Origin of the sequence: Mycobacterium sp. 29Ha, assembly GCF_032883055.1 — a bacterium.
GTDB classification, from domain to species: Bacteria; Actinomycetota; Actinomycetes; order Mycobacteriales; family Mycobacteriaceae; genus Mycobacterium; species Mycobacterium gallinarum.
Genome location: NZ_JAMQTI010000008.1, coordinates 111,567 through 168,248, shown reverse-complemented (window position 1 = coordinate 168,248; position 56,682 = coordinate 111,567). Strand labels below are relative to the sequence as shown.

General features: G+C 65.2%; 57 protein-coding genes and 1 pseudogene (1 of these 58 cut by a window edge). 32 read left to right on the top strand and 26 right to left on the bottom strand.

Annotated features, from left to right (window positions below):
• The first annotated feature begins 19 nt into the window (after positions 1–19).
• Positions 20–172, top strand: a complete 153-nt coding sequence (locus M1248_RS12880) for a hypothetical protein (protein ID WP_317148587.1) — start codon at positions 20–22, stop codon at positions 170–172.
• A gap of 15 nt (positions 173–187) precedes the next feature.
• Here M1248_RS12880 and M1248_RS12875 read toward each other — a convergent pair whose 3' ends face one another.
• Together M1248_RS12875 and M1248_RS12870 are read right to left on the bottom strand one after the other, a co-directional pair.
• Complete coding sequence (locus M1248_RS12875) at positions 188–688, bottom strand: DinB family protein (protein ID WP_317148586.1); 501 nt, start codon at positions 686–688, stop codon at positions 188–190.
• A gap of 26 nt (positions 689–714) precedes the next feature.
• Complete coding sequence (locus tag M1248_RS12870) at positions 715–1,353, bottom strand: TetR/AcrR family transcriptional regulator (protein ID WP_317148585.1); 639 nt, start codon at positions 1,351–1,353, stop codon at positions 715–717.
• Positions 1,354–1,465: 112 nt separating this feature from the next.
• Between M1248_RS12870 and M1248_RS12865 the strand changes: the two genes are divergently transcribed.
• Entirely contained in the window at positions 1,466–2,467 is a 1,002-nt protein-coding gene (locus M1248_RS12865; protein WP_317148584.1) for a Rieske 2Fe-2S domain-containing protein, read from the top strand.
• 73 nt (positions 2,468–2,540) lie between these two features.
• Positions 2,541–3,251 carry a spirocyclase AveC family protein gene (locus M1248_RS12860; protein WP_317148583.1) on the top strand — a complete coding sequence of 237 codons (711 nt, stop codon included), beginning with the start codon at positions 2,541–2,543 and terminating at the stop codon, positions 3,249–3,251.
• Between the two features lie 10 nt (positions 3,252–3,261).
• Here the strand turns inward: M1248_RS12860 and M1248_RS12855 are convergent, their stop codons facing one another.
• The 3 genes from M1248_RS12855 to M1248_RS12845 are packed head-to-tail and all read right to left on the bottom strand — an operon-like array spanning position 3,262 to position 5,906.
• A complete protein-coding gene (locus M1248_RS12855) occupies positions 3,262–4,281 on the bottom strand; it encodes a DUF2889 domain-containing protein (protein ID WP_317148582.1) in 1,020 nt (339 codons plus the stop codon).
• A gap of 10 nt (positions 4,282–4,291) precedes the next feature.
• Positions 4,292–4,717, bottom strand: a complete 426-nt coding sequence (locus M1248_RS12850; protein ID WP_317148581.1) for a Zn-ribbon domain-containing OB-fold protein — start codon at positions 4,715–4,717, stop codon at positions 4,292–4,294.
• Position 4,718: 1 nt separating this feature from the next.
• Positions 4,719–5,906 (bottom strand): thiolase family protein, encoded by a 1,188-nt coding sequence (locus M1248_RS12845; protein WP_317148580.1) that lies wholly within the window; start codon positions 5,904–5,906, stop codon positions 4,719–4,721.
• 102 nt (positions 5,907–6,008) lie between these two features.
• On the opposite strand from M1248_RS12845, the gene M1248_RS12840 reads away from it, so the two are divergent.
• From M1248_RS12840 to M1248_RS12830, 3 genes are read left to right on the top strand one after another with little or no spacing between them, the layout of a single operon-like run.
• A complete protein-coding gene (locus M1248_RS12840) occupies positions 6,009–6,467 on the top strand; it encodes a MaoC family dehydratase (protein ID WP_317148579.1) in 459 nt (152 codons plus the stop codon).
• A complete protein-coding gene (locus M1248_RS12835; protein ID WP_317148578.1) occupies positions 6,467–7,678 on the top strand; it encodes a thiolase family protein in 1,212 nt (403 codons plus the stop codon). Before M1248_RS12840 ends, M1248_RS12835 begins: the two co-directional genes overlap by 1 nt.
• A 5-nt stretch (positions 7,679–7,683) precedes the next feature.
• A complete protein-coding gene (locus M1248_RS12830) occupies positions 7,684–9,240 on the top strand; it encodes a class I adenylate-forming enzyme family protein (protein WP_317148577.1) in 1,557 nt (518 codons plus the stop codon).
• On the opposite strand, the gene M1248_RS12825 is transcribed toward M1248_RS12830, so the two are convergent.
• Complete coding sequence (locus M1248_RS12825) at positions 9,237–9,722, bottom strand: CAP domain-containing protein (protein WP_317148576.1); 486 nt, start codon at positions 9,720–9,722, stop codon at positions 9,237–9,239. The two genes, M1248_RS12830 and M1248_RS12825, sit on opposite strands and share 4 nt — an antisense overlap.
• Positions 9,723–9,772: 50 nt before the next feature.
• Between M1248_RS12825 and M1248_RS12820 the strand changes: the two genes are divergently transcribed.
• On the top strand, positions 9,773–10,132 hold the full coding sequence (locus M1248_RS12820) for a DUF732 domain-containing protein (protein WP_410506657.1): 360 nt from the start codon (positions 9,773–9,775) through the stop codon (positions 10,130–10,132).
• On the opposite strand, the gene M1248_RS12815 is transcribed toward M1248_RS12820, so the two are convergent.
• Positions 10,111–11,391: a TetR/AcrR family transcriptional regulator gene (locus M1248_RS12815; RefSeq protein WP_317148575.1), complete on the bottom strand. Its 1,281-nt coding sequence runs from the start codon at positions 11,389–11,391 to the stop codon at positions 10,111–10,113. The two genes, M1248_RS12820 and M1248_RS12815, sit on opposite strands and share 22 nt — an antisense overlap.
• Positions 11,388–11,699 carry an acyl-CoA synthetase gene (locus M1248_RS12810; RefSeq protein WP_317148574.1) on the bottom strand — a complete coding sequence of 104 codons (312 nt, stop codon included), beginning with the start codon at positions 11,697–11,699 and terminating at the stop codon, positions 11,388–11,390. Before M1248_RS12810 ends, M1248_RS12815 begins: the two co-directional genes overlap by 4 nt.
• Positions 11,700–11,799: 100 nt before the next feature.
• Between M1248_RS12810 and M1248_RS12805 the strand changes: the two genes are divergently transcribed.
• From M1248_RS12805 to M1248_RS12785, 5 genes are all read left to right on the top strand, one after another.
• Positions 11,800–12,978, top strand: coding sequence for an amidohydrolase family protein (locus M1248_RS12805; protein WP_317148573.1), 1,179 nt, complete (start codon positions 11,800–11,802; stop codon positions 12,976–12,978).
• Positions 12,979–13,050: 72 nt separating this feature from the next.
• The gene (locus M1248_RS12800; RefSeq protein ID WP_317148572.1) at positions 13,051–13,491 is read left to right on the top strand and encodes a lipoprotein LpqH; all 441 of its coding nucleotides are present in this window, start codon (positions 13,051–13,053) and stop codon (positions 13,489–13,491) included.
• 16 nt (positions 13,492–13,507) lie between these two features.
• Positions 13,508–13,702 (top strand): ferredoxin, encoded by a 195-nt coding sequence (locus tag M1248_RS12795; RefSeq protein WP_317148571.1) that lies wholly within the window; start codon positions 13,508–13,510, stop codon positions 13,700–13,702.
• 76 nt (positions 13,703–13,778) lie between these two features.
• Complete coding sequence (locus tag M1248_RS12790) at positions 13,779–16,079, top strand: acyl-CoA dehydrogenase family protein (RefSeq protein WP_317148570.1); 2,301 nt, start codon at positions 13,779–13,781, stop codon at positions 16,077–16,079.
• A gap of 15 nt (positions 16,080–16,094) precedes the next feature.
• Positions 16,095–17,279, top strand: a complete 1,185-nt coding sequence (locus tag M1248_RS12785) for an acyl-CoA dehydrogenase family protein (protein WP_317148569.1) — start codon at positions 16,095–16,097, stop codon at positions 17,277–17,279.
• Here M1248_RS12785 and M1248_RS12780 read toward each other — a convergent pair.
• Positions 17,276–18,265 (bottom strand): acyl-CoA dehydrogenase family protein, encoded by a 990-nt coding sequence (locus M1248_RS12780; protein ID WP_317148568.1) that lies wholly within the window; start codon positions 18,263–18,265, stop codon positions 17,276–17,278. The genes M1248_RS12785 and M1248_RS12780 overlap by 4 nt on opposite strands.
• 94 nt (positions 18,266–18,359) lie before the next feature.
• On the opposite strand from M1248_RS12780, the gene M1248_RS12775 reads away from it, so the two are divergent.
• From M1248_RS12775 to M1248_RS12755, 5 genes are read left to right on the top strand one after another with little or no spacing between them, the layout of a single operon-like run.
• A complete protein-coding gene (locus M1248_RS12775) occupies positions 18,360–19,868 on the top strand; it encodes a fatty acid--CoA ligase family protein (protein WP_317148567.1) in 1,509 nt (502 codons plus the stop codon).
• 11 nt (positions 19,869–19,879) lie between these two features.
• Positions 19,880–20,737 carry a mycofactocin-coupled SDR family oxidoreductase gene (locus M1248_RS12770; RefSeq protein ID WP_317148566.1) on the top strand — a complete coding sequence of 286 codons (858 nt, stop codon included), beginning with the start codon at positions 19,880–19,882 and terminating at the stop codon, positions 20,735–20,737.
• 9 nt (positions 20,738–20,746) lie between these two features.
• Positions 20,747–22,042, top strand: a complete 1,296-nt coding sequence (locus M1248_RS12765) for a MaoC family dehydratase N-terminal domain-containing protein (RefSeq protein ID WP_317148565.1) — start codon at positions 20,747–20,749, stop codon at positions 22,040–22,042.
• 7 nt (positions 22,043–22,049) lie between these two features.
• Positions 22,050–23,192: an acyl-CoA dehydrogenase family protein gene (locus M1248_RS12760; protein ID WP_317148564.1), complete on the top strand. Its 1,143-nt coding sequence runs from the start codon at positions 22,050–22,052 to the stop codon at positions 23,190–23,192.
• Between the two features lie 11 nt (positions 23,193–23,203).
• Positions 23,204–23,959, top strand: a complete 756-nt coding sequence (locus M1248_RS12755) for an enoyl-CoA hydratase-related protein (RefSeq protein WP_317148563.1) — start codon at positions 23,204–23,206, stop codon at positions 23,957–23,959.
• A gap of 63 nt (positions 23,960–24,022) precedes the next feature.
• Here M1248_RS12755 and M1248_RS12750 read toward each other — a convergent pair whose 3' ends face one another.
• Entirely contained in the window at positions 24,023–24,889 is an 867-nt protein-coding gene (locus M1248_RS12750; RefSeq protein ID WP_317148562.1) for a thioesterase family protein, read from the bottom strand.
• Between the two features lie 159 nt (positions 24,890–25,048).
• Between M1248_RS12750 and M1248_RS12745 the strand changes: the two are divergent.
• Positions 25,049–25,159 (top strand): annotated as a pseudogene (locus M1248_RS12745) (CAP domain-containing protein); the annotation flags it as partial.
• Positions 25,160–25,228: 69 nt separating this feature from the next.
• Here M1248_RS12745 and M1248_RS12740 read toward each other — a convergent pair.
• From M1248_RS12740 to M1248_RS12730, 3 genes are read right to left on the bottom strand one after another with little or no spacing between them, the layout of a single operon-like run.
• Positions 25,229–26,377 carry an acyl-CoA dehydrogenase family protein gene (locus M1248_RS12740; RefSeq protein ID WP_317148561.1) on the bottom strand — a complete coding sequence of 383 codons (1,149 nt, stop codon included), beginning with the start codon at positions 26,375–26,377 and terminating at the stop codon, positions 25,229–25,231.
• Between the two features lie 4 nt (positions 26,378–26,381).
• On the bottom strand, positions 26,382–27,296 hold the full coding sequence (locus tag M1248_RS12735; protein WP_317148560.1) for an LLM class F420-dependent oxidoreductase: 915 nt from the start codon (positions 27,294–27,296) through the stop codon (positions 26,382–26,384).
• A 35-nt stretch (positions 27,297–27,331) separates the two neighbouring features.
• Positions 27,332–27,919, bottom strand: a complete 588-nt coding sequence (locus M1248_RS12730) for a flavin reductase family protein (RefSeq protein ID WP_317148559.1) — start codon at positions 27,917–27,919, stop codon at positions 27,332–27,334.
• Positions 27,920–28,172: 253 nt separating this feature from the next.
• Here M1248_RS12730 and M1248_RS12725 point away from each other — a divergent pair, with 253 nt between their 5' ends.
• Positions 28,173–28,961, top strand: coding sequence for an SDR family NAD(P)-dependent oxidoreductase (locus M1248_RS12725; RefSeq protein ID WP_317148558.1), 789 nt, complete (start codon positions 28,173–28,175; stop codon positions 28,959–28,961).
• Here the strand turns inward: M1248_RS12725 and M1248_RS12720 are convergent.
• Positions 28,937–30,157, bottom strand: a complete 1,221-nt coding sequence (locus tag M1248_RS12720; RefSeq protein ID WP_317148557.1) for a CaiB/BaiF CoA-transferase family protein — start codon at positions 30,155–30,157, stop codon at positions 28,937–28,939. The genes M1248_RS12725 and M1248_RS12720 overlap by 25 nt on opposite strands.
• A 131-nt stretch (positions 30,158–30,288) precedes the next feature.
• Here M1248_RS12720 and M1248_RS12715 point away from each other — a divergent pair, with 131 nt between their 5' ends.
• Positions 30,289–31,368 (top strand): CaiB/BaiF CoA-transferase family protein, encoded by a 1,080-nt coding sequence (locus tag M1248_RS12715; protein WP_317148556.1) that lies wholly within the window; start codon positions 30,289–30,291, stop codon positions 31,366–31,368.
• A gap of 26 nt (positions 31,369–31,394) precedes the next feature.
• On the top strand, positions 31,395–32,135 hold the full coding sequence (locus M1248_RS12710) for an alpha/beta hydrolase (RefSeq protein WP_317148555.1): 741 nt from the start codon (positions 31,395–31,397) through the stop codon (positions 32,133–32,135).
• 89 nt (positions 32,136–32,224) lie between these two features.
• On the opposite strand, the gene M1248_RS12705 is transcribed toward M1248_RS12710, so the two are convergent.
• The 10 genes from M1248_RS12705 to M1248_RS12660 all read right to left on the bottom strand — a co-directional run bounded on the left by M1248_RS12705 (position 32,225) and on the right by M1248_RS12660 (position 42,271).
• The gene (locus M1248_RS12705) at positions 32,225–33,454 is read right to left on the bottom strand and encodes a CaiB/BaiF CoA-transferase family protein (protein ID WP_317148554.1); all 1,230 of its coding nucleotides are present in this window, start codon (positions 33,452–33,454) and stop codon (positions 32,225–32,227) included.
• Positions 33,455–33,606: 152 nt separating this feature from the next.
• The gene (locus tag M1248_RS12700; RefSeq protein WP_317148553.1) at positions 33,607–34,761 is read right to left on the bottom strand and encodes an acyl-CoA dehydrogenase family protein; all 1,155 of its coding nucleotides are present in this window, start codon (positions 34,759–34,761) and stop codon (positions 33,607–33,609) included.
• A gap of 23 nt (positions 34,762–34,784) precedes the next feature.
• The gene (locus M1248_RS12695) at positions 34,785–36,275 is read right to left on the bottom strand and encodes an aldehyde dehydrogenase (protein WP_317148552.1); all 1,491 of its coding nucleotides are present in this window, start codon (positions 36,273–36,275) and stop codon (positions 34,785–34,787) included.
• A gap of 13 nt (positions 36,276–36,288) precedes the next feature.
• Positions 36,289–37,074, bottom strand: coding sequence for an enoyl-CoA hydratase/isomerase family protein (locus M1248_RS12690; RefSeq protein WP_317148551.1), 786 nt, complete (start codon positions 37,072–37,074; stop codon positions 36,289–36,291).
• Positions 37,067–38,602, bottom strand: coding sequence for a class I adenylate-forming enzyme family protein (locus tag M1248_RS12685; RefSeq protein WP_317148550.1), 1,536 nt, complete (start codon positions 38,600–38,602; stop codon positions 37,067–37,069). The genes M1248_RS12690 and M1248_RS12685 overlap by 8 nt, the downstream gene beginning before the upstream one ends.
• 13 nt (positions 38,603–38,615) lie before the next feature.
• Entirely contained in the window at positions 38,616–39,131 is a 516-nt protein-coding gene (locus tag M1248_RS12680; RefSeq protein WP_317148549.1) for an aromatic-ring-hydroxylating dioxygenase subunit beta, read from the bottom strand.
• A complete protein-coding gene (locus M1248_RS12675) occupies positions 39,128–40,423 on the bottom strand; it encodes an aromatic ring-hydroxylating oxygenase subunit alpha (protein ID WP_317148548.1) in 1,296 nt (431 codons plus the stop codon). Before M1248_RS12675 ends, M1248_RS12680 begins: the two co-directional genes overlap by 4 nt.
• Entirely contained in the window at positions 40,420–40,878 is a 459-nt protein-coding gene (locus M1248_RS12670) for an OB-fold domain-containing protein (RefSeq protein ID WP_317148547.1), read from the bottom strand. The genes M1248_RS12675 and M1248_RS12670 overlap by 4 nt, the downstream gene beginning before the upstream one ends.
• Positions 40,875–41,993, bottom strand: coding sequence for a thiolase family protein (locus tag M1248_RS12665; protein WP_317148665.1), 1,119 nt, complete (start codon positions 41,991–41,993; stop codon positions 40,875–40,877). The genes M1248_RS12670 and M1248_RS12665 overlap by 4 nt, the downstream gene beginning before the upstream one ends.
• A 32-nt stretch (positions 41,994–42,025) precedes the next feature.
• Positions 42,026–42,271 carry a hypothetical protein gene (locus M1248_RS12660; RefSeq protein WP_317148546.1) on the bottom strand — a complete coding sequence of 82 codons (246 nt, stop codon included), beginning with the start codon at positions 42,269–42,271 and terminating at the stop codon, positions 42,026–42,028.
• Positions 42,272–42,466: 195 nt separating this feature from the next.
• On the opposite strand from M1248_RS12660, the gene M1248_RS12655 reads away from it, so the two are divergent.
• The 8 genes from M1248_RS12655 (at position 42,467) to M1248_RS12620 (ending at position 50,834) form a co-directional block, all read left to right on the top strand.
• Positions 42,467–43,396: an alpha/beta hydrolase gene (locus tag M1248_RS12655; protein ID WP_317148545.1), complete on the top strand. Its 930-nt coding sequence runs from the start codon at positions 42,467–42,469 to the stop codon at positions 43,394–43,396.
• Positions 43,393–44,214, top strand: a complete 822-nt coding sequence (hpaH, locus tag M1248_RS12650) for a 2-oxo-hept-4-ene-1,7-dioate hydratase (protein WP_317148544.1) — start codon at positions 43,393–43,395, stop codon at positions 44,212–44,214. The genes M1248_RS12655 and hpaH overlap by 4 nt, the downstream gene beginning before the upstream one ends.
• Positions 44,211–44,978, top strand: coding sequence for an aldolase/citrate lyase family protein (locus M1248_RS12645; RefSeq protein WP_410506656.1), 768 nt, complete (start codon positions 44,211–44,213; stop codon positions 44,976–44,978). Before hpaH ends, M1248_RS12645 begins: the two co-directional genes overlap by 4 nt.
• 127 nt (positions 44,979–45,105) lie before the next feature.
• Positions 45,106–46,278 carry an acyl-CoA dehydrogenase family protein gene (locus M1248_RS12640; RefSeq protein ID WP_317148543.1) on the top strand — a complete coding sequence of 391 codons (1,173 nt, stop codon included), beginning with the start codon at positions 45,106–45,108 and terminating at the stop codon, positions 46,276–46,278.
• 22 nt (positions 46,279–46,300) lie between these two features.
• Entirely contained in the window at positions 46,301–47,323 is a 1,023-nt protein-coding gene (locus tag M1248_RS12635; RefSeq protein WP_317148542.1) for an acyl-CoA dehydrogenase family protein, read from the top strand.
• Positions 47,320–48,471: an acetyl-CoA acetyltransferase gene (locus M1248_RS12630; RefSeq protein ID WP_317148541.1), complete on the top strand. Its 1,152-nt coding sequence runs from the start codon at positions 47,320–47,322 to the stop codon at positions 48,469–48,471. Before M1248_RS12635 ends, M1248_RS12630 begins: the two co-directional genes overlap by 4 nt.
• Positions 48,472–48,516: 45 nt before the next feature.
• Entirely contained in the window at positions 48,517–50,007 is a 1,491-nt protein-coding gene (locus tag M1248_RS12625) for a class I adenylate-forming enzyme family protein (RefSeq protein ID WP_410506660.1), read from the top strand.
• A gap of 11 nt (positions 50,008–50,018) precedes the next feature.
• A complete protein-coding gene (locus tag M1248_RS12620) occupies positions 50,019–50,834 on the top strand; it encodes a mycofactocin-coupled SDR family oxidoreductase (RefSeq protein WP_317148539.1) in 816 nt (271 codons plus the stop codon).
• A gap of 20 nt (positions 50,835–50,854) precedes the next feature.
• Here the strand turns inward: M1248_RS12620 and M1248_RS12615 are convergent, their stop codons facing one another.
• Positions 50,855–51,391: a PaaI family thioesterase gene (locus tag M1248_RS12615; RefSeq protein WP_317148663.1), complete on the bottom strand. Its 537-nt coding sequence runs from the start codon at positions 51,389–51,391 to the stop codon at positions 50,855–50,857.
• A 224-nt stretch (positions 51,392–51,615) separates the two neighbouring features.
• Here M1248_RS12615 and M1248_RS12610 point away from each other — a divergent pair, with 224 nt between their 5' ends.
• A complete protein-coding gene (locus M1248_RS12610) occupies positions 51,616–54,075 on the top strand; it encodes a CaiB/BaiF CoA transferase family protein (protein ID WP_317148538.1) in 2,460 nt (819 codons plus the stop codon).
• Positions 54,076–54,078: 3 nt separating this feature from the next.
• Here the strand turns inward: M1248_RS12610 and M1248_RS12605 are convergent, their stop codons facing one another.
• The gene (locus tag M1248_RS12605) at positions 54,079–54,762 is read right to left on the bottom strand and encodes a helix-turn-helix domain-containing protein (protein ID WP_317148537.1); all 684 of its coding nucleotides are present in this window, start codon (positions 54,760–54,762) and stop codon (positions 54,079–54,081) included.
• A 140-nt stretch (positions 54,763–54,902) separates the two neighbouring features.
• Here M1248_RS12605 and M1248_RS12600 point away from each other — a divergent pair, with 140 nt between their 5' ends.
• Both M1248_RS12600 and M1248_RS12595 read left to right on the top strand, forming a co-directional pair.
• The gene (locus M1248_RS12600; RefSeq protein WP_317148536.1) at positions 54,903–56,039 is read left to right on the top strand and encodes an amidohydrolase family protein; all 1,137 of its coding nucleotides are present in this window, start codon (positions 54,903–54,905) and stop codon (positions 56,037–56,039) included.
• A gap of 49 nt (positions 56,040–56,088) precedes the next feature.
• On the top strand, positions 56,089–56,682 hold the 5' portion of the coding sequence (locus tag M1248_RS12595) for a thiolase C-terminal domain-containing protein (protein ID WP_317148662.1). Its footprint extends 570 nt past the window's final position; only the first 594 of its 1,164 coding nucleotides appear in the window; the start codon lies at positions 56,089–56,091; its stop codon lies off the right edge, out of view.

The window sequence follows — 56,682 nt, the reverse complement described above, 5'->3', positions numbered from 1 at the left end:
GACACCGAAGGAGCACCACATGTCAGGCTTCGACACGAGCCAACCCATCACCGACGAGGCGTCCCTGCAGGGGGCCGACGCGGAAGAGCAGCAGGGCAAGACGTCGGTGGATCAGCCGTCCAAACCTGCAACACCGGAAGAGCTCGGTGACGCCACGCCCGGGCCGCGCTGACCGCTGAACCCTCGCTTACTCGAGGCGTCCGATGCGGCGGATGTCGCGGAGATGGTGGTGGCACTCGTGCCACGCACTTCTCGCGACGAGCGCTACCGCAACGCGTCGATGGTCAAGCGTCAGCGTTCGAACGGCCGCCGCCTCATCCAATGAAGTCAGCGCTTCGCAGAGGCGGCGAATCCGTCGGTCGAATTGTGTGAGCAGTTCGTCGGGATCGGCGTTGACGTATTCGGCCTGCGCGACAGATTTGTCGGGGTCCACCGCCGGAATATGCGGATTGTCTTCGGACACGGCACGTTCGATGAGCCAGCGATGAAACGCCATCGATTCGCGGAGGTGGCCCAGGTACTCGACCGGCGACCACACTGTCGGCGCGGGCCGGCGCCGGAGCTCGTCACCGGGAATTGATCGAATGCTGTCGCTGATTTCGATTTTCAACGATGCCAGTGCCGCGGGCACCTCTCGCGGCGGCGTTGCGGACTCGTCGAAATGACACTCGGTACAAATCTCTTCCATGCGTAGCTCCGCTGATTCCGTGCGGCTCACCGCGTTGCGATTGCGGCCGGGTCCGGATATATCGACGGGGCGGTGAGTCCAGTCAATACGAGCGCAACGACCTGGTTGCGGACCTCGTTGAAATCGGTGTCCCGGCGGCCCCGGATGCGTGTCTCAAGATGACGCACGGCGACAGCGTGGATGGCGAACGAGTCGAGTTCGGGCCGTGCGTTGGGCAGACTGCCGTCGGCCAGACCTGCCTCCAGCACGTTTCTCAGTACCTCGCGGTGGCGGGCGTAGGTGGCCTCTAACGCCGCTGCGATCCCCGGCGCCGCGGCGACGTCTGATGACATGAAGGCCAACGCGTCGCGAAATCGTGCCTCGTTCCAGCCGATACTCAGGTAGTCCTCGATCCAGGCGGCGACGGCCGCGGCGGGCGTGTCGGCGGCGTCCACCGCCCCTCTCAGGTCCGCCAGGATCAGGTCGCCCGCCCATTCCTGCATCGCGATGATGAGATCGTCCTTACAGGAGAAATGCCGGTAGAAGATCCGTCGGTTCACGCCGGCGGCGCGCAGGATGTTCTCGATCGACGTGGGTGTTCCGGTCGGGGAGCCGCCCTGGCTGATCAACCGATATGCGGCTCGCATGATTGCGTCGCGTTCCGACCGCCGGCCGACGTCAGGCATTTCGCTCTCCATCCCTGGGAATACCGTTCCCAAATTAACACGCAATTGAATGGGAACGCCATTCCCAGTAATGTGTGGCCGTACCGATTACGGCGAGAACTGGAGGAGTGACATGGGAGGCCTGCCAAGCATGCAGCCGACGGGATGGTTTCAGGTTGCCTGGAGTGCCGATCTCGCCGAGGGCGACGTCATGCCGCTCCACTACTTCGGCGTGGACCTCGTCGCATTTCGTGATCTGCAGGGCGCGGTCCACGTGCTCAACGCCCACTGCCAGCATCTCGGGGCCAATTTGTCCAAGGGCGGCTGCGTCGTCGAAGACGGTATTCAGTGCCCGTTCCACGGCTGGGTGTGGAACGGCGAGGGCCGCAACGTGCGGATCCCTTATGAGAACCGACCGAATCGGGGACGCAAGGTGCGGTCATGGCCGGTGACGGAACTCAACGAGTCCGTCTACATCTGGCACGATGCGTCCGGGCGTGCCCCGATGTGGGAGGTCCCCGACGGGCTGCGGGTGCTCGGTGACCACATTCACGATCGGGCGTACCTCCCGGTGGGAACCGAGGCGCGGGTCAAATTCTCCGGAATCCACGTGCATCCCCAGGTGATCGCCGAGAACGCCGTCGACCCCCACCACTTCCGGTTCGTGCACAAGACGCCGGTCAGTCCAACAGTGCTGCGCGAAGACGTCGATGACGTGACGTGGTCGGCGAAGGTCGGGTTCGGCCGACGATGGAGCGACGGCGTCGACCAACCGGGAGAAACCAAGAACACCTTGGAGATCTATTGGTCGGGTATCGGCATTTCGTTCAACGGCGAGCACACCCGCGAGGGCTTCCGGGTGATCGCGATCTGCGCCACTCCCGTCGACGATGAGAGGTCAGACATCTTCTCCACCTATTGGATCGACGAGGCCGGCGGCAACCACGAAGAACGTTTGAAGGCGGCCCAAGCGGCGCTACCGGACGACATCGCGATCTGGGAACACCAGATCTACATGGATCCGCCCGGCTTGACGACCTCCGAGGCGGCGGGCTTCAAGCAATTGCGCACCTGGGCGCGCAGCTTCTACCCCGAAAGCGCGGAGCCCGTCGCCGCGGCGGCGGGTGTCCGTTGACCATGGGCGTAGAGGCGACCATCTCGAATCCCGGTGAGCAGTCATGAACGCCGCGAACTGGTTTGAGCTAGTCATGAGCATCGCCTTCGTGGCGCTGTTGGTGTGGGTGGTCATCGACACCCGCCGCCGTGGCGAACTGGGTCTGGTTGGGCTGCTGGCGATTGCCGGGTTCAGCATCTTCTGGCAGGAGTTCTACGCCGACTGGGGCGCCTATCTGCGGTGGTCTTCCGACTACCACATGCTGCCGTGGGGGTCGACGACGTGGACCACGCCGGACAAGCCCGCGATGAACATCGTCTCCTACCCGGTCTTCATGACCGCAGCTTTCCTTTCGATGCTGGCACTGCAGAAGTGGGCCCGCGGGCGATGGCCCGGTGTGCACCCGCTCGTGCTCAGCCTCGTCACGGCAGGGCCGGTGCTGGTCGGCTTCAACCTGGTCATGGAATACGTCTCGGTGGAAACGTTCGGGCTGTGGACCTACGTCGACACCATCGGACCGGTCCTGCATTCCGACGCCGGCACAATGCCGCTGCTTTATCCCAACATTCCGTTCGGACTATTCGGCGCAATCACCGCGTTTCTCATCGGCTGGACCAACGACGAAGGGCGACCTCGCTTTGAGGCGCTCATCGCCAAACCCGGCTTGCCCCAGGGAATCAAGCGCGACGTCCTGCGCGCACTGGCGTGGATTCTCACCTTCAATGTGACGTACTGGCTCTTCTTGATCACACCTACCATCGTGCTGCGGCTGACGCTGGGCGAGCCCTCCGCCCTGGTGCCCTGACGCCCTCGCACTAGCGGTCGCGGATCACATCGATCAGTACCTCGGTGTCGGCGACGCTGCGCAGCAGATCGTTGAGATGGGTGCATGTAGAGGTCCCGAACAGCTCCTGGCGGACCCGGAAGTGCAGCTCGCCCAACGTCATACCGGCGATCCGCTCGGCGCTGGCGACCGCGCCGGGGCACTCCTGCCACGGCAGCACCTGCGGAATGGCGTGCGACTCGACGATGACCCCGGAGTCGCTGTCGACGGTGGCCTTCAACGTGTACTCGTGGATGATCGTCTCCACCCCGTCGGCACGCACATAGGTATCGCGGAACATCGCATCGATGCCGACTCGGCTGCCTTCGCCGGCATCGAAGACGTCGATGCGACGCCGCCTGCGCATGCCGTGACGCGGCAACGGGGCCATCGCGTGCCACGCGAGTCGATCGCTGTCGTGATCGAGATCGGGAGCTTCCGGACCGGTGACGACCACCGGGTCGCCGGCTTCGAACGACGTCATGAGCAGGCCGCCGGTCGCGAACCCCGCGCACTGGTCGGCGACAGGGAGATAGCCCGACTTCGCGACGACGCCGAGCACACCCGAGGCCGACAGCGCATGGCCCGAGATCAGCGTCGCAACGGGAACGTCGTCGAGCAGCGTGTAGCGCAGATCGCGCGCGGCCCGCAGGTCCGGGGCGGCCTTGTCGGCGGCGGCGCGGAACCCGCTCATCGCAGGGGCGCCCGAGAGACGGGACACCCCCGCGACCGGCGGGACAACCTCGACATGTCGGACGACCCGGGCGACGAGCTCGATGGTGGCCGAGAGTTCTGCCGCGCCGACTTCTGCCACCGACCCGTCGGCCGCCGTCCACAGATCACGCGCTCGCCCGTACAGATAGACGGGATCCAGCGAGCCCTCGTCACGGGTTATATCGATGGACGACGTCCGGCGGGCGGAACCGGGCCGCCGCGCCGGATTTCCGATGGTGGGCTGATGGATGCCGTGCAGCGGATGTAGCGCGAACTCCGGCGTGCCGAGGTCGGTCACCGGATCGGTCTCAAGCCGGGCGGAATGCGAACGTCACAAACGATTCGCCGGCCTCGGTCTCGAGCGTGGTGGTGGCAGACACCAGCCGCTGGCCGATCCGCAGGTCGCTGGCGGCGGCGTCGATGATCAGCGACTCCACCAGCAGGCCCTCCGGCAATTCGACGAAGCCCACCACGTAGGGCTTGAACACCTTCGGATCCCGATTGCCCTTGTATGGCAGGGGCGGCGCGAACTCCTGGGTGGTGAAGGTGTAAAGCGTTCCCTCCGTGGACAATTCAAGCGGCTCGATGTCGGCCTGGACCTGCGGGCTGCCGTCGAACAGCTCGGGGCGCTCGGCCGGGAACTTGACGACGCCGGTGCTGCGCCGCCGAGATCCGAACAACACGGCCCGTTCCCCGTCGGCCCGGAACAGTGCGTCCGCAATCAGATTCGCCATCTCATGCCACCTCGATGACCATCGCCGCTCCCATGCCGCCGCCTGCGCACATGGACAGCACACCGATACCGCCACCGCGCCTGCGCAATTCGTAAATCGCGGAAGTCACCATGCGCGCACCCGTGGCGGCGATCGGATGGCCGAGGCTGATCCCCGAGCCGTAGACGTTCACTATTTCTTCGTCGAGTCCGAGTTCGCGCGCACACGCCACCGCCTGCGCGGCGAAGGCCTCGTTGATCTCGAAAAGTGCGACGTCCTCCAGCTTGCGACCCGCCAGCTCCAGTGCCTTCGGAATGGCTTTGATCGGCCCGCTGCCCGTGCGGGTCGGGTCAAGTCCCACCTGCGTCCACGACAGCACATTGGCCAGCACATTCTGCTGGGTGTCGGGAGACGCCAGTGCGACGACCGCCGCCGCGTCGTTGATGCCCGACGAGTTCCCGGCAGTGACGGTGAAGCCTTCGATCTCAGGGTGCAGCACCTTCAGTCCCGCCAAAGACTCCATCGAACTGCCTCGCCGAGGATGCTCGTCTTCGGCGAAGGTGATCGCCGACCCGTCGGCCTGCGGAACCTGGATGGGGATGATCTCGTCGGTGAACGATCCGGCGTCGATGGCCTTGATCGCACGCTGATGGCTGCGCAGTGCCCACTCGTCCTGGTCCTCGCGGGTGATGCCGTACTGGATGTTGCAGTTGTGCGCGACGGTGATGGACATGTCCATCGCAGGCGCCTCCGCGGTCGGCGGGTGCGACTCGGGAAACCACTGCGCATAGTCCTCGGCAGACTTGCCCGGCGCGAACGGTTTGCGCTTCTGCATGATCGGTGCGGTGGAAATCGACTCCATGCCGCCGGCCAGGATGGCGCGGCTCATGCCCGCTGCGATCTGCCCCGCGCCCACCGCGATTGCGGACAGACTCGATGCGCACTGACGGTTGACGGCCAGGCCGGGGACGTCGATCAGGCCGAGAGCCACCGCGATGTAGCGGGCACTGTCACCACCGCCCTGCATGCTTTCGGCCAGGACGAAGTCGTCGAAGTCGGTGGCGTCCAGTCCGGAGCGTTCGACGACGGCCATGACCACGGGTTTGGCCAGCTCGACGGCTGGCACATTGGCGAGCGTGCCTCTGCGCGCTGTGCCGATCGGGGTGCGGGCAGCGGCCACGATCGCTGCGCGGGATGCGGTGGAGGCCATGTATCTCCCAAGATCGTCGGGGGCTGGTTGCCCTACGGGCTCGGCCAGTCTATACCGTTAAATAGATATCTGTATTTCGGGTGGCAACAGTAGGAGCACCAGATGAAGACGATCGGATCCGTCGACGAAGCGATCGCTTTGATCGGAGCTGAACTCGGCGTCAGCCGATGGGTGGACATCGAACAGAGTCGCATCGACGCCTTCGCCGATGTGACGATGGACCATCAGTGGATCCACGTCGACGTCGAGAAGGCCAAGGCCGAGAGCCCCTACGGCGCAACGATCGCGCATGGCTTCTTGACACTGTCGCTCATCCCCGGCGTGAGCAAGGACAACTATCGCGTGGAGAACGCGAAGATGGGCATCAACTACGGCCTGAACAAGGTGCGGTTTCTGGCCCCGGTCACCGCAGGCAGCCGGATCCGCGTGCGGTCTGAACTCGTGGACGCCACCAAGGTCACCGACGACACCGTGAATTTGACCGTCCGCCACACCGTGGAGATCGACGGCGGCGAGAAACCCGCTGCTGTCGCCGAACTCATCGCCAGGTTCATCTTCTGATGGCTAATCTCACCAAGGTGACCGGCGGACCGTTCGACGGCAAGGCCGTCCTGACCGGCGCCGGCAAGTCTCAAGTCGGGCGTCGGCTGGGCCGCACGGGTCTGGATCTGACCCTCGAGGCCGTGCTGCGCGCGATCGAAGACGCGGGCCTGGCCGTCGACGACATCGACGGGATCGCGAGCTATCCCGGTCCCGGCGTGCCCGACGCGGGGTTCTCCGGTGCCGCCATCCAGGAGGTCCGAAACGCGCTCGGCCTGCGCTGCCGCTGGTACGTCTCGGCGATGGAGACCGCGGGCCAGATCGGTCCGGTGATCGAGGCGTGCATGGCCGTCGCATTGGGGCTTGCCAACCACGTCGTGGCCTACCGGTCGGTGTGGGAGTCGACCGCAGCGCAGCAGGCCGGTGGCGGAAGGGCGTCGGTGCTGTTCTCCGGCGGCAAGCTGCCCTCGCACCTGGAGTGGGTCGCCCCGTTCGGAGCACTGTCGGCGGCGAACTGGTTGGCCATGCCCGCTCAGAGGTACATGCACGACTTCGGTTTGACTCGTGAGCAACTCGGTCAGATCGCGCTCAACGCGCGCCGCAACGCCGGGCTCAACCCGGACGCCGTCTACCGCGAGCCGATGACTATGGACGACTATCTGGGCGCCCGCATGATTTCCGAGCCGCTGTGCTTGTATGACTGCGACGTCCCGTGTGACGGTGCGACCGCGGTGATCGTGTCGCGCCGCGATGCCGCCAAGGGCCTGGCGCGTCATCCGCTGACGGTCGAATCCGTCGGCCCCGGAATGTTCGAACGCGCGACATGGGACCAGCGGTCGGACATCACGACGATGGCGGCCCACGATTCCGCTGAAACCCTTTGGCAGAACACCGCATTGACGCCCGCCGATGTCGACATGGCGCAGCTCTACGATGGCTTCTCCTTTCTTACCGTCATGTGGCTCGAGGCTTTGGGATTCTGTGAGCACGGCGGGGTTGGCGAGTTCATCGAGGGCGGCGAACGGATCGCACTAGACGGTTCGCTACCGATCAACACCAGCGGCGGTCAACTCTCGGGCGGTCGCCTGCACGGCATGGGCTTCCTGCACGAAGCCTGTGTCCAGCTGTGGGGCGACGGCGGCGAACGGCAGGCGCCCAAGACTCCCGAGGTGGTCGCCGTCGGTGTCGGTGGCGGGCCGGTGGCTGGATCGATGTTGTTGAGCAGCCGGTAAATACCGTGACCGGAGGTGACATCGACTTCACACTGGGCGATATCGTCTCCGACAACGCGGTGCGATTCGGCGATGGGCCCGCGTACAAGATGGGGCCCCGCACGGCCACGCACGCGCAATTGCACGAGCGTGCGGTGCGGTTGGTGTCGGCGATGGCGACCGCCGGTGTGCGACGGCAGGACCGCGTCGCGGTGCTCAGCCGCAACAGCGTCGAGTTCGGTGAGGTGATGGCGGCAACTCACCTCAGCGGCATCATCTTGGCGACGGTCAACTTCCGGCTGTCACCCCGTGAAATCCTCGACGTACTGAAGCGGGTGAGCCCGTCGATAGTGTTCTGCTCCGACGAATTCGCCTCGGTGATAACCGAACTGGCACCCCAACTGCCGTCCGGGCCGGTGCTGGTGAACTTCGGAGGATCGGGCCGCGCCGGCATGGTTGACTTCGAGGAGTTCGTCGCGGGCGGTCGCGGACGGCTCCCGTTCGCCGCGCGACCCGACGACATCGCCTGTCTGCTGTTCACCAGCGGCACCACCGGGCCTTCGAAATGCTGCATCCTCGGGCAGCGGGAGTTGCGGCGGGTGGCGTTCACCATGAACGTCGAGATGCGCACGGGCAGCACCGACCGGGGACTGATCAACATGCCGATGTTCCACGTCGGGGCGATGGCCATCATCGGAGGCCTACATGCTCGCGGCGGAAGCGTTCTGCTGCAACAGCAATTCGACGCGGCCGCAGCCGTGCACATGATTCAGGATGAGCGGATCACCCTGTTGCATCTGGCCCCGGTGATGCTGCGGGCACTGCTCGACGAGGTGACTGGCCCGGCCTTGGATAGCCTGCGGACCGTCGTCTATTCGGCGGCGCCGATGCCGGTCACCACGCTCAAGCAGGCGCTGTCGCTGCTGCCGCGGGTAGGCTTCCTCAACTTGTACGGGCAGACCGAAGCGATCATGTCCGGATTGCCGCGGGAGTTGCACAACGTCGACGGTCCCGGTGCGGCCGACGTTTTGCGCTCCGTCGGTTTTCCCTTTCCCGGTGTGCGGGTGCGGATTGTCGGGGACGACGATCGCGACGTCGAGCCGGGCGAGCCCGGCGAGATCGTCGTACGGTCGGACTCGCTCTTCCGCGGTTACTGGGACGATCCGGCGGCGACGCTGTCGACGCTACGTGACGGGTGGTGTCGCACCGGGGACATCGGCCGGTTCGACCAACGCGGCCTGTTATACCTGGTAGATCGTAAGAAGGACATCATCATCACCGGCGGGGAGAACGTGTACTCACCGGAAGTGGAGGAGGCGCTGGGCGCAATCGAGGGCGTCGCAGCCTGCGCAGTGGTCGGCGCGCCCGACGAGAGATGGGGCGAGGCCGTCTGCGCCGTGGTGGTGCCCGCGGCCGGGGCAACTCTCACGCTGGAGACGATCCAGGATGTCGTGCGGTCCAGACTGGCGAGCTACAAGGTGCCCCGCCGACTCGTGCTCGTCAACGAATTGCCGGTCCTCGCCAGCGGCAAAGTTGACAAGAAGCGTCTGCGCGCGGACGTCGCCGCGGCAGCGGTCGGCTAGGCGGGCTGACCGTACACCGCGACGACCACAGAACGGCTGAGGCTGTTTTCCGACCACACCCCGATTGCGGAGTTGGAGCAGTCCTGCATGATCGCCCGATAAGGCGGGTTGTACCACCACTGGTTCAGGATCTCGATGCCGCTGATCGCCAGCGCTGGGTTGATGGCCACGGTCTCGGACACCATGCCGACGAAGCCGGCGCGGTTCGCGCGCTCCTGTGGTGTAGAACCGTCAGAACCGATGTCACCGTTGAGTGTTCGGTTGTTGAGCACGTCGAGGGTATGCAGTCGGGCCGCCTCGACGAGTCGGCCGTCCAACTGCGGTTCGTCCGGACAGCCATTCTGTTTTTGCGCGGTGTCAATGTTGACGAACACGCTCTCGTTCAGGCGCTTGTTGTCGCCGGTCGCAGGCGGCACCGCCGTTCCAGTCCCCAGCGCGATCGCGAGAAGGAACACCGCGACGACATGCCGTCCGTACGTCATGGCCCGTTAGACTACACGCGAATTAGATAAATGAATTACGCTTTCTGTCCATGGGTACCAACAGGCTCACCGCCCTGGCAAGTGCCATGCTGACATGTCTGGGCGTCGGCATTGTCGGCACGCCGGTCGCGTCCGCCGACTCCGTCGCTTATCTGGTCAACGTCACCGTGCGGCCGGGATTCAACTTCGCCAACGCCGATCACGCCCTGTCCTACGGGCGGGGGATCTGCGACAAAATCGCTGCGGGCACGCCATACGCGCGCCTCGTCGGCGACATCAAGAATGACTTCCACACCAATGACGGGTTCCAGGCCTCGTACCTGATCAGCCAGGCCGCCAACGAATTGTGCCCGGCACAGATCTGGCAGTTGCGGCGTTCGGCCGCGGGTTACGTTGAGCCTCCGGGCTGAGCAAGCAGCAAGCGACACAACAACGCGACGATGACCTCGGCGGCGTGCTCGTCGCTGTCCCCGGATCCAGTGGGCTCCGTCATTCGGCCCAGTGTCGCCAGAACCACGGCCCCGGCTACCGCGGGGTCCACCCCGGCCGGCAGGCTCGCGGTTCTCACCAACTCGGCCACCGCATCGTGCATCGCCGCGATGCCATCGTTGGCGGTCGCATCGGGTAGACGCTCGGCGACAGTGCCGTCGAACCAAGCGCGGATCACTCCGCGGTAGGCGCGATGGAATCGGACGTAGTCAAGCATCCATCGCGAAAACGCTTCGGTATCAAACGTTTCAGCGGCCAGATCCTTCAAGGCGCGGGCGTGGTGTTCGATCTCGCGTACGGCCCTGCGGGTCAACTCGGCGAGGATCAGGTCCTTATTGCTGAAGTGCCGGTACATCGTTGCGCGGCTGACATCCGCCGCAGCAGCGATGTCCTCCATTCGGACCGCGTAGTAGCCGCGCTCGGCGAACAACGCAGAACTGGCCCACAACACATCCTGGCGGATGGGAGAGATCGCCTGCGCGTCCGCGACACTCGGAGCAGTTGCGGTCGGGCCCGGTGCGATCGTCACCGACGTCATCTCGCCCGCGCTGGGGAAGAGCATGGCCTGTAGGGCGACCGCTAGGGAAGTGGAAACAATTGTGCGTGAAGGTAACCCGTACATCCCGCGGTGGCGGTACAGGTTGACCATGTGGGGCAGGCGCATGATTGCCGCAACGGCGTCGTCGAGCTGCAGCCCGCGCCCCAGGGCCGACCGCAGTCGCTCGGTGATCCGCTCCTTGAACTTCTCCGGCACCGACTGCGCGTCGACGACCGTCAGCCCCATCACCGTGCCAATGCCTGGATATTCGGCGAACACTGCGGCGTGCGCGTCGTAAATATCCGCCCAGCCGTGCATCCAGGCCTCGAGGCTGGCCAGCCCGTCCGCGGTGGGGCCGAGAGGGCCCAGGCTCTCGGCGTGTTCGAGCACGGCTCGCGTCGACTCACGGGCCAGTTCACCAAAGATCTGTTCCTTGTCGGCGAAGTACTGATAGACGGTCGCGCGCGATGCCCCTGCTGCGGTCGCGATCATGTCGACCGATGTGCCGTGAAAACCGTTCTGCAGGAAGACGTCTGCGGCGCAGCGGACGATCCGATCGCGGGTGTGCAGCCCTCGTCGTCCCACGACGGTGTTGCTCGGTGGCGCATATCCCGCCCGCCGCATCTTGTTGGCTGCCGTCATTCTGCGGCGGGTGACGTCGGCAGGTTGCGCTTGGCCTTGCCGGGGTAGCCGAAGAACTTCTCGAAGTTGGCGTCGTTGATGGGCTGTGCTGAGTTCCGGTCGGCGGCCGCGCGCAGTGCCGCCAGCCGAGCGCGGGCCTTCTCAAGCGCGACGGGGTCGCCGGAGGCCAGTCGCTCGACGTCGTCGCGGGCAGCCGCGATCTCGAGGCGCAGCCGCTCACCGGCTTCGCCGAAGGTGAGCAGGTCGTGGTCGTCCTCGTCGAGCTTTTCGCGCGCCTGGCCGCCGGGCGGCTGTTGAGTTGCCGACATGGTCTACCTCTCAACTCTGGACATTTGTGATCCCCATCATATAACGTCGTGAGACGAACTGTCAGAAATCAAGACAAAATGTCAGAATTTGGGAGCAGCCATGCCACTCCAGGACCATCACCAGATCGTGTCGGTCGACGATCACCTCGTCGAACACCCACGCGTATGGCAGGACCGTCTGTCGGAGAAGTGGCGTGAGCAGGGTCCGCGGATCGTTGAAATGGACGGCAAGCATCTGTGGAGCTACGACGACCAGATCTTTCCGACCATCGGTCTGAACGCCGTTGCAGGTAAGCCCCCGGAGGAGTGGGGCATGGATCCGGTCCGGTACGAGGACATGATCCCCGGTTGTTATGACCCGGTCGCCCGCGTCGCCGACATGGACCTCGACGGTGTGCAGGCGGCGCTGTGCTTTCCGTCGTTCCCGGGGTTCGGCGGCGGAACATTTTTCCGCGCCAAGGACAAGGAACTGGCGCTGCTGTGCGTGAAGGCGTGGAACGACTTCTACATCGAGGAGTGGTGCGCGACCGCACCCGGCCGGTACATCCCGCTGGCCATTCTGCCGACGTGGGACATCAACGCCTGCGTCGCCGAGGCGGAGCGCGTCGCCGCCAAGGGCGCACGCACGGTGTCATTCCCGGACAGCCCGGTGCCACTGGGGTTGCCATCGTTTCATTCCGACCATTGGGACCCGCTGTGGCGTGTCTGCTCGGACGCTCACATGCCGGTGTCTCTTCATTTCGGTTCGGGCTCTTACGTTCCCGGGTTCTCGTTCTCGTCGATGGCACCCATTGCCGGTCAAATGCAGATGCCGGACGCACCGTTCGCCGTGGCGATCACCCTGTTCTCGTCGAACTTGATGTGGTCGACCGTCGACCTGCTGTTCTCCGGCAAGCTGCAGCAGTTCCCCGATCTGCAGATCTCGCTTGCCGAAGGCGGCATCGGCTGGGTGCCTTACATCCTCGAGCGATCCGACTACGTCTGGGAGCGGCACCGCTACTATCAGCCGATCGACTTCGACACCCGGCCATCGGACTTGTTCCGTAAGCACTTCTGGGGGTGCTTCATCGACGACATGCATGGCCTGAAGAACCGGCACGAGATCGGCATCGACCGCATCACGCTCGAAATCGACTTCCCGCACAGCGATTCGAACTGGCCCAACTCGCGCAAGCGTGCGGCCGAAGTGCTCGCCGAAGTGCCCGACCACGAGTGTGCGCTGATCGTCGAGGAGAACGCCCGCAGGATGCTCAACTTCCCGCGCTTGACCGCAGCCTGAGCGAGGGTGTCGAATAGGAAAAATGTTTAGCGGATTCCGCTGACGGAATCAGCGCCGGAATCGAGGTGATTGGTGCACAGCCGACTCGTCGCGAGCGCCGCCGCGTTGTTGATTGTCGGCGGCGTCGCAGGGTGCTCGGACTCAGAACCCGTTGCGCGCCCGACGGGCAGCCTGCCTGCGGGCACCGCCGAAGTCAGCATCGGGGGTGCGGGCCAGGACAAGACGAACGCCGTGAGCTGTTCGACAACTGGCGCCGTGACCACAATCAACACCGGTGACGAGAGTTCAGGCACGACTTCGACGATCGACAACACGGAGGCATTGACGGTGCGGTCCGCCGAGATCACCGATGTCGGCGGGTTTACCGGCAGCTACTGGGCGGACCTGGGTCGCCCTGCCAAGGTCGAGATGACCGGTGGCACATACCTGATGACCGGCAGCGCATCGGGATTCAGAACCGACAACCCCAGCGCACGCACTACCGAGACCTTCGCGATAAGGGTGACCTGTTGACTTGGAAGGAGTGACGATGAAAGTTCGTCTCGAGCAGTCGAAGTGCGTGGGTCACGCACAGTGCTATGCCGTAGACCCCGATCTGTTCCCGATCGACGACGCCGGCTACAGCATCCTCGAAGCCCACGAGGTCAAGCCAGGGGACGAGGAGCAGACACGCGACGGCGTCGCCGCATGCCCGGAGTTGGCGCTCATCCTCGAGGAGGATTGAGCGGGGCACTTGCCAAGTCCGCCCCCGACAGGCGAGACTGCTCACATAAGTAACCAAGTTAACTTTGTGGGGTGCGATGTCGTCTGCCGACTGGCGGTCCCGGCTTCGGCAACTATTGGCTGAACGCGTGCGCGATCAGGCCAACGAGTCCGCCAAGCCCGACCGCATCGAGGCCGCCCGCGCCTGGCACGCCAAACTCGTCGACAACGAGCTGGCCGCTCCGGGCTGGCCGAAGTCCGTTGGCGGGCTGGAGCTGTCGCTTGAAGAACAACTCGACTACTACCGGATCACCACCGCCGCAGGCGCACCCCCGCACCCATGCCCGCTCTCATTCATCCTCGCGCCCACACTGATCCAGCATGGCTCCGTCGCGCAGAAGGAGCGATTCCTGCGGCCGTTGTTGCGTGCCGACGAGTTCTGGTGTCAAGGATTCTCCGAGCCAGGAGCGGGAAGTGACCTGGCCTCGTTATCCACCCGCGCCGCCCGCGACGGTGACGTGTACCGGGTCACCGGCCAGAAGGTGTGGACGACGATGGCCGACCGGGCCGACTGGATGTTCGCGCTGGTGCGCACCGGCCCGCCCGGACGCAGCACTGACGGCATCACCTACCTACTGATTCCCATGCGCAGTTCCGGCATCACCGTGCGGCCGCTGCGCGATATCAGCGGCGGGGCGCACTTCGCCGAGGTGTTCCTCGACGACGTCGAGGTGGCCGTCGGGAACCGCGTCGGTGACGAGGGGCAGGGCTGGTCGATCATGCGGACCTCGCTCGGCCATGAGAGAGCCACCGCGTTTTTGGCCGACGAGTTCAAATACCGACGCACCGCCGACAAGGTCATCGAACTGGTGGTTTCGCGGCAGCTCGACGCGGATCCACACGTCCGCCAGGACGTCGCCCGGCTGGAGTCGGGCGTGCGCACCATCGCGGCCAACAGCGCCCGCGCCCTGGCCGCCGTCCTTCGCGGTGAGGATCCCGGCGGCGTGGCGTCGGTGAACCGGCTGGTGAAGTCGGAATTCGAACAACACATGCATGCGCTGGCGATGCGGGCCGTCGGTCCGCACGCGTCGCTGGGCAGTCGAGCGCCCGACGCGATCGACAAGGGACGCTGGACATTCGGCTATCTCATGAGTCGCGCGACGACCATCGGTGCGGGCACCGCCGAGATCCAGCGCAACACGATCGCCGAGTCCGTGCTCGGCCTGCCGTCGCACCGCGGGGATGGCCGGCGGGCCGCCGCGGTGGTCCCCGGTGCACCGCTTGCCGTCGCCGAGGAGGACGAGCGTGAACTGCGCCATGTGCTGGCCCAGACGCTGCAAGCGCGGGTGGATGTCGAGACGCTGCTGGACCGGAAACGACCGCACGATGCCACCGACCCCGCCGTGTGGTCGGCGCTCGTCGAGTTCGGCCTGCCCGGCCTGGCCGTCGACGAGGCGCTCGGCGGCGGGGGTGCGCCGAGGCACTTGCTTTACGCAGCGATCGAGGAGGCGGGCAAGGCACTCGCACCGGCGCCGCTCGTTCCCACGGTGACTGCTCTCGATGTGGCGGTCGCGGTCGGTGCGAAGGCGGTGGCCCAACGCATCGCTGCGGGCGCGCCTGCGGCCTTCGCGGTTCCGCTGCACGACTCCGGCTGGCTGACAACGGGACTGGAGCTGCCTGAGTGGGATGGAACCCAGCTGACCGGTGTGGTGCCGATCGTCGCGGGCGTGCCGACGGCTCAGGTGTTGTTGGTGTTGGCGCGGGCCACCGGGCACGACGGCGAGGTGCTTGTCGAAATCGACCCCGGCGCCGACGGTGTCGACGTGGAAGCTCATCAGCCACTCGACCTCACGGCGACGGTCGGAAGCCTGACCCTGACAGGTGCCGCCGGACAGGTGCTGTGCGACGGGACCGACTTGCGGCACGGGTTGCGCACTGCCCGCGGCCGGGCCCTGCTTGCGGTGGCGGCGGATTCGGTCGGCGTCGGCTCGAGGGCGTTGGCGATGGCCGTCGAATGGGCATGCGAGCGTGAGCAGTTCGGTCGTCCGATAGGCAGCTTCCAGGCGATCTCGCATCGCTGCGCGGACATCCTGGTGGCCTTGGAAGGCGCCCGCAGTCTGCTCGTTTCTGCCGCCGACGCCGATCCAGACGCGTCGGAGCACATTGTCGAGCTGGCTGCCGCCGCCGCCTTCGATGCTGCGGTACTGGCCTCCGAAGGCGCGTTGCAGGTCCACGGCGGCATCGGCTTCACCTGGGAGCATCCCGTCCACCTGCTGTTACGACGGGCCCAGGCCAACGCTGTGTCGGTCGGGCGCGCGGAGGCATTGCGAGATCGCGCGGCGACCGCTGTCTTGGCCATGCCGCGCGAGAAGCGCCGCGAGCAGGCCCTCTCTCGATAGCCAACGGAGACAACGATGGAATACGGCATGAGCCCGGAGTTGGCGGAGTTCCGCGCCGAGGTGCGGGCGTTCGTCGCCGAGCACGCGCCGGCGATCCCGCCGCGCGCGGGAGTGCGCAGCGCCGAGAACGACGCCGAGTTCAAGTCATTGCAGGAGTGGACCGGACGTCTCTACGAGGCGGGCTACGTGGGAGCGGACTGGCCTGTCGAATTCGGAGGGCGCGACGACCGTACTCCCGAACACTCGATCATCGTCGGGGAGGAACTCGCTCGCGCGCAGGCGCCCGGTGCGCAGAGCGGTAGCGTGCTGGCGTCGCACGCGCTGATCCATTTCGGCACAGACCAACAACGTCGACGACATCTCCCCGAGATCCGGACGGGCCGCGAACTGTGGTGCCAGTTGTTCAGCGAGCCGGGGGCCGGCAGTGATCTGGCGTCGCTGCGTACCCGCGCCGTGCGCGACGGGGACACCTATCGGGTCGACGGCCAGAAAGTGTGGACCACCGACGGGCACTGGGCGCGATACGGCTATCTGTTGGCGCGCACCGACCCCCACGCGCCTAAGCACAAGGGCATCAGCGCGTTCATCCTCGACATGTCCGCGCCCGGCGTCAGCGTGCGACCGCTGCGCGAGCTGACGGGCACCTCCGACTTCAACGAAGTGTTCTTCGACAGTGTCGAGGTATCAGCCGATGCGATGATCGGTACGCCAGGCCAGGGCTGGGCCATTGCCAACGCCACGCTGGCCCACGAGCGCACCAATGTCGGCGGGATTGTGGTGAAGCTCAGATTGGCCGTGAATGCACTGATCGATCTGGCCCGCAGGGTGAAAATCGACGGTCGGCCGGCCATCGACAGCGATCGGGTCCGCGACCGAATTGGTCAATACAGCGCCGAGGTGGAGGCGTTGTCGGCGTTGACGTATGCGAACCTGACGCGTTGGCTTCGGGGCAACGAGCGCATGCACGACGCGCCGATGAGCAAGCTGATGTTCAGCGAAATCAATTTGGAGATCGCGGCTTTCGCGGTCGAGTTGGCAGGCGAGTCGGGCGTGCTTGTCGAGGGCGACGACAACGTCCTCGACCAGGGCCGCTGGCAGGACGAGTGGCTGTATGCCCGCGCGTACACGATTGCAGGCGGCAGCTCGGAGATCATGCGCAACCTGATCGCCGAGCGAGGCCTCGGCCTACCTCGCGCCTAGACGGCGACCAGGGCGGCGCGGTGCTCGGCGACCGTTCCGTTGACGGCTTCGTCGACCTTGATCCGGCGCAGGAACAGATGCAGGTCGTGCTCCCACGTGAACCCGATGCCGCCGTGGACCTGCAGCGCGGTGCTAGCCACCCGGCTGGCCGCGGACTTCGCGTAGGCGACGGCCGCCGATGCGGCGTGCGACCGCGCTTCGGCCGGTGCTTCGTCCAACGCCAGGGCGGCAGCCCACAGCGACGCGCGACCGGCCTCCACACCGACCGCCATGTCGGCGCAATGGTGCTTGACCGCCTGGAACGAACCGATCGCCGTGCCGAATTGCTCGCGTTGGCCCGCGTAGTCGACCGTCATCTCGAGCAGCCGCGCCGCACCGCCGAGCGCGTCGAACGCGCGGTGCACGGCCAATGCGTCGGTCACGTGTTGCACTGTCCCAGTGGGCAACTCCGACCAGTTGAGTGCCGACTCGTCGAGATCCACTCGCGCCCACGACCGAGTGAGGTCCAGGGTCGTCATTGCCACGAGTTTCGGATGACGGACCAGTGCGACGAAATCCCTGTCATCGATTCGTCTCACGACGGCAAAGCCATCCATGTCGGCGGCCATCGGGACAGGGCTCGAAACCGGACCGCTCGCGCGCGCCAACCCGACGAGCAGTTCGCCCTCCGCTGTTGCGCCTGCCTCTGGCAGGCCCGTCCGCTCCAGCAGCCAGGCGCCGATCGCGAGATCGGCCAGGGGCAACGAGCTTGCCGCGTATCCGTGCGCCTCTGTGCACACGGCCAGGTCGACGTGGGTGCCGCCGACGTCCGGGGTCAAAAGTGCCAGCAGTCCGGACTCCGCGGCATGGGCGACGGCAGCGGGATCGACGGTGATCGGCGCCGCATCGAGGCTCTGTCGCAGGCGCGCAAGGGGATCGTTTCGGTCCAGCCATGACCGCTCCGCGTCGGCGAGTTGTTCCTGTTCGCCGGTCAGGCCGAAGTCCATCCGCGCCCCTTTTCAGAAGGTTGACCTAGTAAACCATGTCTGTATACATTTAACTAGATGGCGCATGTGGCGCCGAGCCCTTCAGAAAGCGACGATGACGAGCATCCAAGAGGCGCTGAGCCGGCTGTGGGGTGCCCACGACGACGCGCGGATGCTCGAGTGCGACGGGCAGTGGTCGACCTGGGGTCAGATCCGGACGCTGGCCGAGCGCATCGACGGCGAGCTGGCAGCGGCGGGCTGCGGATCAGGCGGACGTGTTGCCGTGGTGCTCGGCAATCGCATGGAGTCGGTCGCGGCACTCATCGCGATTTTCCGCGCCGAGCGCACGCTGGTCACGATCAGCCCGCTGCAGCCGGCAGAGCGGCTCAGCGCGGACCTGGTCGCGTCGTGCGCCGACTACGTCATGGCCCCTGAGCACCTGTGGGACGAACAGGTATTCGCCGATGCCATCGCCGAACTTGGAGCCACCGCATTCAGCCTGGACGGAACGGAGGTTGCACGGCGCGCCGACGCGTCGCGCGAGTCGCGCAGCGGCGAACCGGCGACCGCAATCGAGATGCTGACTTCGGGCACGACCGGACCTGCCAAGCGTGTGCCGTTGGGCCGCAGGCAACTCGAGGCATCGCTGTCGGCGGCGCTGAAGCACAACGACCGGCCGGCGGCAAGAGACAAGCCGCCGTTCACGGGTGCTGTTGGGATGGTGACGCTTCCGATCGTGCACATCGGTGGCTTGTGGTCCCTTCTGACGGCGCTGGTGGCCGCACGGCCCATCGTGATGCTGCAGCGGTTCACGGTGGAAGGTTGGCGTGCGGCGATTGTCGAGCATCGACCGACAGTCGGCGGCCTTCCGCCGCCTGCTATCCGCACGGTGCTGGACTCCGACATCCCGTCCGAAGACCTTTCCAGCCTGCGCGCCATGATCGCGGGCACTGCTCCGGTGGATCCCGATCTGGTGGATGCGTTCCTCGAGCGCTACAACATCCCGATCTTGACCACCTACGGCGCGACGGAGTTCGCGGGCGCGGTGGCCGGATGGACGGCGAAGGACTTCCGCGCGTCGTGGTCGCAGAAGAAGGGCAGCGTAGGCCGCCCCTTCCCCGGTGTGCGATTGCGGGTGATCGACGAGGACGGCACAGTGCTGTCTGCTGGTGAAACCGGCCGGCTGCAGGTCGCCTCTGCGCAGGTCGCCGACTCCGCCGAGCACTGGGTCACCACAAGCGATCTCGCCCACATCGACGAAGACGGATACGTCTACATCGACGGCCGTGCCGACGATGTCATCGTGCGGGGCGGGTTCAAGATCGCGCCGGAGACGGTCGTGCGGGCGTTACGCACGCACGACGCGGTGGCCGACGCGGCGGTGGCGGGGCTCGCCGATGCCCGCCTCGGGCAGATCCCGGTCGCCGCGGTGGAACTCAGATCCGCGATGACAGCGACGGGTGATGAGTTGCGGGCTCATTGCCGGGCTTCGTTGACGCCCTACGAGGTCCCGGCACAGGTGTTCGTCCTCGACGAGCTTCCGCGCGGCGCGGCGTTGAAGGTCGATCGCCGACGACTCGTCGCGACGCTCGAGAAGCTCACGGCTGTATCTCAATCCGATTGAAAGGTGACGTCATGGGACGCGTACAGGACAAAGTCGTTCTGGTGACCGGTGGTGCCCGCGGTCAGGGCCGCAGCCACGCGGTCAAACTGGCCGAAGAGGGTGCCGACATCATCCTGTTCGACATCTGCCGCGACATCGAGAACAACAAGTACCCGCTGGCGACGCCGCACGACCTCGAGGAAGCCGGGCTCGAAGTCGAGAAGACCGGCAGACGCGCCTACACCGCCCAGGTCGACGTCCGGGACAAGGAGACGCTGACCCGTGAACTCGCCAATGCCGTAGCCGAATTCGGCGGAGGCCTGGACGTGGTCGTGGCGAACGCCGGCATCTGCCCGCTCGGAGGCGATTTGCCGATCACCGCGTTCGCCGACGCATTCGACGTCGACTTCGTCGGCGTGGTCAACACCGTTCACGCTTCGCTGCCGTATCTCAAGAGCGGCGCGTCGATCATCACGACCGGCTCCATCGCGGGCATGATCGCCGCGACGCAGGCCGCGAGCGCAGGCGTTGGGCCGACGGGGCCCGGCGGCACGGGCTACAACCTCGCCAAGTCGTTCGTAGATCAGTACACGAAGGCGCTGGCGTTGCAGCTGGCCCCACTTTCCGTCCGCGCCAACGCCGTTCACCCGACCAATGTCAACACGCCGATGCTGCAGAGCGAACCGATGTATCGCGTATTCCGGCCGGATCTGGAGAATCCCACTGCTGAGGACGCCCTGCTGGCATTCCCGGCAATGCAGCCCATGCCCATTCCGTACATCGAGCCCCAGGACGTCTCGAACGTCGTCTGCTTCCTGGCGTCCGACGAGTCCCGCTACGTCACCGGCGTGCAGTTCAAGGTGGACGCCGGCGCAATGCTGCAATTCTAGGAGGATCCGATGACCACAACCGAGGCATCCGACGCCGACACCGCCGCCGTCGAAGGGCGCATCACCGACGAGGACATCGAACGCGCCAAGGCGCAGATCGGCATCCCCGTATTCCAGCGCGACGAGCCGTGGAACAAGCTGCCGCAGGCCGACGGCATCACCCACTTTGCCTTCGGGTGCGGCGACGACAACCCGCTTTTTCACGACCCCGAATACGGCCGTGGCACTCGCTGGCACGGCCAGATCGCGCCGCCGACCTTCCCGATCACCACCGGGCTGGACCAGACGCCCAAGTTCACCGACCCCGAACGCAAGAAGCTGTTCCGGGGACTGTTCCGTGGAACGGGGAAGTACTACTCCGGTGTCAAATGGACGTGGTATCGACCCATTTATGCGGGCCGCCCGGTGCTGATGGAGAACTTCACGCTAGACGTCGTCGTGAAGGAGAGCGAGTTCTCGGGCGGACGATCGGTCAAGGAGACCTTTCGGTACCTCTACGTCGACGTCGATGGTAACCCGGTCGCCACCCGCGACGAGTCCTACATCAACGCCGAACGTCACGGCTCCAAGAAGTCCGGCAAGCTCGCGGGCATCCAGCGCCAGCATTGGACCGAAGAGGAGTTCGCCGAGGTCGAGGCTGCCTACGAGGCAGAGCAGCGTCGCGGAGCGGAGCCGCAATGGTGGGAAGACGTCAACGTCGGCGACGAGTTGCCTTCTGTCATGAAGGGTCCGCTGACGGTGGTGGACATCATCAGCATGCACATGGGCTGGGGCTGGGGAGGTTACGGAGTCGGCCCGTTGAAGTTCGCACATCAGCTACGCAAGCGGATGCCCGCGTTTTATCAGCCCGACGAGTACGGCGTCCCGGACGTGGTTCAGCGGTTGCACTGGGATCCCAATCGAGCGCAGGCGCTGGGAATTCCGGCGCCTTACGACTACGGACAGATGCGCGCGGCTTGGGTCAGCCATCTGCTGACCAATTGGATCGGCGACGATGGCTGGCTGGCGGAGATGGATTTGCAGATGCGCGGATTCAACTATCACGGCGACATCCACCGCTGCACCGGGAAAGTGACGGCGAAGGGCGACGGGCCCACCGACACGGTGTCGTTGGAGGTTTTCGCCACCAACCAGCGCGACGAGTCCACCACCAAGGGCACCGCCAAGGTGCTGTTGCCCTCCAGGGAATCCGGCGCGGTTGTCTTGCCGGTACCCGATGAGGACTTGAGAAAGCGTGGGGCTCAGGTGGTCTCGCGGGTGTCAGGCAAGGTCGGCGAGGAGATGCGCCGCATGTACGGAGAGTGACCCGGGTATGAAGAGACTTGTCCTCGAGGCCGAGCACGAGGCGTTTCGCGATACGGTGCAGCAGTTCATCGAGCATGAGCTGGTGCCGAACGCAGAGCAGTGGGAGGCTGATCGTCTGGTGGACCGATCGGCTTGGATCGCCGCGGGCAAGTACGGCCTGATCGGTTTCAACATGCCCGAGGAGTACGGCGGCAGCGGCGTCGACGACTTCCGGTTCAACGCCGTCATCGACGAAGAGATCGCCCGCTACGGCGGTCCGGCGCCCGCGCTGAGCTTGCAGAACGACGTGGTAGGCCCGTACTTCTCGTCGTTGAGCGACGACGAGCAGAAAGAGCGCTGGTTGCCAGGTATCACCAGCGGCGAACTCATCGTGGCCGTTGCGATGACCGAACCCGGTGCGGGCAGTGATCTGGCCGGCATCCGCACCTCGGCCGTGCGCGACGGCGACGATTGGATCATCAACGGGGCCAAGACATTCATCTCCTCGGGCATCAACTGTGACCTTGTCGTGGTGGTGTGCCGCACCGATCCCGACGCAGGCCACAAAGGCTTCACCCTGTTCGTGGTCGAAGCGGGCATGGAGGGCTTCACCCGCGGGCGAAAGCTCGACAAGATGGGGCTGCACTACCAGGACACCGCTGAGCTCAACTTCGAGAACGTGCGGGTGCCGTCGGCGAACCTATTGGGCAAGGAAGGGCGTGGCTTCTATCACCTGATGCACAACCTTCCATCCGAGCGGCTGTCCATTGCGATCTCGGCCATCGCGGGAGCACGCGAAACCTGGCGGCAGACACTGCAATACGCCAAGGACCGCAGGGCGTTCGGTCAGCCGATCGGTAGCTTCCAGCACAACCGATTCCTGCTCGCCGAGATGGATACCGAACTCGAGATCGGCGAGCAGTACATCGACCGGTGCCTGCAGGCGGTGGTCGACGGCGAACTGACCGCAGTCGAGGCGTCGAAGGCCAAGTGGTGGTGCACCGAGACGGCGAAGAAGATCATCGATGGCTGCGTGCAGTTGCACGGCGGCTACGGGTACATGACGGAGTATCGGGTTGCCCGCGACTACATGGACAACCGCATCATGACGATCTTCGGTGGCACCACCGAGATCATGAAGGACATCATCGGCCGCGATCTGGGCCTGTAGAAGGCGATGCGGTGAACGGCATCTCGGCGAGCCGTGACGGTGGGATCCTTCGGCTGAAGTTGGATCGTCCCGACAAGCTGAACGCCGTCGACACCCCGTTGCTCGACCAGTTGGTCGCCAGCTTCGATGACGCCGCGGGCGACTGTTCGGTGCGTGCCGTATTGCTGACGGGGGCGGGGCGTGCGTTCTGTTCGGGTGGCGACCTTCGCGGCGGTGACACCCGCGGTGCCGCGCAGGCCGCCAACGACGTCGTCCGCGCGATCGCCGCACTGCCTAAGCCGGTCGTCGCTGGCGTGCACGGGCCCGCCGTTGGGTTCGGCTGTCCGCTCGCGCTGGCCTGCGACCTGGTGGTGGCGGCACGATCGGCATTCTTCCAGCTCGCGTTCAGCCAAGTCGGCCTGATGCCCGACGGCGGCGCCGCGGTATTGTTACCGGCCGCGATCGGGCGGGCTCGAGCGGCCCGGATGGCTCTGACCGCCGAAAAGATCTCGGCAGCAACGGCATTCGAGTGGGGGATGATCTCGCACGTCGTCGATGACGCAGACTACGAGGCCGAGCTCGCGGAGGTGGTCCGAACTGTGGCCGCCGGGCCGACGCAGGCGTATCGGTGGATCAAGCGGGCATTGGTGGCCGCCACGTTGTCCGAACTCGAGCAGGTGCAGGCGATCGAAGCCGATGGCCAGCAGAGCTTGATCAACACGTCAGATTTCGCCGAAGGCGTGCGCGCGTTCCGGCAGCGGCGTGCAGCCGAATTTCGAGGTGAGTGAGCGGTAATCGTCGACACGCGTCCGGCGTCGACGCGGCTCTGCTCTCATCCGACGTTCTCTCGGTCAGGTCGAGATCATCGACGGAGGTGCTGCGAAGCCCGGGTTCGCCAGCGCCGTTGCCAGCCCGCTGCCAATGGGTCCTGCTTCGTCGAACAACGTTGCAACGCCGGTGGCGACCCCGCCGTGGTCGTAATGCGTGACCGATGCCAGTCCTATGTAGGGGCCCTCCGGCAACCGGCTGAGGGAAACTGTGTAGTCAGCGTTGATGAACCGCAACCCTTCAGTGCCCCAATGGGTTAGCGAACTGGTGACATCGCCGGCCATCACCGCGCGAGTGAACGGCGACAGGGGCTCGTCATCGACCAGCAGTTTGGTCTCGCGCACCCACGCGAACTTCTGCCCGTGGTGTCTCCACTCGGTGACTCCGACGCCTGGACTGCCCGCAACCGGATCGCGACCGTACGAATGCAACAGCATGGGCAGGTCGTCGGGCACGACATCGGGTTCGGCTGGAATCGCCGGCATGGTGATGGGCGATGTCCACACCCCGTCCTCGCGATGTGCACTGCGGCGAAGGTACATCGCGCTGGCGCGTGCCACGATCGCGTCGTTCTGCATCATGACCGCGTCCACGAGCCGAATTCTTCGGCCGTGACGCACGACGGACGAATGCACCTGCACCGGTTGCAGTACCACCGGCCTGAGCAAGTCGACCGTCAGACGGGCGGGCTGCAGGTCGACGTCATCGACTTCTTGTTCGACCGCGCGGCCTAGCAATCCGCCGATGTAGTTGCCGCTGAGCGACGGTCCCCACGGCCCCCTCGCAAGAGGTGTGGGGATGTAGTCGCGGCCGTCGGTGACGAAGAAGCACGTCGGCACGGCTCGGTCCGACGTCGATGGTGAGGTGCCGGTGCCGCGTTGTGCTGTCATGCATTCAGAACCTTCCGCCGCGGTACTACCGGCCCGGACTCTCATCGGCACGCACCGAAGACACTGGCCGAGCCAATCTACCTAGAAACATATAACTATCTAGCGGTTTGAGGCTACAGTGGTCAACGTATCAAGGTGCCGTGCACGAGAGGGCGAGAAATGGATCCCAACCCGGACTACGACGCAAGCGACGAGTTGGAGTACGGCATGAGTTGGTTCGCGTGGATACTTCGGGGCGTATACCCGCCGCCCGCGTATCCGCCGGTTTAGCGGTGTGAGGCTCGACGACGGAATCGATCGGGCACGCTGGTTACATCGTCAACGCAACTGGCATGGGTGCTAGAGGCCCCCGCGGGAAACCAGCTGCGCAGCGATGACGTTGCGTTGGATCTCGTTGGTGCCCTCGCCGACGATCATCAATGGGGCATCTCGAAAGTAGCGCTCGACGTCGTACTCTGTGGAATAGCCGTAGCCACCGTGAATTCGGACCGCGTTCAGTGCTATCTCCATGGCGGTCTCTGAGGCGAACAGCTTGGCCATCCCCGCCTCCATGTCGCATCGTTCGCCGCTGTCGAACTTCTCAGCGGCATATCGCGTGAGTTGGCGTGCGGCCGTCAATTTGGTCGCCATGTCGGCGAGGTAGTTGCCGACCGACTGGTGCTTCCAGATGGGTAGGCCGAAGCTCTCCCGCTGTTGCGAATAAGCCAATGCATCCTCCAGCGCGGCAGTCGCTACTCCCAGAGCCCGCGACGCCACCTGAATTCGTCCGGTCTCGAGTCCCTTCATCATTTGGCCGAAACCCTTTCCGGCTACCCCGCCGAGCACCGCAGACGCAGGCACCCGGCAGTCGTCGAACGACAACTCGCACGATTCGACACCCTTGTATCCGAGCTTGGGCAGATCCCGCGACACCGTCAGGCCGTGGCCGTGCTCCACCAAGAGCACCGAGATGCCCTTGTGGCGGGGAGTGGCATCGGGATCGGTCTTGCACAGCAGCGCAATGAGTCCCGATCGTCGGGCGTTGCTGATCCAGGTCTTGGACCCGTTGATGACGAACTGGTCCCCGTCGGCGCGCGCGGTCGTCGTCATCGCCTGCAGATCGGAACCGCCGCCCGGCTCGGTGAGTGCCATGGTGGCCCGGAGCTCGCCGGTCGCCAGGACAGGCAGGTACGCCTGTTTCTGCTCCTCGGTGCCGAACAACGAGAGCAGCTTCGCCACGACGGTGTGCCCGCCCATCGCGCCGGCCAAGCTCATCCAGCCGCGGGCGAGCTCCTGGGTAACCTCGACATAGCATGGCATCGAAACGGGCGATCCGCCGTACTCCTCAGGCACCGCCAGGCCGTAGATTCCGATGCGCTTCATCTGTTCGATCCACGCATCCGGGTACTCGTTGGCGTGTTCGACCTCGCGAACGGTCGGCTTGACGTCCCTGTTGACGAACTCACGCACCGTGCGCACGAGCATGTTCTCTTCTTGGCTGAGCGACATCGTGTTACGTGACCAGTTCGGTGGCCATGAGGTCGACGTCTGCGCAGAAGTCGGAGAAGCTGCGGCTGGCCGGCTCGATGGTGATCCAGGTGACCCCGGCTGCGGCGTATTCCGTCAGCCGTGGCCTGACCGATTCGATGAAATCCCCGCAATCGCCGCTGACGAGTTTGTCCGCTTCGAAGGGAACAAACGAGACGTCAGCGGGTTCTCGGCCGTGCTCGGCCCGCTGGTGGTTCACTCCCGAGATGAGGCTGGCGAGACGGGTGATGTCCTCCAGCGGGGGAGTGCGGGTGATCGCAGCCATCTCAGCGGACTGGCCCATCGGTATCCAGCCGTCGGCGGTATCGACCACCCGTCGCCGGGCCGCCTTGCTGTTGCCTCCGATCCAGATCGGGGGGCCGCCGGCGGTGGCGGGCAGGGGCAGAGCAACGTGGTCGCTGACCCCGAATTCAGGACCGTCGTGTTCTTGGCCCGCCCAGGTGGCCTTCCACGCGGCGATCGCCTCGTCCAAAAGCGCTCCGCGGCGGTGGAAGTCAGCGCCGAGGGCCTCGAACTCCGATTTCAGGTATCCGGCGCCTGTTCCCAAGGTGAACCGGCCGCCAGACAACAGGTCGAAACTGGCAGCCGCCTTGGCCGTCAGGTAGGGACTCCGGTAGCCGGACACCAGGATGTAGGTCATCAGCCTCAGCCTGGTGGTGGCCGCGGCCGCGAAACTGAGCGAGACGAACGGGTCGAAGGCGTGGTGCCCACCGTTGGCCAACCACTGCTTGTCGGGGAAGGGATGCTCGCTCATCGAAAAGCCTTGAAAACCAGCGTCTTCCACCGCTCTAGCAATCTCGCCGAGGGTGGCCCCTTCACTCCAACGTTGCCAGTGCTTGACGGCGCGCATCGGAAACATCAGGTTGTAGTGCAACGTCACGGGCACATCCTCGAGTCGGCGGAGGTCCGAGGCCCTCAGCCGCGTGCTGCGGCTGCGCGGAGGTCGCGTGCGCTCTGCAACTGTGGTTCGTGGTTGGCTTCGTAGCGCTCGATCCAGTCGTGCGGCAGTTTGCCCCAGGCTTCGCCGATGCGCAGCCGCTGTGCGGAACTGAACACTTCGGCGGCCACGACGTCGCCGACGAAGATGGTGTTCTCGTCGTTGTCCAGTGATCCGGTGATGCGGCATTCGACGTAGCTGTGTGCGTCGAGCAGGATCGGAGCGCCGGTGATGCCAGGTTTGGTGCGCAGTGTGGCGATCTTGTCGCCGTCGCGGCCCGAACTGCCACCGAGGGTCATCAGGATGTCCATTGAGGCGTCGATCTCCTCGGGCCCGGCCGAGAGCATGTGCATCACGAAGACCCCGGAGTTGATCAGCATGTCGTGGGTCTTGTTGTACTTGGTCAGGCTGACCGTGGCTCGGGGCAGTTCGGGCACGATGCTGGCCGAGCCCGCCGACAGCGACATCAGGCCGTTGGCGAATCCATCGTCAATCGTGGTGACTGCCACCGGGAACGGGCGCAGACCGGCCAATACCTTGTCGGCAGCCACAAGGTCGATCGTCATATGTCACTCCTCGGGGGATGGATTGGCCGGTCTCAGTGGTGCGGCGATTCCGGATCCGACGTTATCGTATACTACTGTCAGAAACAACGGGGAAACCGCCGCCGTATACGCGTGTATCTGCAGCAAAAATCGGCGTATACATGTGAATACGTGATCGGATTATGGCGACAGTAATGTCAGATATTTGCCCCTAGTGGCGCGGCCTCTCCGTAGCCTGCTGCGGCGGTCGTCATGAGTGAGGAGGCTTTCAGCAGTGGATCTTCAGGTTCGGGACAAGGCATTCGTGGTCGTCGGAGGAACTGCCGGCATGGGCTTGGCCGGCGCCAAGGTTCTGGCGGCGGAGGGCGCTGCCATCGCGGTGATCGGCCGTGACGAAACGAGGGTCAAGGACGCCGCCGCGTTGCTCTCTGAGGCTGGGGCGAAAGCGGCACACGGTCTGACGTTTGACGTGAGCCGGTCTGGCGAAGCAGTCAAAGCCGTGGAGGACGCTGTTGAATTGCTCGGGCGGCTTAACGGAATTGCCGTCACGATGGGGACCGCAGGCATGATGCCGATCGATTCCGACGATGACGCGTGGGACGCCGCCTTTCACGATGTGCTATTGGCCACGACGCGCAGTGTGCAGGCCGCTTTGCCACATCTCGCGAAGACGAAGGGCGCGATCGTCACCACCGCCGCGTACTCGGCGCGGGCCCCGCACGAGCCCAGGCTGCCATACGCAAGCCTCAAGGCGGCGGTTGCGACGTTCACGCGCGGCATCGCACGCACCCATGGCAAGGATGGAATCCGCGCCAACAGCATTGCGCCCGGCGCGGTGGAAACCGATGCGCTGCATGCTATTCGCGGCTACGTCTCCGAAACCAAGGGCTATCCGTATGAAGAGGCGCTCGAGCGCGCGTTGCGTGAGGACTTCGGTTTCGACGCGGCGCTGGATCGCCCGGGACAGCCCGACGAGATCGGGGCGCTGATCGCTTTTCTTCTGTCGGACAGGTGCGGCTTCGTGACCGGTCAGACGATCTACGCCGACGGCGGTGCACCGTAGTCAGTGACCGACCCGACGGTGGTCACCCCCGTCGTGATGAGGTCCGAAATAGCCTCGTCGGTATAGCCCAACTCCCGCAGGATCATTCGGCTGTGCTCGGCGAGCCTGGGAACGTCACCAAGCTGGGGCTCAACGCCCGCCAACGTCGTCGGCGGCAAAAGCGCATCGATCGCGCCCCCAGGCGTGCGGACCTCTCGCCAGCGGTCGCGGCCCGCAAGTACGGGGTGGGACCACAGTTCCGCAACGTCATTCATTCGCGCATTGGCGATGCCCGCGACGTCTAGCCGGTGCGCGAAGCCGTCCGCGGTCATCGTCGCGATCGCGGCGTGAATGATGGCTTCCAGTTCGCCACGATGGGCCACCCGGTCCGGGTTCGTCACGAATCGCGGGTCGTCGCGCAGCGCCGGAGCAGCCAGAACTTCGTCACACAGCCGGCGCCATTCCCGCTGATTCTGAACAGCGATCAGCACCGTCCCACCATCGCCGGCCGTGAACGGACCGTACGGTGCGATCGTTGCATGTTTCGCGCCCGTGCGCGGGGGCGCGCTCCCGCCGTAGTGCGCGTAATAGGCCGGCTGGCCGACCCATTCGACGAGGGACTCGAACAAAGACACCGACACGGGTCGCACCTCGCCGGTCGCTTCGCGAATGTACAGAGCGGTGAGAATCCCCGAATAGGCGAACATCCCGGCCGCGATGTCCGCGACCGACACGCCCGTACGCGCGACCTCGTCACCCGTTCCGGTAACCGACAACAGCCCGGCTTCGGCCTGCACCAGGAGGTCATATGCTTTGCGGTCCCGCCACGGGCCGGTCCCGCCGTAGCCGGTGACGTCGCAAACGACGAGCCGCGGGTACTCGGCGGCCAGCATCGCGGCATCCAGACCCAACCGAGTCGTCGCGCCCGGGCCGAGGTTTTGCACCAACACGTCCGCGTCGACGAGCAGTCGGTGCATGATTCGTTGCCCCTCGGCGCTTTTCAGATCGAGAGTCAACGACTCCTTGCCTCGGTTCAACCACACGAAGTAGCTGGAGTCACCGTGGACACTGTGGTCGTAGCCGCGGGCGAAATCACCACCGTCGGGCCGCTCGACCTTGATCACCCTGGCGCCGAGATCGGCGAGCTGGCGGGTGGCGTACGGTGCCGCCACGGCTTGTTCAAGGCTTACGACGGTGACGCCGGACAACGGGTTCATGGGGAACCTTTCGGCAATATGATGACGATAACGTCAGATCACAGGCTCTTGCCATGACGTTCTAGTCGCTTTAGCGCTTAGAACACCAAGAATTATATGTACACGACGTCAGAATGCTTTACGGTGGCGGGGTGACGCAGGCAGCCGCGCTCTCGGGCATACGGGTCATCGAACTGGCGGGCATGGGGCCGGGTCCGCACGCGGCCATGGTGCTTGCCGATCTGGGTGCGGACGTCGTAAGGGTGCAACGGGCCGGTCAACTCGGAGCGCGGGCGAACCCGCAGCTGCGGGGGCGCCGAGTGGTGGAGGCGAACCTGAAGGATTCCTCTGACAACGCCGCGATCCGGCGGCTCATAGACCGAGCCGACGTGCTGATCGAGGGTTTTCGCCCAGGTGTGACCGAGCGTCTCGGCCTGGGCCCCGACGTCTGTTGCGCGACCAACCCTGCCCTGGTGTATCTCCGATTGACCGGATGGGGACAGACGGGCCCACGAGCGTTGGAGGCCGGCCACGACATCAACTACATCGGACTCACCGGGTTGCTCCATTCGATCGGCCCCGCCTCACAGCCCCCGGTGCCACCGTTGAACCTCGTCGGGGACTACGGCGGAGGATCGATGCCCGCTGTCATCGGGGTACTGGCCGCCCTCATCGAGCGGCAGACCTCGGGCCGAGGCCAAGTGATCGACGCGGCCATCGTCAACGGCGCCGCCCAGCTCGCCCAAGCGGTCTGGTCGATGCGCGCCGACGCACGTTGGTCAGATGACAGGGGCGCCAACATCTTTGACGGCTCGGCGCCGTTTTACCGCACCTACGAATGCGCGGACGGTCGTTACGTCGCCGTCGGCGCCCTTGAGCCGGAGTTCTTCGCCGAGATGTTGGCGATCCTGGACATCGACCCCGAGACCGTCGGTCCGCAGCGGGACAAATCTCGCTGGCCCGCGATGCACGCGGTGCTGTCAGACACTTTCGCGCAGCGGTCTCGGGACGAATGGAGCGCGGTGTTCGCGAACACCGACGCGTGCGTGACGCCGGTGTTGAGCATGGCGGAAGCACCGGCCGACGCACACCTGAAGGAGCGGGAAGTGTTCATCGAGATCGATGGCGTGCGCCAACCGTCGCCCGCACCTCTGTTCTCCCGGACGCCCCAGACCATGCCATCAGCACCGCCTCGTCACGCTGAGTCATGCGACGAAGTCTGGCCGGACTGAGCGGCTAAGAAAGGGATCCTGCGAAAATGCCATTGCCCGATATCGTACTTGTGCATGGTGGTGAACACGCCGCCGATTGCTGGGATCTCGTCATTCCAGAATTGCGTTGCCGCGCTCCAGAATTGCGCATCCTGGCGGTCGACCTGCCGGGTCGCGGTCGAACCCCTGGTGACCTTGCGACCGCGACGATCGATCAGTGGGTGGAGTCCGTGGTCGCCGACATCGAGCGGGAAGGGCTTGGCGACATCGTGATCGTCGGTCATTCCATGGCGGGAGTGACGGTGCCCGGCGTGGTCGCGAAGCTCGGCTCTGCGCGAGTGCGTGAAATGATCCTCGCCGCCGCGTTTGTTCCGCCGCAGGGGCTGGCGATCGTGGACACCCTCGGTGGTCCGTTGGCGTGGTTCGCCCGGCGCGGTGCGCGATCGGGAAAGCCGACGAAGGTGCCGCGATTCGCGGCGCAGTACGCGTTCTGCAACGGCATGTCGTCGCACCAACGGGAGTTCGCCCTATCGCGGTTGTATCCGGAATCCGCCTGCATCCCAGGCGAACCCGTCGACCGCAGCGCGCTTCCCGATGACGTGCCGCGCACGTGGATACTCACCACCCGCGACAGGGCACTGTCGAAGAAGTCGCAGCGGGCCAGCATCGCGGCACTCGGCGGCGTGCAGGAGGTCATCCCCGTCGACGCGTGCCACGACCTGATGATCAGCCATCCGGAACGGCTGGCGCAGCTCCTTATCGACCGCTGCCGGCTGTACGAAACCTGATGTCCGGCGCCGAGACTGAAGCTATGCAGGCAGAGTGCGAGGAATCCGCTGCTTAACTTCAGTTTCGTATGAGCGTAAGCCGTCGTGAGTCAGGTGATGGCGCCTTCGATCTTCAGCTCGGTGAGCTCGTGGTCGTCCATGCCAAGTTCCCGCAACACCTCGTCGGTGTGCTCGGCGAACATCGGTGCCCGGGTCAGGTGTGCAGCCCCGCTGTCGAACTTCACCGGATTCGCTACCAGACGTTGTTCCTTGCCTTGGGTGTCGCGGACCTTGGCGATGCGGCCGTTGGCGATCATCGACTCGTCGTTGGCGACTTCCCACGCGTCCTGCACCGGCGCCCACTGACCGTGTAGTCGTTGCAGCAGGTGCGTGCACTCGTCAAACGTCCGCGCACCAATGGCCTCGGCCAGCAGCGCCGTGGCCTCGTCGGTGTGTTCAGCCAGCGACTCGAGCGTGGCGAACCGCTCGTCGACGGCGGCCGTTATGAGCCCGAAGAGTTGACACACCGGGGCCCAGTAGCGGGTTGGCTGCAGCATCGACAGCTGGATGAAGCGCCCGTCGGAACATCGGTAGGCCCCCGTAAGGGGGTTGCCTGGCGCCTGGGTGCGGTGGTCGATCTTCGGCAGCGGGCAGCCGTAGAGCATGGCCAGGTTCACGTTGGACTGGTTGGCCCACGCCCCGACAGCCAGCAGCGACACATCAATGTCGGATGTCTGCCCTGTCGTCTGTCTGCCGTAGAGGGCGGCCGCCACTGCGCCCGCGATCGTGATGCCACCGATATTGTCGCCGAACGCGCCCGCCGGCATGCCCGTGGGGACCTCCGAATGGGTTGGCGTCACGCCGTCGGCGTTGCCTGCCTGCGCCCAGAATGCCGTCGCGTCATACGCACCGGTGTCGCGGTCTGGTCCCTCGCTTCCGAATCCGCTGCCGGCGACGTAGATGATCGACGGATTGATCCGCCGAATCTCGTCGAGGTCGAGGTGAAGTTTGGCCCGCGCCTTGGGAAGCAGGTTGGTGAGGAAGACGTCGCTGCGTCGGACGAGTTCCTCGAACACGGGCCGAGTCTGGTTCAGTGCGAGGGACAGCCCGACGCTGCGTTTACCGCGATTGGGTGCTTCGACCATGGGCGAGAACGAGACCCCCGGTGCGGTAGGCGAGCGACCGGCAACCGTGACGAGTCCTCGCTGGGCATCGCCGGTCACGGGGTTCTCGATCTTGATGACGTCGGCACCCCAGTCGGCGAGGACCGCGCCCGCGGATGGGACAAAGGTGAACTGCGCGACCTCAAGAACACGCACGCCGGTCATCGGTTTCTGCATCTACCCACATCCGTCCTGCTGGCGGGGCCAGGCGTGGCACAGCCGCGGTGCGCGTACCTGGTTAACGTAGTTTACTAGGTGAGTACTGTCGTGGGGGCGGGATTCTTGATTCCGCAGCGGGTAACGGGATGCGAGACTGCGCATGAGGCCGACTACTTGACCAACGACCGGGCGATGACTTCGCGTTGAACCTCAGTGGCTCCTTCGCCGAGTCGTTTGACGCGCAGGTCGCGAAACCAGCGTTCCAAGGGAAGCTCGGTGGAGATGCCGAGGGCACCGTGGATCTGGATGCATCGGTCGAGCACCTTGTAGGCGGCCTCCGTGCCGTACATCTTGGCGACCGAGGCGTCGACGCGGACGTGGCGGCCGAGGTCGGCGTTCCATGCTGCCTGGTACATCAACAGCCGGGCCGCGCGCAGCTCCACTTCACTGTCGACGAGCATCCATTGAATCCCCTGTTTGTCGGCGAGCCGGCCGCCGAACACGTTGCGGTCCTTTGCCCATTGGCACGCCATGTCGAGGGCCGACTGCGCGATGCCGATCGGGCCCGCCGCATAGACGATCCGGCCGTGCACCAGGAAGTCGCTGGCCAGCGCGAAGCCCTGCCCTTCTGCGCCGACCAGACGTTCGGCCGGTACCCGTACCGTGTCAAAGTGCAGTTCGTACGGGTCGAAGGAGGCCATGACCGGGATGCGGTTGAAAGTGACTCCTGCGGTGCCCTTCTCGAGGATGAAGGCCGAGATTCCATTGCGACCCTCGCCGGTGCGTGCGTAGACGACCCCCCAGTCGGCATCGGGCGCATGCGAGATCCACATCTTGGAGCCGTTGAGCACGTAGTGGTCGCCGTCCCGGACCGCCTTCAGCTGGATGGCCCGCGCGGGATCGGATCCGCCCGAGGCCTCGGTGATCGCGGTGTAGGCCTTGGTCATCGTCCCGTCGATGATTGGCTGGGCGTACTTTGCGAATTGCTCGGGAGACGCTTTGAACATGAGGTTAGGCGGGTTGCCCCCGAACGCGCCGAGGGCCGGAAAGAAGGCCCCCATCCGGCATTTCGCGGCTTCCTCGGCCACCACGACTTGGCCGAGCACACCCAGTCCGGCACCGCCATACTCTTCTGGTGTCTGCAACGCCCACAGTCCCAGCTCGCGCGCCTTTGCCTGCAATGCGACCAACTGCTCGCGCGGGAGTCCGACGGTATCGTGGTCCAGCTTTTCCTCGGCTGGATGCACGTGGGCATCCATGAAGCTGCGCACGGTGTCGCGGAGCAGCACGAGCTCGTCTGGCAGCTCCCAGGCGCCGATCGTCATGTTCTACTTTCGTTTTCAGACGCTCAACCGAGCGTGAACGGATCGCGGGTTGCTCCGGAGAGCTCCACCCAGACCGCCTTGGTCTCCGTGAAGTCCTTTACGGCGTCGAGGCCGTTCTCCCGGCCGATGCCGCTGCATCCGATGCCCCCGAACGGGACATGCGGGGCGACAACGCGATACGCATTGACCCACACGGTCCCTGCTCGCAGCTGTGCGGCGACCCGGTGTGCTCGATGGACGTCTTTGGTCCACACGCCGGCGGCCAACCCAAACTCGGTGGCGTTCGCCGCAGCGACGGCGTCGTCTTCGTCGGCGAAGGTCATCACCGCGAGCACGGGTCCGAAGACCTCCTCGGTGACCGCCCGCATGGAGCAGTCGACATTTGTCAGCACCGTCGGCTTGACGAAGAAGCCTCCAAGCTCGCTTGCCGGCTCACCTCCGTAGGCCACCGTGGCACCCTGTTCGCGGGCAGAAATGAAGTGCGACAGCACTTTCTCGTACTGCGGCTGATTGGATACCGGACCCATCTCGGTTGCCGGGTCCTTCGGATCTCCGAGCTTGATGGTTGCGGCGCGGGCGACGATGCGCTCCACCAGTGCATCGGCAACGCTCTCGTGCACAAGCAAGCGTGAGCCCGCCAGGCAGGTCTGACCGGTGGCCGCGAATACGCCGGCGATCACGCCGTTGGCGGCCGCGTCCAAGTCGGCGTCGTCAAACACCACCTGGGCAGACTTGCCGCCCAACTCCAGCGTGAAGCGGGTCATGTTGGCGATCGCAGCCTTGCCAACGTGAATACCGGTGGCCGTCGATCCGGTGAACGCGATCTTGTCCACACCGGGATGGGAGGCAAGCGCGGCACCGGTCTCCGGGCCCCAACCGGTGACGACGTTGATCACGCCGGGCGGAAAACCAGCCTCGGCGAACAGCTTTGCGAAAGCCAGGGTGGACGTCGGTGTGTGGTCGCTGGGCTTGACGACGAACGTGCACCCGGCCGCCAGCCCGGCGGCGAGCTTCCACGTGAGCAGTAAAAGCGGCGAGTTCCACGGGGTGATCGCACCGACCACGCCGACCGGCTCGTGGCGGGTGTATACGAAGAAGTTGGGCTTGTCGACGGGCACGACCTCGCCTTGGAGCTTGTCGGCCAGCCCGGCGTAGTAGAAGTAGTAATCCGGCAATGCGTTCATCTGCCCGACCATCTCGCGGGTCAGCTTGCCGCCATCGCGGACCTCCAAGTCGGCTAGGTTCGCCGCCTCACGCGCGATGACTTCGCCCAACCGCCACAACAGCTTTCCCCGAGCCGTGGCGGTCAACTGTCCCCATGGCCCGTCCAGCGCCGTACGTGCGGCGGCCACGGCACGGTCGACGTCCGCTGCACCGCCGTCGGGCACACGTGCCCACGGCAGTGCTGTGTACGGATCGATGCTGTCGTACGTGAGGCCCGATTCTGCCGCGACTGACTCGCCTCCGATCAACAGATCAAAGTGCAGCAGTTGCTCAGTCGCGGTGTCGGTCATCTCGCCCATCTCCTCATCGGGTGCGCGGTGCTTTCTTGTTGGCGCGGGAGTCGGTCCGCCCTGCGCCGGCGTTGCCCAGATCCGTGTAGAACTTGCCGTGGCGTGCAGCGGTGCTGGGCGGCAGGTCGCGGGCCTCCCACATGGCTCGGACCGTACCCTGAACTCCGAGGGGGCGACGAGCAGCGATCTCACCTGCCAATTCGTTTGCACGCGAACGCAAATGATCGTCAGGAACCACTTCGGTCACAATGCCTATCCGCAGCGCCGTCTGTGCTGACAGCCGTTCCTCGCTGCCGAGCAGGGCCCACCGCATCACCTCGCCGTAGGGCACGCCGAGCGCTAACATGCCCATCGGTTCCAGCGCGGAAACAATCCCGGCATTGGCATGTGGATCGAAGAAGGTTGCCGTCTCGCTACAGATCGCGAAGTCGCATTCGTTGACGAAGTACATCGCACCGCCTGCCACGATGCCGTGCAGCGCGGCGATCACCGGCTTCCACACCCGGTGAGCTTTGGGTCCCAGCAACTCACCCGGGTCTTCCTGGTTGAAGATCAGTTTGTGTGTCCACCAGGTCCCTTCGGACACATCAATTCCGGTGCAGAACGCCCGGTCGCCGTTGGCGCGCAGCACGGCGACATGGATGTCGTCGTCGTCGCGCACCCGTGCCCATACCGCGGCCAACTCATCTGCCATCTGCTCGGTGAAGCTGTTCAGCCGATCGGGTCGGTTCAACGACACCGTGGCCACGTGATCGGACACGTCGAACTCGATGGTTTGCAAAGGCTGCAGGTCAGTCACGGGCCGAGCCTACCTGTATAACTTGGTTAGCGATCTCCCGTTTGAGAATCTTCCCGGCCGGGCCGAGGGGGAACTCCTCGACGTACTCGAAACGCCGCGGTTGCTTGTAGCCCGCCAACTCAGCGCGGCACAGCGCGGTGAGCTCGCGACTGAGCTCGTCGTGATCGTTGACGTCGGATTTCGCGATGACGACGGCCACCGGGGTCTCGCCCCATTCCGGATCCGGCACGCCGACGACCGCGACCATGTCCACCCCGGTGTGTTGCGCGATGACGCGCTCGATTTCAGCAGGGTAGACATTGAAGCCTCCCGAAATGATGAGGTCGGTCTTTCGTCCCGTGATGTGCAGATAATTGTCCGCATCCAAGTAGCCCAGGTCACCGCTGCGTAATCCGTCCGGCCGGAAGGTCTGTGCGGTCTGCTCAGGTCGATTCCAGTAGCCGATCGCGTTGGCGGGGCTGACGATCACTATCTCGCCAACCTCACCAGTGGCGACATCTCGACCGTCGGGATCGACTACGCGGATTGCACACATAGGTGTTTCCTGACCGCACGAGGTGGCGATCGACGTCCGGCCGGCCACGATGTCGCGGTGGTCCTGCGGAGTGAGAATGGTTGCCTGCCCGCCGCATTCGGTCAGTCCGTACCGTTGCTGAAGGTCGCAGCCGAGCAACTCCATGGCCTTGCGCGCGAGGCCTGGCGGCACGGGCGCGGAACCGTAGGAGATCCGACGCAGGGTCGAGACGTCCCGCGGGGGACCGTCTTCCAGAATCGCCAACGTGCGATGCAGCATGGTCGGGATGAAGGTCGTGAAGGTGATTGCGCTACGTTCGATCTCGTCGATCACCGCCTGCGGGTCGAAGCGTTGGTGGATCACCATGGTCTGGCCCAGGTAAAGCCAGGACACCGTGCGAACCATGCCGCCCGCGGTGAAGAACGGCGTAGTGGCCAACATGACGTCGGACCGATTGGCCTCCGTCACCAGGTTGGTGTCCGCCGCCTGGTAGAGCAGCCCTCGGTGGGTGTGCATCACGCCCTTAGCGCGACCGGTGGTTCCGCTGGTGTATAGGATGACCGCGACGTCGTCCGGCGACACGTCGGGCTGCGTCGCGGTGGGATCGGCTGCCGCCAGAGATGATTCGTACTCGGGACCAATGGTCAAAACCAGGCTGAGTCCGGTCAGTTCGCCGTGGAACTTATCGAGGTGATCCGCGTGGACGATCACAGCGCACGCGCCGCAGTCGTCGCGGGCGTGGGCGACTTCGTCGGGTGCCAGCCGGATGTTGACCGGCACGGCGATCAGACCGGCTTTGGCCAGCCCGAACGAGATCTCAGGCCACTCGATGCAGTTGCGCGCAATCACCATCACGCGGTCCCCGGGTTCCAACCCTCGCCCGGCGAGGTAGCCGGCGAGCCGGCTGGCCCGCTCGTTGACCTGAGCCCAGGTGTGCACCCGGTCGGCGTCGACGAGGGCCCGCTTCTGAGGGTAGCGGCGCGCGTTGTTGGTGGCGATGTCTCCGATGAGCATCAGATCACTGCCGTCATATCAGAAAGGCCAATGTCTCGACCGGGCCGCCTGCGTCGATCAGTTGCACGATCTTGCGGACCAGCCGTGGACCGTCCGGCGTTCGTCGGATGGTGTGTCTGACTCGGCCGGCCCAGAAGCGTTGGCGGATACGGTATTCGAAGAGTGCGAAGTTTGACTCGACGGTGACGGAATCGGCGTCCTGTTCGACCACCTCGCTGTTGGAAACGACGCGCCGCATGACCGACGGCGGGGTCTGGGAGTGCCGATTACCGGTGTTGAGTTGAGCCACCCGGCTCTTGATCCGCCGCCGGTTGTCGTTGATGTAGGCCAGGGTCGTTCGCGGATCGTCGTCGGGATGCATCGGGACCCGGTATTCGACGCTGTCGTCGTCATCGGCCCACAGCGATTCCCAGTCGGAGTAGCGGCCTTCGTCGGCCAGCCGCGCCTCCAGGTAGAGGAAAGACAGGATCTCGGGATCCGGAACCGGCCGCAGCGCGGGACGGGTCTGCGGTTCTGAGTTGACGCTCACGCTCTCTCTCCTCCACCAACCACGGCGGCCCACTGCGAATAGAAGCCTCGCTGCGGCGTCTCGGCGCTCTTGTCCCGGTTGATGATTCCGCTGTCGTCGGTGATGTCTTGCTCCACTCCGCGCGCCAGCACCAGCCATTCCGGCAATTCGGCAGCAAGCCCCGCCTGATTGCGCATGCCGATCTCACCGTCGTCGGCGATCAGGAACCCCGCCGGACCCATTGCCCCCTCCGAACGTCGCAGCGTGCGCTCGTTCAACTCGTCCTGACCCGGGATCAGCACCGCGGTGGTGTAGGCGACGGTACGGTCGGGCGCCTGTGGCTCGACGAACATGACGTTCATCTCCGCCAAGAACAGGTTTGGCCAAATCAAGGTGTGGGGTGGCCCCACAACTAGCGCGTCGTGCGCCTGTTCGGGACCGTAGGCCTTTTCCAATGAGTCGACGTAGGAAACGAGCTTCGCTCGGGGGATCCGACCGTACCAAACGAATTCCTCATCGAGCTTGCGGTATTCGTCGCTGTAGTCGATCTCGGAGTGCCCGTCTCCGAGGTCGCGGACCAGCACATCGACCTTGGTTGGAACGTGGGACACCTTTGCGGGCTTGATCGCGTCGTACACCGAGGCGTGCGTGAACAGCGCGTGGTAGCCGTCGACGTTGTTCTCCACCACCATCTTCCAGTTTGCGTGGTGCAAGTGCTTCATCCAGTTGGCCCGCAGGTCGATCTCGCGACTCGGCGATAGGTTGAGCAGGCGGTCGATGGCGTGTGTCGCGTTGCCGAGGTGTTCGCGCAACGAGATACCTTCGGCAGCCAGGGAAGCAAAGACGAAACCGCCATAGCTGTCGACCCGCGGTGCCTGGGCAAGACCCAGTTCGGAGCGGATAGAATTGAACGCTTCCCCGTAGCCTTCTCGCATCGGAACGCCTTGCAGCGCACCGGTGTTGTTGAAGGTCCAGCCGTGGTAGGGGCACCGGAACGAGTTGGCGTTGCCCTTCTCGGCGTTACACAGCTTGTTGGCGCGGTGTGTGCACCGGTTGAGCACCACCCGAACGATGTCGTCCTTGCCGCGCACCACGACGACCGGGTCGTTGCCAATCATCCGAGTGAGGTAGTCGCCTCGTTCGCTCACCTCGCTCTCGTGCGCCACGAAGACCCATCCGGTCTTGAAGATGGTGTCCATCTCGCGACGGAAGATTTCGGCCGACGTGTAGACCGAGCCGTGCACCCGGTCACTTCGGACGATCTTGCTGACGTCGAATTCGTCTAGCGGCGGGGATGATTCGAGTGTGGTCACTCATCCTCCAGATTGTTGATGGCTGGTATGGCGACATCGCCGAGTCGGCGAAAGCCGATGCGCACGGTACTGCCGATGATCGGGATCGTGTCCGTGGGGAGTGTGGTGGTCATCACCAGGCGGTGCCCGCTGGTCAATTCGACGTCGACGATGGGGTACGGGCTTTTCGTGCGCACCAACCCGGGCTCGCGGCGGTGCATCAATGTGGCGGTGTGGACGGTGCCGCACAGTTCCACTGTGCGCCAGAGGCATTCCGCAGATCCGCAGCAGTCGCAGACTTCCTGCTCGAGTTCGAGGGGCTGAGCGCATACCGCGCAGAAGGGTAGGGCGAGCTCACCGCGATTCGCCGCCAGATACAGCGGCTGCAGCCGATCATCCGCGGCCGCGGGGGCTAGCGAAGCGTCGAGCAACCAGTCTTCGAATGCCTGCTCGGTCGGTTCGGTCACGGGGATCATGCGGCCCGCTCCAATACCAGCGCAGCGTGGTGGTCGAGGCGACCGCCGATACCGCCGACCAGTGCGACCGTTGCGGCCGGAACTTGCCGGTCGCCGCCGGTGCCGCGGAGCTGGATCACCGCTTCGGCCAGCGGCGTCATGCCCTGTAGGTAGAAGCCGGACAGCTGCCCACCGCCGGTGTTGGTCGGCAGGGTGCCCCCAGGTCCGGTCAGACCGTCGCGCACGAAGACGCCGGCGGGCATTTCGCCGGTGAGCCGGTACTCGTCGAGTAGTACCAGGGTCACGATCGAGAAGGGGTCGTAGAGCTGCGCAACGTCGAGGTCCGACCGCTTCATACCGGCCTGCTCGAGCGCGTCGTCCACTGCCCGACCACCGCCCCCGAACCAGGACTCAGCTCCCGCGCGCCTGCGCCGCACCGGATGGTGCCGCCCAGTGCCGCGCACGCGAAGCCGTTGACTACCGACATGAGGACGGCCAGTCAGCACAATCGCGACCGCTCCGTTCACGGGCCGCGCACAGTCCAGTAACCGCAATGGCTCAGCGATCATCGGGCTCGCGTCGTAGCCGGCGTCGTCGAGCGGTTCCCTGTTGACCGCATCGGGATTGCCGTGCGCCCAGGTGCGCGCCGTGGTGGCCACCGAGCGCAGCGCGTCGGTGCCGGTGCCGGTCACGTGCAGCCACCGTTGGGTCAGCAGCGCGTACGTCGGCACCGACCCGAGTAGTCCTGAAGCACGCTCCAACCCGCGCAGGCCGGAGTTGCCGCCACTCTGGGCGTAGGTCGACCCGGCGCCTTTACCCGCCACCAGCGGTGCGTCGGCAAAGACGCACAACACGGTGGAGGCCTCACCCGCGGTGATGGCCTGGCGGGCGCGCTGCACCATCGCAATGGTGGTGGCGCCCTTGATCTCGACATGCTCGAGTAGGCGTAGGTCCGCGAAACCGCCTTGCGCGGCGAAACCGACACCCAGCCGGTCCGGGCGAACGCCCTGCGAGGAGCCGACCAGGATTCCGTCGACATCGGCACGTCCGATTCCGGCGTCGGCGATTGCGACCGTGCTCGCTTCGGCGGCCAATTCGAGTGGAGAGGCACCGGGCCGAAGCGACATCTCGGTCATGCCCAACCCGACCAGGTCGACATCCGGAGTGGTCACTGCTGTTTCTTCGGTCGACGTTCGCCGCGATAGTTGCCCACGCGCAGCCATTCCTCGCGGTCTTCCGGCGCGGCCAAGGTGAAGCTGGCCAACTCCAGCGGACACAGAAATATGTGCTCGCCACCCTCGAGGTTCTCGACGAGCAAGCGCGGACCGTTGCCGCTGCTGTCCAACGACACCCGTACGGCCGCGAACTCGTTCACCAGCTCGGCGAGCACGCGACGTCGCGACGGAGTGTCCATCCGCCCAGTTTTACCGCATATGACTGTCAGAATCAATGGACTTTTGCAAAGTTGCCACCACCCCGTAGGAGATCTGCAGACTGGCATAACTGTTTGTCTACATGCGAACATATGGTTTGTGCGACGATGCCTGGACGTGTCGGACCCAGTGGCGTAAGTTGACATTGCTGTCAGAAATGTGGTGAGAAGGGCGACATGAGCCAATCGCAGGCACCGGCGACCGACGCCGACGGCGTCACCCGCTTGAACACCGAGAACTACCGCAGTCTCTGGATGTATCTCAAGGAACTGGAATTCCGGCAGGGCTTCATCGAGATACCGGTGAACGGCGCGGTCGTCCGCACGCGATACGTGGAGGCCGGGAGCCCGGACCGGCCGCATGCGATCCTGCTGCACGGCACGGGTGGGCACTGGGAGACGTTCGCACCCAATCTCGCCGCCCTCTCTGCGCACTTCCATTGCGTCGCCATCGACATGGTTGGGAACGGGTTCTCCGACAAGCCCGACTACGACTACGAGATCGCGGTCTACGTCGAACACGTGTTGGGCGTGATGGACCACTTCGGCATGACATCGGCCAACTTCGTCGCCATGTCGCTGGGTGCGTTCGTGGCATCCGCGATGGCCGTCGGTCACCCCGACCGCGTCGGAAAGGTCATCCTGATGTCGCCGGCAGGCCGGGAGGCGTCGGCGTCGAACATGGCCCGCATCCGGGCGGAACGAACCAAGGCGGTCAACGAACCGACGTGGGAGTCGCTGCACGCCGTCTTCGCCCATCTGATCGCCGACGAGAGCAACCGGCTGCCCGATCTGATCGGCTTGCGCCAGGCCGTCTACCGACGCGAGGACACCCGCAACACGATCGACCGTCTGCTGATCCTTCAGGACGAGAAAGTGCGGCACCGGAATCTGATTCCCGACGACGGGTGGCGTGGCATCACCGCTCCCGTGATGATCGTCGCTTCCGGTAAGGATCACGGCGTGTATCAGGAGACCGCCCGCACGATCGCTGACCTCATTCCGAATTCCGAGGTGTTCGAAATGCCCGCGGTGCGGCATTGGCCGCACTTCGAGGATCCCGAGTCGTTCAATGCGGCGGCGGTCGAGTTCCTGACGCGATCATGACCAGGCCGGCCGAGGGCGAGCTCGCGGATATTGCTCGTCGGCTGTACGAGGCCGAGCAGAACCGCACGCCGATCCGGCAGTTGTCGCTGGACTATCCCGACATGACGATCGAGGACGCCTACGCGGTCCAACGGGCGCTCGTCGCGCTGAAGGTCGCCGACGGTCGAGAAGTCAAGGGCCGCAAGATCGGTTTGACGTCGAAGGTGATGCAGCGTGCGGTGTCGATCAACGAGCCCGACTACGGCGCGCTGTTCGACGACATGTTTGTCGAGGACGGGGGCCGCGTACCGCTAGGGAGATTCATTCGGCCGCGCGTCGAAGTGGAGCTCGCGTTCGTCCTCGGTGAGGAGCTCAGCGGGCCGGGGGTCACGCTGTTCGACGTGTTGCGGGCCACCGAGTTCGTCACTCCCGCACTCGAGATACTCGATGCGAGGGTGCAGATGTCGGATCCCGAGACCGGTCACCTTCGCACGATCATCGACACCATTGCTGATAATGCGGCCGACGCTGGTCTGGTTCTGGGCGGGCGCGTGGTGCGGCCGCTGGACGTGGACCTGCGCTGGGTGGCGGCGCTGCTGCTGCGCAACGGTTCGATCGAGGAGTCCGGGGTGGCAGCCGCGGTGCTCAACCATCCCGGAAATGGTGTCGCGTGGTTGGCGAATCGGCTTGCTCCACATGGGGTTTCGCTGAAACGTGGCGAGGTGATCCTGTCCGGGTCGTTCACCAAGCCGGTGTTCGCCGAGCCGGGGGATACCTTTGTGGGCGATTACGGGCCGCTGGGCACGGTTTCCGTCGCGTTCGATGGCGAGGCATCGTGACGAACAGGTGGACTGGGCGGATCGGAGCCGGAGCGCCGCGTTTCGGGATGTGGCTGGCGTCGGGCAGCGGCTACGTCTCCGAGATCTGCGCGGGGTCTGGAATCGATTGGGTGCTGCTGGATCAGGAGCACGCGCCCAACGATATACGCACCATTCTCGAGCAGTTGCAAGTGCTTTCCGGGTACCCGGACGTCGATGTGCTTGTGCGACCGCCGTCCGCCGACCCCGTGTTCATCAAGAGGTTGCTCGACGTCGGCGCGCAGAACCTGATCGTCCCCATGATCGACGACGTGGCTGAAGCCGAAGCGGCGGTGGCGGCCACCCGCTACCCACCGGCCGGCATCCGCGGCGTCGGCAGCGCGCTGGCCCGCGCCTCGCGATGGAACCGGATATCGGACTACCTCGCGACCGCTGATGCCTCGGTATCGCTGACTGTTCAGGTGGAGTCGATGGCCGGGCTGGAACATCTGGGCGACATCGCAGAAGTCGACGGGGTCGACTCGGTGTTCATCGGCCCCGCCGACCTGGCGGCGTCGATGGGCAAGCTCGGGCAGCCAGAGCATCCAGATGTGGTGAGCACCATCGAAACTGCCCTGTCGACCATCGTGGACCATGGCAAGGCGGCAGGGGTCAACGCGTTCAATGAGGTTGTCGCGAGGCGTTATATCGCGGCGGGCGCGAGCTTCGTGTTGGTCGGAGCCGACGTCGCATTGCTGGCGCGCGGAGCCGAAAAATTGGTCGACGAGTACAAGGGGCCGTCGTGATCGCATTGATTCTGACTTGGGCGTCACCCATAGGAACACCAAATCCGCACCGTGAAGCGCTATTCCCCGATGTGCTGAACCAGAAGCACTTTATTTCTGACTCCTATGTCACCTATAGTTCGTAATTATGGATCTCGACTTCACGCCTGACCAGCTCGAGTTCCGCGATCGGGTCCGGACCTGGCTCGACGAGAACAAGCCGTCCGAGCCGCGCCCTCGCGACGATGCAGGTATCCGCGAATACGACCTGTCGTGGCAGCACACGCAATGGGAGGGCGGCTGGGCGGGCATCGCGTGGCCGGAGGAATACGGCGGCCAGGGCCTGTCGCTGATGCAGCAGCTGATCTGGTACGAGGAGTACGCGGCCAGGGGTTTCCCTGGCATCGACGCGTGCTTCGTGGGGAACTCGCACGCCGGACCGACGCTGATCACCAGGGCCACTGACGAGCAGAAGTCGCTTCACCTGCCGAAAATCCTTCGGGGTGAGGCGATATGGTGTCAGGGATTCTCTGAACCCGATGCCGGGTCCGACCTCGCCGCCCTACGCACCAGGGCGGTCATCGACGGGGAGCACCTGGTGGTGTCGGGGCAGAAGCTGTGGACCAGCTTCGCCACCGTCGCCGATTACCAGGAACTGCTGGTGCGGACCGACAACACCGGGAGCAAGCACAAGGGCATCACCTGGGTGATCTGTGACATGAGCACCCCGGGCATCGACATCCGACCCATCGAGACCATCGAGGGCGGGTCGGAGTTCTGCGAGGTGTTCTACGACGATGTCCGCATTCCGCTGTCGAACGTCGTCGGCGACGTCGGCGAGGGCTGGTCGGTCGCGATGGCCACACTGTCTTTTGAACGAGGCACCGCGTTCACCGCCAACCAGGTGCGATTGGCCAAGATCATCGAGGATCTCATCGACTACGCCCGTGACCACGTAGGTCCGGACGGCCGCAGACCCGCGATCGCAGACGACGAGATCGCGCGCCGACTCGCGAGAGCCCGCGCTGCGGTGGCCAGCCTGAGGGCGCTCACCTACACCAACATCTGCGAAGCCATGAAAACGGAAACACCCGGACCGCGTGGTTCGATCGTCAAGCTGATGTACGCCGAATTGGCCAAGGAGATCGGCAAATTGGCGATGGATGTCCTCGGTCCCGCCTCGATCCGGCACTCGTCGCGCTGGGATGACGACGGCTGGGCCGGTTACTACTACTACAGCTTCTCGCAGGCGATCGGAGGGGGTACGTCGGAGATCCAACGCAACATCGTCGGTGAACGCGTGCTCGGACTGCCGCGATGAACCGCCACGTCAGGAGATGGCCGTGAACCTGCTGCCGGGAATCGAACAACTCGAGATCACCTCAGCAGCAGGTGATTTCCTCGCCGAACGACTGCCGATCGAGCGGATCCGCGCCGAACGCGGCGCGGAAATCTCGGTATCGCAACAGCTCTGGCGCGAAGGTGCCGAGATGGGTCTGCTCACCCTCGGCCTTGACGAGGAGTCCGGCGGATCGGGCCGACCCTTCGATGACGAGGTGCTGCTCTTCATCGAATTGGGCAAACGACTCGCCCCGGGCCCGTTTCTTGCCTGCACCCTGGCCGCGCGGGTGGCAGCACGCTGTGGTGACGCGGCGCTGGCAGAACAGATCGGCTCAGGGCGTGCCCTGGTCGCGCTCGCCGTGTTGCGTGGTGACGGCGAGGTCCGGCCCGTCAAGGGCACCTTCGACTTGTTCGAACCGGTGGGCGCTTCGTATGCGCTTGTCGTCGCTCGCGACGGGGCCGCTCTCGTCGACATCGATGACCTGGGCACGTCGACTCGCGTGGAGTCAACTGACCCGGGTACTCGAATCGCCTCTGTCACAGTCGAGTCTGCCGAGCCACTTCATTGGCTACCCGCGAACAACGAGTGGATCTGGGCACGTGCCACGGTGCTTTCGGCGGCCTATCTGACCGGCTTGGCTGCAGCCTCGGCAGCCGCCGCGGTCGAACACGCCAAGACCCGGGAGCAGTTCGGGAAGCCGATCGGTGTGCACCAGGCTATCAAGCACACATGCGTCGACATGGAGATCGCGGCCGAAGCCGCCCAGGCTCAGACGTTGTTCGCCGCCATCGCGTTGGCAGGGGGACGCGCCGATGCCTTGCTCCAAGTGCTCTCGGCCGCGACGGTGGCAGGGTCGGCAGCCGTCGACAACGCTGCTGCGGGCATCCACGTGTTCGGCGGGATGGGCTACACCTTCGAGAACGATATGCATCTTTATCTCAAACGCGCTCACGTGTTTCGCCACTTCTTCGGTGAACCGACCGAATTACTCGCCGAGTTGCTCGCCCAGGACCGCGCACAGTGACCGGCGCCGTCGCGATCGCGGGTGTCGCGCTGTCGGACGTCGGCCGTGTCGACGACAAGGGGCCGTACGAGTTGATCGCCCAGGCCAGTCGCCGGGCACTCGCTGACGCCGGCCTGACTCCGGCCGACATCGACGGCCTGGCGTCCACAGGTCAGGGCACCTTGCCCCCGGCGGACGTCGGCGAGTATCTCGGGCTGCGCCCCCGTTGGATCGACTCGACAGCGGTCGGCGGCGCATCGTGGGAGGTGATGGCTGCACATGCGGCCGACGCGATCGCTGCTGGGCATGCCGACGTGGTGCTGCTGACGTACGGGTCGACGGCGCGCTCCGATCTGCGAAAGGGTTTGCGGGGCGCCAATATCAACTGGGGCGCCAGAGGGCCGCTGCAATGGGAGGCGCCCTACGGGCACACCCTGATCTCCAAGTACGCGATGGCCGCACGACGCCACATGCATGTCTATGGCACCACGATCGAGCAACTCGCCGAGGTAGCGGTGTCCGCGCGGTTCAACGCGGCCGACAACAGCGAGGCGTACTACCGCGACCCCATTACCGTCGATGATGTGCTCGCCGGTCCGATGATCGCCGACCCATTTACCAAGTTGCACTGCTGCATTCGCAGCGACGGCGGAGCGGCCGTCGTCCTGGTCGGCGCGGAGCGCGCAAAAGACTTGCGTAGCAAGCCGGTCTGGGTGCTCGGCTCGGGGGAGACGACCTCGCACATGCTCACCTCCCAATGGGACGATCTCACCGTCGGCCCGGCATCGGTCAGCGGACCTGTCGCCTTCGCGAGGGCCGGCGTTTCCCCATCCGACGTCGATGTCGCCGAACTCTACGACGCGTTCACCTACATGCTGTTGCTCACTCTCGAGGATCTCGGCTTCTGCCCGAAGGGGGAGGGCGGTGCGTTCGTCGACCAGGGTGCGCTGCGGCTCGGCGGCGACCTCCCCACCAACACGGACGGCGGTGGACTCTCGGCCTGCCACCCGGGCCAGCGAGGTCTGTTCCTGTTGGTCGAGGCGGCACGGCAATTGCGCGGCGAATGCGGGCCACGGCAGGTACCCGATGCCCGAATCGCCTGCGTCAGCGGCACCGGCGGCTGGTTCTGCTCGAGTGGCACGATGATCCTCGGCGCCGAGGAGCCGTAGGTGGCGCACGCACCGCTGAATTCCGATGTCGCCGAAACCCGGGCGATGTTGGAAAGTGCGGCCGCCACCCATGGAGACATCGAGGCCTACGTCGAGCCGGACGGGCGAATCACCTTCGCGGAGTGGATCGGTCGAGCGCGAAGCGTTGCTGTCCAGTTTGCCGAGTGCGGGATCGGCAAGGGCGATGTGGTGGCGCTATGGCTGCCCTCGGGCATCGACTACGCGACGTGCTACGCCGCGGCGGCGATGATCGGTGCGATCACCACAGGACTGAATCCGCGGCTGGGCCCGCGCGAGCTCGAATCCATTCTGCAGCAAGCTGATCCGACGTTGATCGTCGCCGACGACCGACTCGGTGCGCTACCCGGTGGGGGCCGCCGGGCGTTGTCGAGGACGTCGCTGAGCACAAGCAGCTCGGAATCGACACTCCCTGAGGTTGACTTGACCAGGCGCGATCCAGTTGCTCTCGTCTTCACCAGCGGGACTACGGGGACGCCGAAAGGTGCAGTGTACGACGCCGACCGGCTCGCAGCGGGTGCGGCCGCGGCGGGCGTCATGAGCGCCCCCTATGACCGACGCTTGACATCCACCCCGTTCGCCCACGCCGGTTATATGTTCAAACTCTGGGATCAATTGGTCTGGGGCAGCACGCTGGTGGTACCGGCGACACCCTGGTCGGCGCAGGGCATGTTTGATGTCCTCCGTGCAGAGCGGGTTACCGTGGCAGGTGCCGTTCCGACCCAATGGGCCAAGCTGCTCGACGTTGACGGGGTGAAGCCAAGCGCGTTGCCGCACTTGCGGATCGGGATCGCAGCCACGGCGCCGGCGGCGCCCGAACTGATCCGACGGGTCGCCGACCGGGTCGGTGTTCCGCTGGTCGTGCGGTATGCGATGACGGAATGTCCGACCATATGCGGCACTGAACCGGGTGATCCCCCGGAAGTGCAGTTCCGCACCGTCGGCCGGCCCGCGGCGGGGACGGATGTCCGCATCGCCCGCGATGGGGTCGTCGAGGTGAACGGGCCCTGCGTTATGCGTGGCTACTGGCGCAACCCGGAACTGACCGCCGAGGTGTTGCGGGAAGGCTGGCTGCGCACCGGCGACATCGGCGTGCTCGGCGACGACGGCAACCTCACGCTCGTGGGTCGTCAGGGCGATATGTACATCCGGGGCGGCTACAACATCCACCCCGGCGAGGTCGAGCGGACGCTCGCCGGGCATCCCGGCGTGAAACAGGCTGCCGTGTTAGGTCGTTCCGCGCCGGTGATTGGGGAACTCGGCGTCGCGTGCGTAGTGCCATCGGACGGAACCGCGCCCCCTACGCTGGCCGAGCTTCGCGCGTACGTCACGAGCGAACTCGCCGACTACAAGGCCCCCGACGAACTACTCATCGTCGATGAGCTGCCGCTGACGGCCATGCTCAAGCCGGACCGGCTGGCCTTGCGTGAACTGATCATTGAGCGCGACAGCGACATTCAACGTCGAGGGCAGAAGCACAGCGACCGGGAAATGTCACAACAACCGACAAGAGGATAGGAATGACAACCATGGGCAGACACGACGGACACGTAGCCTTCATCACCGGCGTTGCGCGGGGTCAAGGCCGCGCTCACGCTGTCCGGCTCGCCTCCGAAGGCGCCGACATCGTGGCGGTGGACATCTGTCACGACATCGATTCGATGGACTACCCCAACGCCACGCCCGACGAACTCGACGAAACCATCAAGCTCGTCGAGAACGAGGGCAGACGAATCATCGCCCATCGGGCCGATGTCCGCGATGCCGACGCGCTGCAGCAGGTCGTTGACGAGGGTGTCCGTGAGTTCGGCCGGCTGGACATCGTGATCGCCAACGCCGGCATCATCCGCCTCGGTGGCGACGGGGACCGCCGCCAGATCTTCCGAGATATCGTCGACGTGAACTTGGTCGGGGTGTGGAACACGGTCGAGGCGGCGCTGCCCGCGCTCATCGATGGCGGCCGTGGCGGGTCTATCGTGCTGACGAGTTCCAGCGCCGGCCTTAAAGGCACCGGCACCGACCGGGTCGGCGGGCAGGCGTACACCGCTGCCAAGCGCGGGCTCGTGGGCCTGATGCAGGTGTGGGCGAACGAGTTGGCGCAGTACTGGATTCGGGTGAACACGATTCACCCCACCGGGGTGGCGACCGGCATGGTGATGAACGAAACGATGGGGAAGCTGGTTGAGTCGGGCGACGTGGCGATTGCGGCCATGCAGAACGCCTTGCCGATCCAGATCCTGATGCCCGAGGACATCGCCGGAGCGGTGGCATGGCTGACGTCCGACGAGGCGAAGTTCATCACTGGAGTGGCCTGGCCACTGGACGCCGGATTCGCGGTGCGCTGAAACCGTCGCGCGCCAGTAGCTCAGGGTTGATCCGGGCGCAACGCGATGAACAATCCCTCGGCTTCCGCGCACAGCGTGTCGCCGTGGCTCAGCTCAGCGCGAAGCAACCGCTTTCGGCCTTGCTCGCTGACGAACCATGCCCGCACCGTCAGTTCCTCGCCTACGGGTGTGATGGACCGGAAGTCGGTGTGCAGGTAGGCCGTTCGTGCTGGGGCGCGCTCCCCGCTGCTTGCCAGCCGGCCGAGTACCTCGTCGAACAGCAGCGGAATGGCGCCGCCGTGCACGGCTCCGCCCCCACCGAGGAAGTAGCGGCCGAACGTGACGACTCCGCTCACGCTCTCGTGGTCGCCCGCGACCGGAATGAAGTTCGGCGACATGGTCTGTCCGCGGCCAGGTAGGTCGAGTCTCCGGGCGAAGATCTGTCGGCGCTCGGACACTTGATCCTGCGCCAGGCGGTCGGTCCACGCCTTGAGGTCCGCCGCCAACTCCACGGTGGTCGCAGTCGCTGGAGCTGCGGCGGCCACGTTGTCGAGGAAGTCCCGCAGTGCGGCGATCATGTCGCCGTACTCGGCGCCGCCGCCCGGGCTGCGGACAGAGGGTTCCTGCCAACTCCGCATCGGTGGGAATCCACCCTGCGCGGCATCTTCGGTCATGTCGCCAGCCTCGTCATCATGGGCCAAGACTAATGCATTGACATTAATCTCGACCGCTGCGATGGTGGCGTGGCGTGCGTCACAACACGTCGCGACTCAGATCTGCCCGCACACCGTAGGGAGTGAATATGCCCGAAGCAGGAACGGCGTCGGACGGTCCGTTGGCCGGCCTCGTGGTCATTGACCTGTCCACGACGCTGCCCGGCGCTGAGGCGACTCAGTTCCTCGCCGATTGCGGCGCCGAGGTGATCATGGTGGAGCCACCCGACGGCAGCCCGCTGCGCGAACTCGCCAGCTGGCCTGCCCTGTTGCGGGGCAAGCGCAGCGTGACGTTGGACGTGCACGACGACGCCGGCCTCGAACGGTTGCGTGGACTGCTGCAGCGCGCCGACGTCATGGTGAACACCATGCGGCCCACCACCGCCGAGCGCCTTGGCCTGACCCACGACGCGCTGTCGACGCGCTACCCGCGACTCGTGGTGGCGACGATCACCGGCTGGGGTTCGACAGGCCCATTCCGGGACTACAAGGGCTGGGAGGCCCTGGTGATGGCCAAGACCGGCGTCATGCACGAAAAGCGAGGTCTTGCCCCACAACCCAGGCCGGCCTACATCACGTTTTCATACGCGGCGTGGGGTGCTGCGCACGCCGCTGTCCAGGGCGTACTCGCGGCGTTGCTCGAGCGTGAGACCAGCGGGCTGGGCCAGGTGGTCGAGACCAATCTGGTGACCGGCGTGGGATCTATGGACCCGTACAACTGGTTCTACGAGATGGTGCTCGAACGATATCCGGGTGCCTTCGAGCCAATGGACGCTGCCTACGACGACCAGGGCCGGCCCCAGGCCTACCTCATCTACGCGCTGCTGGTGTGTCCGACCAAGGACGGCAAATGGTTGCAGTTCGCGCAGGTGTCGCCCAAGTTGATGGGAGCCTGGCTTACCGAACTGGATCTGCTGGAAGAGCTCGCGGATCCGAAGTGGCAGGGCTTTCCCATGCTGCCGACACCCGAGCTGCGTACCCACTGGTGGGACATGATGATCGAGCGGGTAGGGGCCCGCACGCTCGCCGAGTGGCAAGAGGCCATGGCTGAGAACCTCGACCTCAGCGGCGAACTGTTCCGCACGCCGGAGCAATCGCTGGAGCATCCTCAAACCGTTCACGAAGGGCGGTCCGTCGTCGTGACCGATCCCGAACTCGGGCCGGTGCGGCAGCCGTCAACTCTGATTCACGCCGACGGTCGGGCGTTGACCGAGCTGAGGCCCGCTCCACGACTCGGTGAGCACAACGACGCATTGCTCGCGCATGACGCGGAGGAGGTCACTGCGGCTACGCAGCGGGTGGCAGCGGACGACCCACCTCTGAAGGGTGTGACGGTGCTGGAGTTCGGCAGCATGTTCGCCGGTCCGTACGGTGCGACGCTGTTGGCCGATCTGGGTGCCCGCGTGATCAAGGTCGAGCCGCTCGAAGGCGACAACATCAGGAATTTGGTGGCGTTCCCGGAAGCCGGTGGCGCAAAAGTGCTGCAAGGCAAGGAAAGTGTGGCCATCGACTTCACTAAGCCCGAGGGGCTCGAGCTGGTCTACGAACTCGCGAAACGGTCCGACATCGTGCTGCAGTGCTTCCGGGGGAAGGCGGCCGAGCGGGCGAAGATCGATGAGGCGTCGCTGCGGGCGGTGAATCCCGACCTGGCCTTCGTGACGACCTCGGGCTACGGGCTCGACGGACCGTTCGCGCACCGCGCGGCGTACGCGCCGTCCGTCGGCGCGGCATCAGGCCTATCCCTGATCGACAGCCATGACACCGGCGAGCCCCCCGCCGACCTCGATGACCTGCACCGCCGGGCGGTCAGACTCCACGCGGGCGGCACGGTCCCCGCCGTGCAGTCCGACGGTATCGCGGCGCATGGCGTCGCCTCGGCGCTGCTGGTCGCGTTGTACGCCAAGCGTCGCGGCAAGACGCTGACCAACGTGGTCACCACCATGCTCGGCACCGTCCAGCAGGCGATGATCCCCTACAACGCGAGCTACCCGTCGCGTCCGGCCGACCGTGCCTCCGACGACGAGTTCTTCGGGATGAATGCGCTCTACCGGATGTACCGCGCGGCCGACGGCTACGTCTTTCTGGCTGCGCCGTTGCCGCGCGAATGGCCCGCGCTCGCCAAGGCCATGTCGGCCTACGTCGACCTTCATGCCGACGAGCGATTCGCCGACACCGACGCCCGCGCTGCCCACGACGACGACCTGATCGCAGCGCTGACGCCGGTTTTCGCCACCAAGACCAAGCTGGAGTGGGAGCACGAACTGACTGCGCAGAACGTCGGATGCGTCGAGGTGGTGGAAGCCAACTCCGAGCTGGTGCTACAGACCGATCCGTACTTCGAGGCCGGCTACGCGGTCGACGCGGTCAGCCCCATCTTCGAGGAGCATCGGCGGCTCGCGCCGCTGTGCCGGTTCTCGCGGTCGCGGACGAGGGCCGACGCTGGCTGCACGATCGGTCAGCACACCGATGCGATGCTGCGCGAGCTCGGACTCGACGACGATGCGATCGGCCTTCTCCGGGAGAAGGCCGTGATCGGCGGTGGCAACTGACCATCAAGAGTCATCGGCCGCGATCAGTGCACGCGTCTCGTAGGACACCGGGGCGGTCAGCATGCCCACCCAGGTGTCCACGTAGTTGTGCAGTTGCGCCTCGCTGAGGCCGTGCCCGGCGCGCGCGGAGGCAGCCAGCACGTTGATCAAGCTGATGTACAGCTGGAACGTCCGCCCCCGGCGGATTCGCTCGGGAAGGTCCTGCAGCGAGGCCTCGACCAATTCCTCCAGCTGCTCCTGGGTCCATTCGTCGTCCACGTGATCCGGCCAGTAGTCGCTGCGGGCCCGTGGATCCTCGCTGAGCCGGGCCAGGAACGGTACGAACATCTCGCCCGCGGCGATGCTGTTGGCCAGCGGCCGCACGAGCAGCCACACCACAGCGCGAGGGTCAGCCTCTTTTCCCTGCTCGCGCATGCTCGCGAGCATTTGCTGCCGATCGGCTCCGAGCGAGGCTTGGCGGTACGAGATCAACGCACGGATGAGACCGTCACGGGAGCCGAAGTGGTACCGAATCACCGAGGTGTTGGACTGCCCGGCCGCCTCTTGGATCTCCTTCAACGTCACCGCCTCGATGCCGCGGGTGGCGAACAGCCGCTCGGCGACCTCCATCAGCATTACCCGCGTGGACTCACCGGAGGCATTGCGACGTCGTGCACCTGCGGCCACATCCGAGTGCATTTCGGTCATCGCCATCTCCTCCCGTCGGCACGGTTCTACCGTCGGCCACCGCGCCACCCACCATAATAATGGATAAGTATTAAAAACACTGGACTTCGTCACCCACGCCTGGCAACATCAGCAGCAGCGCTAGCACCTTGGAGGGACGAATGAGCATGATCTGGACGAACTCGGGGGACTCCCACTTTTTGGAGCCCGACGACCTGTGGCAGTCGCGGTTGCCCAAACGCCTGGCCGACCTGACGCCGCGCGCGGAGAAGGATCCCGACGGAGAGTACGAGACCGTCTCCGTCGATGGCCAGATCTTCCGGCGCAAGCTGCCGTCGTCGGCGATGGAGGCGTTCTTCGAAGAAAGCATGAAGCCCAAGGGCATCCGCGACGCCAAGGCCCGGATCGCCGACCTGGACAAGGAGGGTGTCTGGGGCGAGGTCATCTTCCCGTCGCTCGGCATGTGGGGGTCGACGTTCCGCACGCCCGAACTGCTGAAAGCATGCATGCGCGCGAGCAACGAATGGGCGCTGGAGGAGATCTCCGCGGTGTCACCGCGCTACGTGGTGACCGCGCAGGTGTCCACGCTGGTGGTCGATGACGCGGTCGAGGAGTTGCAGTGGGCGGCGGGGCAGGGTTTCAAGGCCGTCTTCCTGCCGACCACACCGCACCCGAGTGCGCCTGACTGGCATCGTAAGGAGTGGGAGCCGTTCTGGGCGGCCGCTGAGGAGGCCGGCATGGTGATCGCCTTCCACATCGGCACCGACCCGGTCGATATGACCGTGGGCGGCGCGAGTGGCGGGGCCGGAATGGTCTACCGCGGGCCGGGCGGCGCGATCATGAACTACACGGAGACAACGTTCTCCGGTCAGCGCGCGGCGATGAAGATGGTCGCCTCCGGTGCACTGGACCGCCATCCCAATCTGAAAGTCTTGATCTCCGAAGGGGGTGCGACCTGGGTCCCGTTCCTGGGCGATCGCCTACTGGAGGGGTATCGCCAGCACCACATGGCCGTGCGGCCGAAACTCAGCCGCAGCCCGAAAGAGATCCTCTACAGTCAGGTGTACGCGTCGTTCCAGCACGACGAGACCGCGGTGGCCGCCTTCGACCACATGGGATACAAGAACGTGATGTTCGGCAGTGACTACCCGCACATGGAGGGCACCTTCGGTCACACCCAGGACACCCTGAAGGGGCTCTTCGACGGCGTGAGCGACGAGACGCGACTGCGCATCACGCAGGGCACCTTCTACGAATTGTTCCCCAACGTGCCTCCCATCCCGGCCGAAAAGCCCTGAGCACGTGGCTAATTCTCCAGCCGCATCGGGCTTGCGTGACGTTGCGATCGTGGGCATCGGCGCTACCGACTACTACAAGCGCGGCGGCTCGCTGCCGAAGTCGATCACCGAATTGGCCGGCGAAGCCATCCTGGCCGTGTGCGAGGACGCCGGCATCCCGGTTACCGACATCGACGGCTTCGCCTACTACTCCGGCGCCAGCGCGGGCTACACCGAGAAGATGGACACCGCCGACTTCATGGAGACCCTTGGTATTCCCGAGGTTCGATTCACCGCGGCGCTGACGTCCGGCGGCGGCGGATCAGCAGGCGCGATCGGCCTTGCGCGTGCCGCCATCGTTGCCGGGGACGCCTCGGTGGTGGTCACAGTGATGGCGCTGCAGCAGGCCAAGCAACGCCTCGGGTCGGTGTTCTCGGCGATGGAGCCGGACCCGATCAACTCGTTCCTGATGCCGTCAGGCCTCTTCGGGCCGGGTCAGCTGATGTCGGTGCTCGCTCGGCGGCACATGCACCTGTACGGCACCCGCCGCGAAGCGTTCGCCGAAATCGCGCTCTCGACACGGACCAATGCGTTGAACCGCCCGAAGGCCATGCACCGTCAACCGCTGACGTTGGATGACTACTTCAACGCCCGGATGATCGCA

Coding starts and splice junctions, on each gene's coding strand:
- M1248_RS12880 (WP_317148587.1), top strand. CDS start 20: ATGTCAGGCTTCGACACGAGCCAACCCATCACCGACGAGGCGTCCCTG.
- M1248_RS12875 (WP_317148586.1), bottom strand. CDS start 688: ATGGAAGAGATTTGTACCGAGTGTCATTTCGACGAGTCCGCAACGCCG.
- M1248_RS12870 (WP_317148585.1), bottom strand. CDS start 1,353: ATGCCTGACGTCGGCCGGCGGTCGGAACGCGACGCAATCATGCGAGCC.
- M1248_RS12865 (WP_317148584.1), top strand. CDS start 1,466: ATGGGAGGCCTGCCAAGCATGCAGCCGACGGGATGGTTTCAGGTTGCC.
- M1248_RS12860 (WP_317148583.1), top strand. CDS start 2,541: ATGAGCATCGCCTTCGTGGCGCTGTTGGTGTGGGTGGTCATCGACACC.
- M1248_RS12850 (WP_317148581.1), bottom strand. CDS start 4,717: ATGGCGAATCTGATTGCGGACGCACTGTTCCGGGCCGACGGGGAACGG.
- M1248_RS12845 (WP_317148580.1), bottom strand. CDS start 5,906: ATGGCCTCCACCGCATCCCGCGCAGCGATCGTGGCCGCTGCCCGCACC.
- M1248_RS12840 (WP_317148579.1), top strand. CDS start 6,009: ATGAAGACGATCGGATCCGTCGACGAAGCGATCGCTTTGATCGGAGCT.
- M1248_RS12835 (WP_317148578.1), top strand. CDS start 6,467: ATGGCTAATCTCACCAAGGTGACCGGCGGACCGTTCGACGGCAAGGCC.
- M1248_RS12825 (WP_317148576.1), bottom strand. CDS start 9,722: ATGACGTACGGACGGCATGTCGTCGCGGTGTTCCTTCTCGCGATCGCG.
- M1248_RS12820 (WP_410506657.1), top strand. CDS start 9,773: ATGGGTACCAACAGGCTCACCGCCCTGGCAAGTGCCATGCTGACATGT.
- M1248_RS12815 (WP_317148575.1), bottom strand. CDS start 11,391: ATGACGGCAGCCAACAAGATGCGGCGGGCGGGATATGCGCCACCGAGC.
- M1248_RS12810 (WP_317148574.1), bottom strand. CDS start 11,699: ATGTCGGCAACTCAACAGCCGCCCGGCGGCCAGGCGCGCGAAAAGCTC.
- M1248_RS12805 (WP_317148573.1), top strand. CDS start 11,800: ATGCCACTCCAGGACCATCACCAGATCGTGTCGGTCGACGATCACCTC.
- M1248_RS12795 (WP_317148571.1), top strand. CDS start 13,508: ATGAAAGTTCGTCTCGAGCAGTCGAAGTGCGTGGGTCACGCACAGTGC.
- M1248_RS12790 (WP_317148570.1), top strand. CDS start 13,779: ATGTCGTCTGCCGACTGGCGGTCCCGGCTTCGGCAACTATTGGCTGAA.
- M1248_RS12785 (WP_317148569.1), top strand. CDS start 16,095: ATGGAATACGGCATGAGCCCGGAGTTGGCGGAGTTCCGCGCCGAGGTG.
- M1248_RS12780 (WP_317148568.1), bottom strand. CDS start 18,265: ATGGACTTCGGCCTGACCGGCGAACAGGAACAACTCGCCGACGCGGAG.
- M1248_RS12775 (WP_317148567.1), top strand. CDS start 18,360: ATGACGAGCATCCAAGAGGCGCTGAGCCGGCTGTGGGGTGCCCACGAC.
- M1248_RS12770 (WP_317148566.1), top strand. CDS start 19,880: ATGGGACGCGTACAGGACAAAGTCGTTCTGGTGACCGGTGGTGCCCGC.
- M1248_RS12765 (WP_317148565.1), top strand. CDS start 20,747: ATGACCACAACCGAGGCATCCGACGCCGACACCGCCGCCGTCGAAGGG.
- M1248_RS12760 (WP_317148564.1), top strand. CDS start 22,050: ATGAAGAGACTTGTCCTCGAGGCCGAGCACGAGGCGTTTCGCGATACG.
- M1248_RS12750 (WP_317148562.1), bottom strand. CDS start 24,889: ATGACAGCACAACGCGGCACCGGCACCTCACCATCGACGTCGGACCGA.
- M1248_RS12740 (WP_317148561.1), bottom strand. CDS start 26,377: ATGTCGCTCAGCCAAGAAGAGAACATGCTCGTGCGCACGGTGCGTGAG.
- M1248_RS12730 (WP_317148559.1), bottom strand. CDS start 27,919: ATGACGATCGACCTTGTGGCTGCCGACAAGGTATTGGCCGGTCTGCGC.
- M1248_RS12720 (WP_317148557.1), bottom strand. CDS start 30,157: ATGAACCCGTTGTCCGGCGTCACCGTCGTAAGCCTTGAACAAGCCGTG.
- M1248_RS12710 (WP_317148555.1), top strand. CDS start 31,395: ATGCCATTGCCCGATATCGTACTTGTGCATGGTGGTGAACACGCCGCC.
- M1248_RS12705 (WP_317148554.1), bottom strand. CDS start 33,454: ATGCAGAAACCGATGACCGGCGTGCGTGTTCTTGAGGTCGCGCAGTTC.
- M1248_RS12700 (WP_317148553.1), bottom strand. CDS start 34,761: ATGACGATCGGCGCCTGGGAGCTGCCAGACGAGCTCGTGCTGCTCCGC.
- M1248_RS12695 (WP_317148552.1), bottom strand. CDS start 36,275: ATGACCGACACCGCGACTGAGCAACTGCTGCACTTTGATCTGTTGATC.
- M1248_RS12685 (WP_317148550.1), bottom strand. CDS start 38,602: ATGCTCATCGGAGACATCGCCACCAACAACGCGCGCCGCTACCCTCAG.
- M1248_RS12670 (WP_317148547.1), bottom strand. CDS start 40,878: ATGATCCCCGTGACCGAACCGACCGAGCAGGCATTCGAAGACTGGTTG.
- M1248_RS12665 (WP_317148665.1), bottom strand. CDS start 41,993: ATGACCGAGATGTCGCTTCGGCCCGGTGCCTCTCCACTCGAATTGGCC.
- M1248_RS12660 (WP_317148546.1), bottom strand. CDS start 42,271: ATGGACACTCCGTCGCGACGTCGCGTGCTCGCCGAGCTGGTGAACGAG.
- M1248_RS12655 (WP_317148545.1), top strand. CDS start 42,467: ATGAGCCAATCGCAGGCACCGGCGACCGACGCCGACGGCGTCACCCGC.
- hpaH (WP_317148544.1), top strand. CDS start 43,393: ATGACCAGGCCGGCCGAGGGCGAGCTCGCGGATATTGCTCGTCGGCTG.
- M1248_RS12640 (WP_317148543.1), top strand. CDS start 45,106: ATGGATCTCGACTTCACGCCTGACCAGCTCGAGTTCCGCGATCGGGTC.
- M1248_RS12625 (WP_410506660.1), top strand. CDS start 48,517: ATGTTGGAAAGTGCGGCCGCCACCCATGGAGACATCGAGGCCTACGTC.
- M1248_RS12620 (WP_317148539.1), top strand. CDS start 50,019: ATGGGCAGACACGACGGACACGTAGCCTTCATCACCGGCGTTGCGCGG.
- M1248_RS12615 (WP_317148663.1), bottom strand. CDS start 51,391: ATGATCGCCGCACTGCGGGACTTCCTCGACAACGTGGCCGCCGCAGCT.
- M1248_RS12610 (WP_317148538.1), top strand. CDS start 51,616: ATGCCCGAAGCAGGAACGGCGTCGGACGGTCCGTTGGCCGGCCTCGTG.
- M1248_RS12605 (WP_317148537.1), bottom strand. CDS start 54,762: ATGACCGAAATGCACTCGGATGTGGCCGCAGGTGCACGACGTCGCAAT.
- M1248_RS12600 (WP_317148536.1), top strand. CDS start 54,903: ATGAGCATGATCTGGACGAACTCGGGGGACTCCCACTTTTTGGAGCCC.